Raw genomic sequence first — 57,671 nt, forward strand, 5'->3', positions numbered from 1 at the left:
GTGGGGCTGGGGAGCAGGGGAGCAGGGGAGCAACACTTCGGCTACCCTCAGTGACCGGGGAGCGGGGGAGCAGCAGTAGGTTATTTCCCCTCTGCCCCTCTGCCCCTCTGCCCCTCTGCCTCTCTGCCCCTCCCAATGCCCGATTCCCAATTTAGAGAAAGCTACCCTGCATAAGGATTACCGATTCTGTCTACAGAGACGTTGGAGGAAAATGGCAAACGACCGGGATTTAAGCGTGGTTCGGCTGCATAGCCCACAGGAACTAAAACAGCGATCGCTAAATCTGGATTATCTCCTGCACCAATCACTTCTTTTACTTTGTCTTCAAGCCAACCATTCATAAAACAAGTAGATAAACCCAAACTTTCTGCTGCTAATACCAAATGTGTAGCGGCAATAATTGCATCTTTGATCGCATATTCGCGTCGCTTGTCTCCCAGTGTCTCTTGAAATTGCGGAATAGCAGTTTTAAAATAATTAGCTGTGCTTTCATTCCATGCCCCAGTTGCAAGAGCCTGTTCAATTATTGGGTTCAAGTTTTTTTCAGATGCACTCGCATCGGCAGCAAAAACAAAGGTAACTGGTGCTTGGACAATTTGCTGTTGATTCCAAGCTGCTGCTGATAAGGCTGCCTTTTGCGCCTCATCTTGCACAAGAATAATTTGCCAGTCCTGAATATTGTAACTGCTGGGTGCTGCTACGGTTAACTCTACCAATTGCTTGAGCAGTTCTGGGGCGATGGGGTCTGTTTTAAAAGTTTTGATAGAACGACGTTGAGCGATCGCACTGGGTACATCTAAAGGTTGGGTTTGGATGATGGAACTCATGATATTCTCCTGATAGTTGGATTATGACCAAATAATTCGTAATTAGCATACAAGCGAATTTATTTATTCATGAAACAAAAACAAAAATTATTCGCAAGGGACAATTACGAATTACGAATTACGAATTACGAATTACGAATTACGAATTACGCATTAGCTACTGCTTCACTAGCAGGCGACCAAAATGGATAGTCTATATATCCTTCTTCACCGCCGCCGTAAAAGCTTGCTTGATTTGGTTCATTTAGTGGTGCATTCAAAGCCAAGCGTCGGGGTAAATCGGGATTTGATATAAATAATGTACCAAAGGCAACTAAATCTGCTGCTTTATTTGCCAGTACTGCATCACCTTTTTCACGAGTATAACCGCCATTGACGATGAGTGTACCTGTAAAGCGATCGCGTATATGACTAGTGGGTACTATTATCCCGCCATGTCTAATGTCTGCCTCTGTTGCCTCATAAATATGCAGATATGCCAAATTAAACTGATTTAACGCTTGAGTTGCATAACCGAATGTCTCCAGGGGATTGGAGTCACGCATATCGTTAAAAGTCCCACTGGGAGAGAAACGTACCCCAACTCGATTAGAATCCCACACACTAGTTACCGCCTCTGTCACCTCCAACAGGAATCGGGTACGATTTTCAATGTCACCCCCATATTTATCTGTGCGTTGATTCGCGCCATCGCGGAGAAACTGATCTATTAAATAACCATTAGCTGCGTGAATTTCCACGCCATCAAACCCAGCCGCTAGGGCATTTGCCGCTCCCTGACGGTACTGTTCGACTATCTGTGGTATTTCTGAAGTTTCTAAAGCACGGGGAGTAACAAAGGGTTTTGGCCCTTCATAAGTTGCAGCCTCACCTTTAGGAGCGATCGCAGAAGGTGCTACAGGTAAAACTCCATTCGGTTGTAGATCGGGGTGGGAAATCCTGCCTACGTGCCATAGTTGTAGAAAAATTCTGCCGCCGTGCTGATGTACGGCATCGGTTACTAACTTCCATCCCTCCACCTGTTCTGGTGAATGAATTCCTGGTGTCGCGGGATAGCCCTGTCCTTCAGGAGTTACCTGTGTTGCTTCAGAAATAATTAGTCCGGCAGAAGCACGTTGGACGTAGTAAGTAGCATTCAGTTGGTGTGGTACGTTTCCCTCACCTGCCCGGTTTCGGGTTAAGGGTGCCATCACTATTCGGTTAGGCAGTTCCAGATTTCCTAATTGGTAAGGAGAGAATAAGTTGATATCAGTAGTCATGTTGCTTCGCTCCAATTCAAAGTTCAAAATTCAAAATTTGGAACCCCACATCTGCGAGATCGGGAGAATAAGGAAAGAGTTTTCCCCATACCCAATTTTGCGTGCGGCGCATTACAGCTATTTCAGGAAAATAGACTATGCAGTTGTGGTTCAAATACTAAACAATCGACCGAATAACGCCACCATCTACCCGCAAAGCTGCACCATTAGTTGCCGATGCTACGGTACTAGAAAGGTAAACTACGATCGCTGCTACTTCTTCATTTGTTGCAAAGCGTTTGATTAAGGAACTTGGACGCACATTTTGAAAAAACTCCGCTTCAACGTCAGCGCGAGTAATACCGCGTTCCTGTGCGAGGTTGGTGATAAAATCTTCAACTCCTTCTGAGCGAGTTGGCCCTGGTAGGACGGAGTTTACCGTGACTCCAGTCCCGATAGTCATTTCTGCTAGACCTCTGGCAATAGCTAGCTGCGCTGTCTTAGTTGTGCCGTAGTGAATCATTTCCACTGGGATCTGAATAGCAGATTCGCTGGAGATGAAAATTATCCGCCCCCAGTTTTGCTCTAGCTGCTTTTGCAGATATTGCCGACTCAAACGAACTCCACTGAGGACGTTAACCTCAAATATCTTTAACCAGTCTTCATCAGTAATATCAAAGAAGGTTTTTGGCTCATAAATACCCACATTGTTTATGAGTATATCAACGTGAGGAACCTCTTGAATGAGTTTCGCTACCCCTGATGCAGTGGCTGCGTCAGCAACAACACCAGAAACTTTTGCGTCGGGTGTAGAATGCTTAATTTTAGCGATCGCATCTGCTACTCGTTCTTCAGACCGACCGTTGACAATCACTGATGCACCCTCTTGAGCTAGCCCAAGAGCGATCGCCAAACCAATACCCGCGGTTGAACCACTGACCAGGGCGGATTTACCATGCAATTTCAAGTCCATTTCGCTCTTTCCCCGTTAGTTGAAACAGAATTCAGGAGTCAGAAGGCAGGAGTCTGGAGTCAAAATATATTAGACTCCTGACTCACTCTAAAGAAGATGCAAACTAAATGCATCTCACAATAGTACCTAGATTAAAGATGCTGTGCTAAGGTCTTATTCAAGGTAGTTTTTGGAACCGCCCCTACGACAGTATCAACCTGGCGACCTCCTTTAAAAACCATCAATGTCGGAATGCTGCGAATTCCATAGTGGCTAGCGACAGTAGGATTTTGATCTGTGTTCAACTTCACAAATTTCACCTGTCCTTCGTATTCAACAGCAACTTCATCGACGACTGGGCCCACCATCCGGCAAGGGCCGCACCACGGTGCCCAAAAGTCTACTAATACCGGAATTTCACTTTCCAAGACTTCTTGCTTGAATGTGGCTTCTGTGACGTTTGTAATGGATGACATAAATTGCCTTCCTACTTAATTCTATAATTCGATAATATCGAATAATAAAAATATATGCCACCTGATGAGATAATGCAACTATGAGATTCCTTTATCATCCAGATCGAAAAAATATTTCTTTACCGGGCGTGTTGTATGCATTGGGCGACCCCGTGCGGCTAGAGATAGTGCGCCTGCTGGCGACTGAGGGGGAACAATGCTGTGCCCAGTTTGATTTTGCGATCGCTAAGTCTACCATGTCCAACCACTTCAAGATTTTGCGGGAGTCTGGGATAGTCTTGACACGCAAAGAAGGGACACACCATATTAACATCCTGCGGCGTGAAGATTTAGAGGTACTGTTTCCAGGGTTATTGGATGCGATATTGAAAGCCGCTCAACCATTGCCTGTTGAACCCGCCAGTGCTAAACAAACAGCTTCAAGGATTTAGGGGCATTGGGCATGGGACGATCGCTACCAGTTTAATAATATGCTCGTTTTTCAATTTGTGTTTCTAAATCAGCAAAGACATCATGTTGTTCTCGAAAAGTCCTTGGAGTGTGAGATAAACCTAAATCTGTAGATAGCAAATCAATACCGTCGATAATTTTGGGAATCTGAGATCGATCGACTTGCAGACTGAGAAAGCATTTTTCCCTGTAACCCGGTCTTTCCTGAAAGAGTGCGATCGCTCTTTTCAAAGGGCGCATAACCTGATAAGCTTTTTTAGCCTTCTCAATTGATACTTGAGGTATTGGCGATCGCAGCCTGAGAACTGCTAGATCGATTAAATCTCTTGCCTCAACGCTGTCATCGGCGTAACGGTCAGAATTTGACAGTAGCTTAGAGGTAAAACAGTCATTGAAGCTTAAGCAGGGAACGAGTGACCATTTTGGATATCTTGGTGGGTCTAGTTGAAAACGAGTTTCGGCAATAATTTCTGTTTTAATCGGCAGATCGTCTACAAAAACGATCATCCGAATTCCATATTGGTCAGTTGTGCTACGTCCAACTTGGATTTTACTTAAATCCCGAAATAATGCTTCATGCCCACCTTCAAATACTACTGTCCGCAGGTATTTGTAGCCTTCTGTACCAACAGAAGCGATAAAATCAACGTCCTGACTCCAGCGATATTCTTCAAACTCAAACGCCAGAAGGGTTCCGTCACCAAAGTAAGCAGAACCCTTCCTAAGTATGTCCGAATCTAAGGAGTCAAGAACAGTGAGAATTTTATTATAATGTTCAAATCTGGAGGTCATAAATAAACTTGCAACCAGGATTTATAGCGTCTGGCGAGTTCCTGAAGAAAATTGAGTTCTTCAGCCTCAAGATTATTAAATAGGTTGCGATATTGCCAACCACGCTCGTAGCGACTCAGCATTTGTTCTGGAGTAAAGCGATAGACATCGGCAGTCTGCCAACAAATTGACTCCAGAAAAGGCAACTTTTTGGGGATAATAACAGGATTATTTGTTGGTGTTGCGGTTGTCATAATTCTTTTAATCAACCACTTCCGGCTTACTTTAATTTTAGCTTTCACGCCTTATATCACACCACTGCATTTGAGAAGGACAAATCAATGACGAAATATAAAGCAGGCGATCTAAAAAAATCTACCTGCCGCTAAGTATTGGGGTGTGATGCCCTAATTGAAGCAATAGCATCTCATGCAGAGGTAGGTTTGAAAGCTATAATTAGGATACAACACATATTCTTAAAAGTGCAAAATCGCAACAAAAGCACCAATGGCAGAATTCACCATTCAAATTCCCGATGAACTAGCTCAACGTTTAGAACCTCTGCAAAATCGCTTACCCGAATTGCTTTGGCGATTACTAGACGTTGTTAATCTACCAACAAATATTCAGCCAACAGTTAATCCTGAGATTACAAATATTCCAGCAGTTTATCAAGAAGTTATTGATTTTTTAATTAAGGGGCCAAAACCAGAAGAAATTATTAATTTTAAAGTTTCATTTCAATCTCAAACACGCCTACAAGAATTACTAGAAAAAAATCGCTCTGCAACACTCAGTCAAATGGAATTAGCAGAATTAGATGTTTACGAGCAGCTAGAGCAGATGATGATTTTATTAAAAGCACGAGCTTATTCTGCAATCAGCTAACATGACTTCTAATTCGATTTCTGTGGAACTCCGTAGGTTAGTGTTCCAGAGAGCTTCAGCACGCTGTGAATATTGCCAAATCCATCAAAATTTTTCTATTTATACCCATGAAGTAGACCATATTATTGCCGTCAAACATGGGGGTGAAACTACTGCTGAGAATTTGGCACTTTCATGTTTATCCTGTAACCGTCATAAAGGCTCTGATTTCGCTACTATAGACCAATTTACTCAAGAAATTGTCCCATTGTTTAATCCCCGCCGCCTGGTCTGGGATGAACATTTTTATCTTGAAAATGCCAGAATAGAAGGAAAAACTCAAATTGGTCAAGGGACTGCAAGGTTACTTCAATTTAATGTTCCCAATCGGGTGCTTTCTCGAAAATTGTTGATAAGTCAAGGACAATACCCATAGATATAATTCTTCAGGACTCCAGATCATATCCAGTTTCAGATCCATCAATGCTGAAACTCCCTTTAACAGCAGTGAAGTTTGTTCCTATCAAAATCGAGTCATCCAAGATAGCGCTACCAAGATCGGCGAAGGTCAGATCAGATCCACTCAAGTCACTTCGGCTAAAGTCAACAAATTTGAGATTAGCCCAACTCAAATTGGCGTTGACCAAAATAGCATCTCTCAAGTTACTGTGGATTGGACCAATCTTCTGGCCAAATCCATACCCACTAAAATCAACACCGATCAAATCAGCACCACTCAGGTTAGCTCGACTCAGATTAATACCTCTCAATTCAGCATCTCTCAATTCAGCATCTCTCAAATCAACCCCAATAAAATCTCTTTACCCAGCAGCATAACGCTGCAACAACTCCTCAACAGTTATCCTCATCTATACACCTCCGCATTAACCAACACATATAAGATAAAGTCCAATTTTGCTCCCAGAACAATACGCAATTTAGTAAACTATAAATTATCTGAGTTGGGGTAAACTCTTCCTTTCCAAGCGCCGCCGCGCCCTTGCCAGTGACGTATTGCTGAGTCTAGAGTCATCAGGGTATAGAGAAAAGCGATCGCAGGTAAACTCAACGCGAACCAGGGAGAACATTTATAAAAGCGGATCGTCGGGTAGTAAGCGAAAGTCATTAACAGCCATCCGAATAAACCTGTAAGTGCGATCGCCCAATTGCTCCAAACTGCACCCAGAATCACACATATAGGTGGAGCTAAATAAATCAGAGGCATTCCCACCAAAGTTCCCAATAGTAGTAATGGAGAATAATTCAGTTGGGTATAGGCAGTACGAGCAACCATATCCCAAATCGTCGCCAGCGAGTCATAAGGGCGTAAACTGCGAGTCAAGCTACTCAATCCTAGCCAGATACGCCCTTGACTAGACATTGGGTATGAGGCATGGTTATTTTCCTTGTATCCCTTACTCCCCTGCTCCCCTGCTCCCTTGCTCTTCTTAACAGCCATCGCCAGGGCACAATCGTCAATTAAAGCTTGGCGAATGACTTGAATACCCCCGATTCGCTCTAAAGCTTCACGGGCGATCAGAATAGATCCCCCAGCGGCGGCGGCTGTGGAATTGTTGGGATTATTCACCCAGCGAAAAGGATAGAGTTTTTGGAAGAAAAAGACGAAAGCTGGAATTAAAAGTTTTTCCCAAAAGCTCTCACATCTAAGTCGCACCATTACCGAAACCAAGTCTAAATCTTCCTGCACAGCCTTAGCAACCAGTCGGCGGAGATTACCAGGATCGTGTTCGATATCTGCGTCAGTCAGCAAAAAGTAGTCGGGTGCAAATAAACTCGCGCTCTTTATGCCTTGCTCAACTGCCCAAAGTTTACCCGACCAACCAGGAGGTAGTGAAACGCCTGAGATAATATGCAATTGCTGGGCTTTACCGACAGCGTGTGCAACCCCTTCGGCAAAATTTGCTGTCCGGTCTGTGCTGCGATCGTCTACTAAAAACACGTTGAAAGAACCAGGATAATCTTGAAGTAGGAGCGATCGCAAACTAGTTGGTATTAACTCAGCTTCGTTACGCGCTGGAACGACCGCACAAACCACAGGTAAAGATTCTAGCTGAGTTTCTATAACCTCTAATTGCTGGTCTGTCCGCCAAAACTGTCCCCAAAAACTCAGTAATCCCAACCAAATTGTCAAGGATAACAGCATCAATCCTAATACAATTACATCCATGACCTATTGCAAATTTTCAGTGACTCAGACACAATACTATGTCTATTGTCTATTGATACAGGAAAAAAATTTTTCGCTGTAATACCGTATTCATAACTAGTGTTGGGTGTTGAGGTTAAACAGTTTTTGATGCAAACACAAGATAGGGTAAAAGTCAATCAAGTCGCAGATGCGATCGCAGCCAGTCAAGAATATTTGCTTTCGATTCAAAATCCGGCAGGTTATTGGTGGGCACAGTTAGAATCTAATGTCACCATCACTGCTGAAGTTGTCCTCCAGCATAAAATTTGGAGAACAGACCAAACTAGACCTTTACACAAAGTTGAAGCATATTTGCGTCAACAGCAACGGCAGCATGGCGGTTGGGAACTTTACTACGGTGATGGCGGAGAACTTAGCACCTCGGTTGAAGCTTATATGGCGCTGAGGCTGTTAGGTGTACCAGCAACCGATCCGGCAATGATTAGAGCGAAAGCTTTTATTCTTCAACGGGGTGGTATTAGTAAAACTCGGATTTTTACCAAGTTGCACCTAGCCTTGATTGGCTGCTACAACTGGCGCGGTATTCCCTCGCTACCGCCTTGGATAATGCTGTTGCCAAAAGCTTTCCCTGTCAATATCTACGAGATGTCTAGCTGGGCGCGTTCTAGTACTGTGCCACTGCTGATTGTATGCGATCGCAAACCTGTTTTTCTCACCGACTCAGCTATCAACCTAGATGAGCTATACACTGAAGGTATCGATCGAGTCCAGTGGGAATTACCCGAAAGTGGCGATTGGACAGATTTATTCCTCACCCTCGATCGAGGTTTCAAGTTGGCAGAAAGCCTTAATTTAGTACCTTTTCGTGAAGAAGGCATCAAAGCCGCCGAAAAGTGGATTTTAGAACGCCAAGAAGCTACAGGTGACTGGGGCGGGATTATTCCGGCGATGTTGAATTCAATGCTAGCTTTGCGCTGTCTGGATTATGACCCAAATGACCCGATTGTGGAACGAGGTTTGCAAGCAATTGATAACTTTGCCATTGAAACAGAAAATAGTTACCGAGTACAACCTTGTATTTCACCCGTTTGGGATACAGCTTGGGCGATGCGTGCGTTAGTAGAATCTGGTTTTGCACCAGATCATCCAGCTGTGGTAAAGGCTGGGGAATGGTTATTGCAAAAACAAATTTTAGATTACGGAGATTGGGCTGTCAAAAATCGCCAAGGAAAACCAGGCGCTTGGGCGTTTGAGTTTGAAAATCGCTTTTATCCCGATGTAGACGATTCGGCTGTGGTGGTAATGGCACTACATTTGGCGAAACTTCCTAATGAAAAAATCAAGCAGGCTGCGATCGCTCGTGCTCTAAACTGGATTGCATCTATGCAATGTAAACCAGGCGGTTGGGCTGCTTTTGATTTGGATAACGATCGAGATTGGCTGAATTCCATCCCTTATGGCGACTTGAAAGCGATGATCGATCCAAACACCGCAGATGTTACCGCTAGGGTACTAGAAATGCTTGGTGCTTGTGATTTGTCAATTGATAGTGATAATTTGGAGCGATCGCTTACTTATCTTTTGCGCGAACAAGAAACTGAAGGCTGTTGGTTTGGTCGTTGGGGTGTCAATTATATCTACGGCACAAGTGGCGTTTTGTCAGCTTTGGCGTTAATCGATCCTCAAAGGCATAAACTCAGTATAGAACGGGGAGCAGCTTGGTTAGTTGGATGTCAAAATTCAGATGGTGGTTGGGGTGAGACTTGCCGTAGCTACAACGATCCCAGTCTCAAAGGAAAAGGAAATAGTACTGCATCTCAAACTGCTTGGGCAATAATAGGGTTGATAGCAGCAGGTGAAGCAACTGGTAAATTAGCTCTTGATGCGATTGAACGGGGAATTGGCTATCTGCTGGCAACTCAACAGCCCGATGGTACTTGGTTTGAGGCGGACTTTACAGGTACTGGCTTCCCTTGCCATTTTTATCTCAAGTATCATCTGTATCAACAATACTTTCCTTTAATTGCGCTAGGTCGCTATCAAGCAGTGATTAAAGAAGGTTAATTGTTGTTACTGTAACTTGTTTATATCGTTCCTATACAGAGCATAGGAATGGCTGATTAGGCGCAACGGCGGTTTTTTTTGCAACTCTGACTGGTGCGCCAACCTTACAGCATTAGATTTTGTGGTGCAAGCGTCAGATCGCACATCTATTTCTGTATCAACTTCAGTAAGGAAGCACATTTATGCTACCTTATGGTGTTTTCAATTGATACGAAAATAGCGATCGCATATAGTCAAGTGAAGAAAGTTTATTCTCTTAATATCTAACTATAATGCCCAAAATCAACATATTTCTATTCCCTAGCAATGACAATATCGTTAGATTTAATAACTGCATAAGCTTCTTTTCCTTCAGATAATTCTAATTCTTCTGCGGAAGCTCTGGTGATAATCGAAGTTAATTCTACTTTGTGAATAATCTCCAAAGTAACCTCACTATTAACTGCTCCATAAATAACTCGTTTAACTACACCTTTAAGAATATTGCGAGAGCTAACTTTTAGTGGTTTTTTTTGAATACTACTTTCTATGTTAGGCTTTTGAGTGTAGTAGATATCTTCCTGTTGTTCCTGTTGAGTTGGTGGTGATATTGGTGCTAAGGTTTGCTGAGTGAGACTACGCACGAGTTCCCGCAGAATCTCAGTCTTAGTGCGTTGAGACTGTTCGCAGAACTCCTCTAGAATCTTCCGCTCGTCCTCTGAGGTTTGAAATGTAACCCATCCTTGTTCTTTTCTTGGCATAATAATATTATTATCAATTTTGGTTATCTTGGTAAGATTCTACCAAGTATCAATTCGATACGTCGTTTTAGTAATAACATTTTTTTGTCGGTATTTTCGGCATTTCTACCGCAATTAATCAACTATTCTCATATAGTTAACTACATATATATTTATTTTTTTCTAGATGCGAAATATTTTGTTACTTGAGATTGTCTAATCATCACTAAAATGATACCAACTAAGATGGTATAACATTGGTATACGGTATTTGTTGTGATAGCTACGCTTACGCAAGGATAATCTAACAGAAAATTCCACTGGCGTAGGCGTAGCCCGTCGCAGACATCGCGTGAGTGCCGTAGGATTATTTAACGTGAGTTCACAGCCGGGGGATGAAACACCTAAAATCACGTTCTCAAGACCTGCGGAGTTTATTTGAGAACAATATTACCATCGAATACGTAGCAGAACCCCTAAAAGCTATGCCAGCTGATGCGGAGGCGAAAGAAGTGCTGCATTGGATGCAAGCACAAAATTTTGATGTTATCGGCGTTGAGACGGGAGATATTATTAGCGGTTATGTAGAACGCTCTAGTTTGATCCCAGGCAAAAAAGGTAAATGTAGCGACTATCAACGGGTGTTCCATCCCAAAGAATTAATTGCTATTTCCACCCCACTGATAAAGTTGCTACCCATTTTGCAACAAACTCCGCGATTGTTTGTTTTGGATTGCAATCAAGTAAGTGGTATTGTTACCTGTGGTGATTTGCAAAAAGCACCCGTGCGAATGCTACTGTTTGGCTTAGTAACGCTGCTAGAAATGAATTTGCTGCGGCTGGTGCGGATTTACTATCCCCAAGATTCTTGGCAAAAAGTCCTTAAACCTGAGCGCTTAGAAGTTGCTCAACGACTATGGCGAGAAAGTCAGGAAAGAAACGAAGCCACTGATTTGTTAGATTATCTGCAATTCTGTGATAAGCGAGAGTTGATTTTAAATCAACCAGAACTTCTCCAGCAACTAGGACTAAAATCAAAACGGTTTGGAGAACGTTTCCTCAAGTCTGCTGAACAGTTGCGAAACCGATTAGCTCACGCTCAAAATTTAGTTAGTGGTTCCTCTTGGACAGAATTGATTTCTTTAGCGGAAGCGATGGAAAAGCTGTTAATTCATTGTGAGGAAGTTGAGTAAATTAGTCAGCTTTCTTTAACATTATTGAACCAGTCGATCAAATCCGCTACTGTCGAGCAATCTAATAACACCTTACTTAGCTTGACTTTATCCATTTTTTTCGCAACGCGATACTCCTGCGGAGTCGTTGCACGAACGCTAATCCTAAAACCTATATGGGGTCTTAGTTGTACTTTTTCAATTTTACCGTGAATCAGTGACATAGAAAAAGTTTTTGCTCTATAAGATAATAGGGTTCGATTAAGGTTTTTTAATGAAAATTCTAAATCGCTAAAGATGCGATAAATCATCACAAAGACGCGATAAATCGCCGTCTCTACAAAAGAATGATTATTGTAGAGACGGCGATTCATCGCGTCTCTTGCCTTAACGTAATTTTGAATAAACTCGATATTAGAGGATGTTTGAAAAGTTCTGTTATCGACATCAAAAGTTTTAGCTCCCTCTAAATCCCCATTTTAAAGGGGATCTTTGATTCCAGTTAGCCCATTTTTAAGGTGGATGAGAGGGGATTTAAAAGTACCTAACGTCACAGCAAAACACTTTTCAAACAACCTCTGAAATCATCTAATTGAGTCAGAGACAATACTTCATTTGCGATGTCTACGACGGGCAACTCTTGGAGACACACTTGCGTTTGCCTACATAATTTTAGAGCAACTATTGCAAGCTTATTTTTTAGTAAACTTATAACTGTTTTTCTGTAAACTGTAGGTTAGCAAGCACCACTCTTATTTGACACAACTTTTAAAGTTTTCAAGATCAGACTCATATCATAAACTATAGACCACTTACGTTGGTAGTCTAAGTCCATGTGAACAATATCTTCAAAGTCTTTAATACTGGAGCGACCATGAGCTTGCCATTCACCAGTCATACCGGGCTTGACATTCAAACGTTCCCAGTGGTGCTTTGAGTAGTGTATTACTTCATTAGGAGTAGGAGGACGGGTGCCTACTAGACTCATTTCCCCCAGCAGCACGTTCAAAAACTGAGGGAGTTCATCTAAGCTAGTGCGGCGGAGAAACTTTCCTACACAGGTAATGCGGGGGTCATTCTCATTTTTGAATATCCGATCGCTTTTAGCTTCATTCTTAACTAGATGCTTAAGTTGGTCAGCTCCAACTGACATCGAACGGAATTTCCAAATTCGGAAGTGACGCCCATTCAAACCACAGCGAATTTGACTGTAAAATATAGAACCTGGGCTATCTAACTTAATCGCGATCGCAATAGGAATTGCTAAGAATACTGTAATCGATAGCCCAATAACAGCACCCAAGATGTCAATCATTCGCTTGGCTTTACTGATTACAGAAGGATGAACTGGAACTTTAACTTTAGGAAGAGTATGGGTATCATCTAGAACTTCCATATCAATAGGAAGAGTATGGGTATCATCTAGAACTTGTATATCAATAGGAAGAGTATGGGTATTAGACATGGTAATTGCAGTTTCATTAGTAAATTGATGAACTCGATCGTCTGTACATTTACTTATTTCAGTAATTTGTAAAAGCGGGAATGAGATTTTCTAATAAGTTAAGCAAGTAAATATGTCACCAGTCAATCTGTTCTTTAAATATTTGCAATGACGGTAGCAATCAATACTTGATGTTTAAGCATTCAACATCATTACGAGAGCATCGTAATTCTCATAAATTTCAAACACTGAATCCATCTGAGTCAGTTCAAAGATCGTCCGAACAGGTGCTTGCAAATTACCGAACGACAGGCACTTGAACGCTTAGACAAAACCTCCTGAAGTAAAGCGGTTAAGCCTGAACTATTTATAAAATCTACTTTGACTAGATGAATCACCCAAACAAAAAGTAGTGTTACAAGCAACTTTTAATCAGTCTTGGTAATGAATTAAAAGTTCAAATCGTTTTCAAATCCAGACTTATTTGGTGCAGCTAATGTGATTTGGCTACTTTGTTCTTCACCTTGGCGTCGAGCAAATGCGTAGGTTAATACTAAACGTAAAAAGATAAAGTTACCTAGAAGATAGCGCTGCCAAAGTCGAGTCGGTTCCATTGCCAGTCGCCACAACCACTCCATACCAACAGAACGAATTGGATAGGGGGCACGGGCCACACGTTCAGCCATAAAATCGAACAGACCCCCCACACCCATACAAGTGATACTAGGCAATTGGCTAGCGTATTGGTTAATCCAAATTTCCTGTAAGGGTACGCCCATCGCCACTAACAGTAGGTGGGGGCGGGCTACCCGAATAGCCTCTAATACTTGCTGCGTTTGTGATTCAGGAAAATAGCCGTGCTGAGTTCCGGCAATTATCAATCCAGAATATGCTTTCTTGAGTTTAGCTGCCGCTTCTTCAGCTACACCCGGCTTACCACCTAGAAAATAGATTGATAAACCTTTTGCTGCCCCTTCTTTGCACAAAGCCGGAACTAAATCAGTGCCATTGAGATTATGCACCAATGGTGTACCCAATAAAGCGCTACCCCAACGAACTCCGCTCCCATCTGCCAACAAAAAATCACTCTGCTCTAACGCCTTTGCCAATGCTGGGTTTTTGGCAGCAGTTACCATCGTGTGGGCGTTAGCATAATACACGCGACCACCCTGCCGCTTCAGCAACTGCACCAGTAAGAGTTCAATTGCTTCGTATAAAGGCATACGATCAAAATCAGTATCTAAAAAACTAACTCGGTCTGCCATATAATTTAATGCTCGCCATCTGGAGTTGCAAAATAGTAGAATTCAGAGCATTGCCCATATTTTCTGCTCACCGGAAATTTACTGAAAGGTTATACATTAATTGACACAAAAAATTATGGCTGCTGGTAAGTGAACATTACCTGCAACAAAACTGAAATTTTTTCTCTGTCAGGGCTTTTGAGGTACTTAACTGTTTAATGTGTAAGTACCATAAAAAATTTGATCCGAATTGAGAGTTTATTCACAAGGTTGAGTAAAAACTTAGTGAACCCTACGTATACTTTCGTACGCAAATACCGATGCAAAATACTATCTGATGGCTACTTAAATTATTTTTTATACAGTATCCTAACGAGGAATAAAATTATCCAGCTAACTATCCGTTTGGCTGTAGCGTACAGATAGTCTAAATTTCATAATAAGATAAGTAGGCACAATAAAACAAATGTATGTTTAATTTTTTCAAAACTGTACAATAACCAATTTTTAAGCTATTTGGTAAAGTTACATTTCTTAACATAGCTTGCTTTTTTAACACCCATTGGCTGAATACAGCACATAAAAAACCAAAAAAATCAGAGCTTTGACAACTACAGAAATAAGATAACAAACAATTATTGCCACGCAGAATTGGTGTTGAACAGATGATATGTTGAGTGAAAATATTTCCAGTAGCGAGTGAGAAGTTTTGTTTCTCTGGTCATTTCTATATTCAGGTAATAATGGCAGTCTGTAGAGTTGTCAGATTGCAATTGAATTGCTTATGCTTTTTATCTGTTAATGACGTGAGCCTTTCTGGGAAAAAATAAATCTTTTTTCCCTCCTATCTTTTTGCTCTTAACTGATGACTTAGCTCAACTTATTTGCCCAAAGCCTTATTGTTAAGTCCATTCAACGCTGACGATCGGCTACGCTGGGCGATTACGCCATCGCACTTCCTTTACGATCGCTAAAACCATTGTCTAGTAGGAATTTCCCATTTGCAGATAAGTCTAAATATATGAAAAGACACCGAATTATGGTTGTTGGTAGCAATATCATGACCGTGCAGCGCGTCAGCAGTCATTGCCTAAAACAAAATGCAGAAGTTTTCCCATATTATTGTATTCCCACGCCGGAAGAGATCGCTTTGTTTGAACCTCATGTATTGGTGCTATGTCTACCCATACCTGAGCAATTCCAGCATCAACTACTTCAGCCTTACATTTTGTGGTCAGAACAACTCGTGAATAACATCTCACCACTGGCTACCACTTTTACAGAATTATCTGACTATTTACATAAATTCCTATAAGCTTAAATCAACCCTTGGCGTACGGCTAAAGCTGCTGCTTGAACGCGATCGTCAACGCTAAGTTTGTTGAGAACCATACGTACATAAGACTTGACGGTTCCGAGTGAAAGGTAGAGTTGGTTTGCAATCTGCTGGTTTGAGCGCCCTTGTGCAATAAGTTTCAGAATCTCGCGTTCGCGATTACTGAGAATAGGTTGCGCTATTACCTGAGATACAGGAACATCGGGAGCGACAGCGGTTGACCTAAGCATCCGAGCAACTTTTTGAGCGATTAAAGGATCTAAATAAGCACCACCTTGAAGTATCAATTGAATAACGGCGATGAGTTGTTCCCATTGAATGGTTTTAAGACAGTAACCATCAGCACCAGCTGCAAGCATCCCCATGACCTGGATATCGTCGTCGAAGGCACTTAAGGCTAGGACACAAGTAGTCAAGCAGTTACTTTTTATGTGCTGGGTGGCTGTAATCCCATCCATAACTGGTAGATCGATATCCATTAAAACTACATCTGGTTGGAGTTGACTAGCTAATTCAACAGCCTCTCCACCGTCCAAAGCCTCTCCAACTATACTAAAACCGGGTTCTAGGCTAAATTGCCCTTTCATCCCTCGGCGGATTAAAGCGTGATCGTCAACTAATAGAACCCGCACAGTTTTATTTTCGTCAATATTAAGTATCATTATTGCTACATCTGGTTATATTCTATTCATCGTTGGTATCAACTTTATTTATGGCACTTGGGAGAGTAAACCAGAAGGTACTTCCTTCCCCAAGAGAACTTTCAACACCAATGTTTCCTCCGTGAGCCTCAATAATTTGACGACATAAGTACAGACCAAGCCCACTTCTTCCACGATGCCTTCGTCCTTGAATAAAGCGGTGGAATAGCTTTTCCTGAGCTTGCGGTGCAATTCCTGAACCGCGATCGCGCACTGAAACGCGCACTTGCTCTTCTCCATCAGGCGTTATCTCAATCAGAATTTCCCCGTTAGGCTTACTTACCCGCACAGCGTTATCAAGTAAGTTTTGTAAAACCCTTTGAATTTCTAATTCATCACCATAGACAGTTGGCAGCAATTGAGAAGTTTTGCAAATGAAGGCTAACTCACGTGTAGATGTTGCTTTTATCTGACCAATTACTTTAATTAAAATCTTTTCCCAATTCAGGCGATCGCACATTAAACAAGCGCTGCGGGCTTCATAACGGGAGATATCTAAGAGAAGTTCCACAAGCTTAAGCAGATCCTCATTAGCTTCATGGTACTCTTGAAAAACTTCCTTCCAAGTATCATTTACTGAACCAAAAGCTCCTTTGAGCATACAGTCTAAAGTGTTACGAGTCGCAAGTAAAGGAATACGTAGATCGTGGGAAAGTGCAGAGATCATATCTTCAAGTTGTTGATTACGCACCTCAATACTTTGTTGACGGTGACGAGTCTTATCAGCGATCGCGTTAAGAACTCCAGCTAGTTGCCCGATCTCATCTTTAGAAGAATGGGAGAGTTGCACTTCCATTTGTCCCGCTTGCCAAAGTTTGCAAACTTGTGTCAATTTGCTTAATGGAAGTTTGACTCGCCAATGCAACAACTGGAGATTTAAAATTGCTCCTAACAAAATGATTAATGTGGTGAAAATATTGATCCCAGTGTTAATATTATTTAAATACTGTACGCGATCTTTGCGAACCTTCAAAAGCATCTCTTCATGCTGAATGAGTTTCCCAATCTCGTTGTGCAAGGAATCAAATAAAGTGCTTTTTGTGAGAGCAGAGTTGCTCGCAGAACTAGAAAGCGCTTTTTGCTTCAACTCCCTTTGCCACTGTTTATAGATATATCTAATTTTATCGAGTTGTTTTATTTGATCGGGGTTATCTTGTACGAGATTGTACAGATGGTTGAAGCTGTTGTGGAAGTTGGGCCTCTTCAGACGATAATCTATAGGATTAGTTTGTCCTTGAGTGGAATTTTCTAGAAAACCTTTTTCTTGATTATCTATCACAGCATTGAGTAGACGTTCTCCTTCTCGCCCTACGATTAAAGCATGAGTTACGCGCTCATATACTTCATGATTTAGGTGTGCTATCAAGAGGTTGAAGACTTGCTGTCCGAATAAACACAACACTAGCAGTAAAATACTAGTATGCAGAGGGTTTAAAAGATTACCTTTCCTAGATGAATGAATTAAGAAAGGTATCAAGCTAATAGCTATCACTACCTAATATCTCTACCACCTTAATTAAAGTTACCTAGAATACTACTTAAAAACAGTATATTACAGCACTGCAAAAGCTTTGCTGGTGTTAAGCTGTCATTCCATAAGTGTTAACTATACATATACTACATATCCGTATACCTCATATTAACAACCTAATTGTATTACATAACGTTGCAAAGATCATACTACTATGTTTTTTACAAAAATTAACATAGGGCACAAAAATTAATAATCTTTTAGTTTTGTGGTTTTCTTCCAACTGATGTCAGTTGTACAAACAACAGTAATTTTTTTTACGGACTACCTCGATATATTCCTCTACCGTTAGTGCCAATAAAGACTAATCCGAATTTCTGCCAGCTAGCCTCCATTACATTAGGCTCATTGCCCATAGGTTGGTGTAAAAAGGTGATATTTATCCATGTTTTTCCTTTGTCGAGAGAGCGAAAAACTCCTTCGCCCATACCAGCAATTTCCCCATACAAATACAGTGCAGAAATTTTGCTTCCCTCCCGTGCCTTACCAAGGGCGAATAAATAAGCTTTTTTCACTTTAGGAATCTTGGCAAATTTCACACCGCCATTTGTTGAACGATAAAGTCCGTGAGAGTTAAGACTGAGCCAGACTTCGCCATTAACCCCCGGAACTGTTTTGAGCATAGACCAACTTTCGGAAGGCAATAATGAGTTTACAATCCTAAAGGATGCGCCTCCGTTCCTACTGCGGTATAACTTGCCACTACTGTAGTAGTAAAAAGTGTTGCCATTTAATTTGTCAGCTACTAATGGTTGACCCCAGTACCACGGCCCTTTGGGGCCTTTGGGTAATCCTGATACTTTGCTCCAAGAACATCCGCCATTGGTTGTGCGAATAGGCTGTCCTTGATTAATAATTGCGACAAATAGATTTGGATTTGTAGCTGACATGGCTACACGCAAAGGTATTGTGTTCTTCGGAAACGAGGAAAATTTTTTCCATGTCAGCCCCCCATCTCTCGAAGTTGCTCCCGTATAAGTATTGTTCCATCGATTACCACCAACACGTACCATTCGTGAAGGATTGCTTTCGCTATAAGCAAGGCCATAGGTATCCTGAAAGCGAGGACTATTTTTGCCGCCAAACTGCGTAGATGGGTAGACATCTAGCCCATTGCTGTGGTTAAACCCATCCGTATCAGCAACACCGCTCAACAATTTAGAGCCACTTCGAGGTGAGGCTAGGGCGAAGCTAACTATCTGCTCGTGTCCTTTTTCATAGTTCGACCAAACAGATGACTCTGCGTTGATGTTGTCTGTCCGCCATGTTCCATACCAGTCTGTTAACCATAATCGTCCAGGAGTTTTTGGGTCAAACTCAATAGCTGAGGTTGCGGAGGCAAAATACCACTCAGGCCACCAGGGCACTTGAGGTTTTAAGGTACGCTGTTTCCGTTGCCATGTAGCTCCACCATCAGTAGATTGAAATATTACACGATGGTTTGTTGTGGAAACATACTGGTCATAAACAATTAAAAGGTGATTGGGATTGTTTGGATCTACAGAAATGGCATTAAATGTAGTTTTCGCGTTACTTGGTGTGATATCGTTCCAAATACTGTTTGCATATTTGCTGACACCTGATGTATGCGTTACATACAGAACTTTGTCCTTTGCGAGAGCCATTCGATTCACGTGTGATGGGCTTCCTGATATTTTGCTCCAGGTAACACCCGCATCAGTGGATTTATATATGCCATCTCCATAGGCATTGGCATAGACTAGTCCAGATACATTTTTGCTAAATACAATACCTGCAATTCCAATCTTTGCTTCCGACTTTTCGGGAAAGGAGCTAACCTTGCCCCATGTTGTACCACTATCTGAAGACTTCCATAGCCCATTCAATCGCGAGCCAAATAAAATAACATTGGAATTAAAGGGATTAACGGCTAGTCTCTCTCCGAGCCAACGTTTAGTTTCATTACCGCCCATTGGTAAGTCTATTTTTAGCTTATTCCAGGTTTGACCGCGATCGCTCGATTTAAAAATTGTTCCTAATCCACCCCAACCAGTAGTATATTTACCTGCTGCGATGTATACAATATCTGGATTATTTGGGTCAAGTGCTAAGGCTTCTCCCCCGTAGTAATTGCTGTGTTGCAAGCTAAATATATCTGTTAGCGGAATCCATTTGTAGTCTTTTGAATTCCAACGATAAAAGCCACCCATATCAGTTCTGATGTAGGCTAAATTTCGCTCTTGTGGATGCAAATAAATCCCTGTAACATAACCACCTCCTCCAATAGAGACATTAGTCCAGTGATAGCTTGAGGTCTTACTCCAACTAGGCTTGAGGGGTGTAAAATTGACGACAATAGCCAGCGCAAGTATAGCAATACAAGTTGTTTGCGCTAGCAGCCTCCAGAAACGGCGATCGCTCATTGCTATTTTCATAAGATTTGCAAGTATTTACTTTAAGTTACTTTACAAGAAGTAAATTAAAGTAAAGTAAATCAGGTACAGGTAGGTGGATATCTGGGTGGATAATTTTATTGAACCCTAGAGGATGCTGTCTGCATTGAGACAATATTGACCATCAGGCAGTTTTGTCATTGCTGTTTAAGAAGGAAACTTTAATAAGAATTATTAATAAATTTTTAAGCAACCATGTAGTACGATCCTGTAAGTTTACTTAGGCGAATCGCAAAACCCCACCTAGATTTTGTAATTCCGCAGCCAGTTCCCGACTTTAGAGGATTTTTAATGGCCAATCATACAGAAATCTCTGCGGGTTACCCTAGCAGTTTGAGAAAATTAGTAACCAAACAAGGATGTTGGCAGCGTTACTTACTTCTAGGTCTAGCTACCAACATAGCATTTTGGACTGCAACTTTTCTTTATTTAAAGCTTACACCACCGACCTATACTAGTTCTTCAGCGATTAATCTGCCAGGAGCATGGTCAAATGCCAATATTAATTTACCAGACATTGGCTATGCTAATTATGAAAATGTGTCTCCATACGCTGCTCTTTCTTCTCAAGATCCCAGAGAAATTTATAAATTTATTGCTGAAAGCGACCCTATATTAAAAGCGGCAGCGGATCAACTTAACATGTCTTTAGAAGAGTTTGGCAAACCTCGGCTCAAGCTAATAATTAATACTTCCATGATGAGCGTTGACTTCGAAGGCGCGAGTCCCGATGAAGCTCGAAATAAATCTTTAGCTTTTTACAAAGCCTTGCAAGCAAGACTCAATATGCTACGAAATCAAGAAGCTGTTCAAAGAGATATCGGTTATCAAACTTCCCTGATTTCTTCGCAAAAAAAATTAGCAGATGCTCATCAGCGCCTTGCTGATTACAAAGCACGTTCGGGTTTGAACTCTGAAGATCAAATTAAAGATCTGACAACCAACATTGAACAGCTCCGCAGACAACGAGCTGAAATAATCGGTCAACAGCAACAGGCTACTACTCGTCTAGCAGAATTATCGAATAATTTAAAACTATCTGCTGGACAAGCTACAGATGCTTTTACCCTTCAAACAGACCAGATATTTCAACAAAACTTAAAAAATTATAGTGATGCTAGCGCTTCTGTGACTGTTTTAGAATCAAAATTTTTGCCTAACCATCCGACATTAATTGCAGAGCAAGCGAAAAGAGACGCTGCTCAACAGGCCCTGATAGTTCGAGGTCAGTCTCTTTTAGGGCGAAAATTTACTTTGGCAGTTCTAAAGCAGTTAAGCCTTAGTAGCAATAACTCTGGTAACAACGCTCCTCGAGACGCTCTTTCCCAAGAACTAGTTATAGTTCAGGCAGACCAAAAGGGATTCACCGCTCAAGCTCAAGCAATAGAACAACAGCTTAACCAGCTTGAAAGTAGGCTCAAGAATTTAACACGGTTGGAAAGCACCTTAGATTCGCTGAAGCGAAATACGCAAATTGCTGGAGCGGTCTTTTCCTCCAATTTGACCAGACTGGATATTGGCAAGTCGAATACTTTTGGATCTTATCCACTGATTCAACTTGTTATACAGCCTACATTACCTGAGAAACCGACTTCACCAAAAGATAAATTGGTTTTACTAGGTTCAACTTTAGGCTCCCTTTTCGTATCCCTTGGACTGGTGTTACTTTGGTGGCGCGAACGTAAAAATTTAATATCTGATAAGACTGGAAGTACAGAGAGGAAGAGAATGGAACAATGAAACCTCAAAACTTTGAAGAAAGTCTTGTTTGGTATTGGATAATTAGTACCTATGTATTTTATTTTATTGGTATTTTATATCCTGTAAATTTCGTATTAGCCTGGATACTGTTTTTTTATCTATGTAAGCGGCTTTGGAACCAAACAGCGCACACTAGTATTGAAAAAAGAATCAAAGTTTATTGGATACATTGGGTTTGGATTGTCTCTATTCTGGTTATAGCGATCGCTACAATTGTAGGCTGTATAAATTATGATGTAGGTACAAATCAAACTCTTAGGTCATTAATTAATTGGTTTACAGATTGGGCTTTGTTAGCACTATTTCCATTAAGTGGCTGTCTCAATATTCGGACACAATTAATCTATAGAGCCGTCTGTATCTTATGCCTTCAAAGTTTGATTTTAATTCCATTCTTTTATCTAGCTTGGATAGTACACTTGCCTGCACACCTATATTCTTCTCCAATTGAAAGATTAATCCAGAATGGTGAGCTTTTTTACAATGTAAATTTCTATGGTAGTGATTACGGTACGAATAATGTCCGTCTATTTCTATTTGCACCTTGGGCACCTGCGCTCGGTCTTATTGGAAACATCTACTTCTTCCTTGCTCTTGAAGAACGTAATAATAAGTGGCGCTGCATTGGTATGGTAGGCTCTTTAGCTATGAGTGTAGTATCTGTTTCTCGCTTATCTTTTATAGCTTTACCAATAGTTTTCATATTAGTCTTGTTGCTTACAAAAATTACTAAACCTACTACGCAAATTGCGATCGGGTTTATTAGCTTTGTAGCAGGTATTTTTAGCACGACACTTTTTAGTACTATTAAGGATGCTAAAGAAGCATTTGATAATGCTAGACCGGACTCTTCACGAGTGCATGAAGCTTTAGGTATGATTGCCTTGGATAAATGGAAAGAAGCTCCTATCTGGGGTCATGGTTTTCGAGAAGCACCAGGGCCTAAAGCATTAGCAGAAATGCCTATCGGCTCTCACCATACTTGGTTTGGTCTCTTGTTTGTTAAAGGGATAGTTGGCTTCATTGCTTTTTTAGTACCAATTTTATTGAGTTTTATATTTTTGCTGATTAAAGCACAGAAAAGCACAACTGCCAGAGTAGCATTGTATTTTCTTGTCACTCTATTACTTTTTACATTTAATGATAGCCAAGAGGTTTTAGGTTACTTATATTATCCCGGTTTAATCATCATGGGAATTGCATTTAAAGAAGAAGTGCAGCTTCCTAAATCTTCTCTTTATAAAAAGCCTGAAGCTGCTTATACTTAAATTTTAACTTGATAAAAAATATCTAATTGTCTCTTAAGGATGCCCTGATGTTAATCAAAAAGCTAAGGCAAAAAGTGTCTAGCCAATATCTGCGTAATGTTGGTTGGATGGGGGGAGCAGAGTTAGTGAATCGTGTGTTTCGATTGGGAACAACAGTTACTTTATCTCAACTGTTAAATCCCTACGATTATGGATTGATAGCAATCGTTTTGACTACCAATGAATTTGCAACTGTTTTTACCTTAAGAGCTGGAATTGGATCTAAGATTGTTCAGGCATCAGAGAAGGATCTGAAAATTATTTGTCAGACATCTTACTGCCTTAATTGGATACTATGTGGAGTAATGTTTATTCTTCAGTGTCTTGCTGCTTTACCAGTTGCTTTGTTTTATAGTAATAACCAAGTTATCTTACCTATCTGCATGATGGCATTAGTCTACTTAATGCTACCAATCTTTGCAGTTCAGTCTGCCTTAATCCAGCGAGAGAACCGCCTGAAAATTACAGCATTATGCAATGCCACGCAGTCGTTTTTAACCAATATTCTCACTATAGGTTTAGCTCTATTAGGGATGGGAATGTGGGCTGTTGTTATACCTATTGTTATTACGACTCCAGTATGGATTGTTATCAATTTGATGAATCATCCTTGGCGTCCTACCATGTCGTTTAGTTTTAATAAGTGGCAGGAAGTTGTTAGTTATGCTAGAAATATTCTTGGCGTTGAGTTACTAAATAAACTAAGAGCTAATCTTGATTACTTGATCATTGGACGTTTTTTAGGAGTCCAGGCGCTAGGAATTTACTATTTCGCTTTCAATGCTGGGTTAGGAATCAGCATGAATGTCATCAATACAATGACTTGGTCTTTATACCCCCATCTTTGTGCTGCTCGGGGAAACGTTAAGCAGTTCCAAGAACGTTATTTTAGTAGCCTCAAAACATTTGCCTTAATTGTATTTCCATTAGTTTTGCTACAGTCAAGTCTAGCTCCATTTTATGTACCAATTGTTTTTGGGCAAAAGTGGGTAACAGCAATTCCAATATTGATAGTTATCTGTTTGTCAGCGCTACCACGCCCATTTGCTGATGGCGCTTCGATGTTACTCAATTCTGTAGATAAAAGTCACATCAATCTTTATTGGAACCTAATTTTTACTGTAATTTTTACAATTTCATTACTAGTAGCTGTGAAATGGGGGATTTTTTGGGTAGCTGTTGCGGTGCTCATGACTCATCTATTAGCGTTACCTCTTTACAGCATTTGGGCTAGCAAATATGTTTTATCTAGAACTCAATCTTTATCAATCGCAAAATAAAATTAAATAGCTCTCAGGATTTAATTAAAGCTAAGTAAAAATTTGGTTTTTTATAGAAATAGCTTCTTCTAGCTAAACTCATTCATTGAGAAATAACGAATAACAACGAGGAACTAAAATTAATGGCTACCCCCCAACCGGAACATCTGAAAGAACTTCTGCATAAATCACTAGGGAAATTAGAGACATTTCAAGAGTGTGCATTACTAGACTATCCTGACTATCCTAATATTGGCGATCACCTGATCGGGTTAGGTACTGTACTCTATTTAATAAATGTGCAAAAAACAAAAATTAAATATACTGCCAGTCCTAATAACTTTTCTAGCAAAGTAATGGAAGAAAGGATTGGAAAATCTCCTATTTTCCTACAAGGAGGAGGGAATTTAGGCGATCTTTGGACTGCTCATCAAAAATTTCGCGAACAGATTATTTCCAAATACCAAGATCGACCAATAATTATCCTACCACAAAGTATTTATTTTGTTGAACCAAGCAATTTAACGGAAGCAGCAAATGTATTCAACTCACATCCTAATTTGACTTTGTTTGTCCGTGACGAATACAGTTATGAACTTGCTCTAAAATATTTCTACAACTGTCAGGTAATTAAAGCACCTGATATGGCTTTTGAAATGGTCAACTTACCTGGTCTATTATCGAGAGATAACCGCAGCAACTCTATTTTGTATCACTATAGAAATGACAAAGAGTTGAATCAAAATAGTTCTCAGACTTCTATCGATCTCCCTAATTTAGTTGTAGAAGATTGGACTTCTTTCAAATATGACACAACTGAACGCATGGAACGAATTCGGGAAGGCTTGCAAAAAGGTACAGTGATTCCTGGTGAGTGGATATACCGATATCTCTGGAAATACTTCCATCATTATTCCTTTGGATTCAATAGCTTGTATAACTCCTCAATGCATCTTAAATCCCTAAGTTATATGCATCATGGTATGTATCAATTCAAGCAGCATCGTCTCATTATTACAAACCGCTTGCACGGACATATTCTCTGCATTCTTATGGGTATTCCTCATGTCTTTCTACCTAATGCTTACCATAAAAATGAGGCATTTTATCAAGCTTGGACTTACTCAATTCCTTTTTGCAGATTTGTAAAAGAACCTTCACAAATTCAGGTGGCTGCACAAGAACTCTTGGAACTATTCCCAAACTAACTGGTTTATGCTCTGCCTACACGAAGAATTACAAAAATCTTTTTACTTTTCATCTGGTTAAGCTCTATGACAACTATATCCGTTATTATTCCCGCTTACAATGCTGAACGCACTATTTTAGAAACAATAAAATCCGTTCTTCAACAAACCTTTTCTGATTTTGAGCTAATTGTTATTAATGATGGCTCAACCGATCGGACTTTAGAACTATTGAAGACTATTGAAGATTCTCGTATTAAGATTTTTTCATACAGCAATGCTGGTCTATCAGTAGCTCGTAATCGTGGTATTTCTCATGCCACTGGAGAGTTTATGGCATTTCTCGATGCCGATGACTTATGGACACCTGATAAATTAGAGCTACAACTAGCAGCATTGCAAAAACATCCAGAGGCAGGACTTGCTTATAGCTGGACTCTGAACATGAGTGAAACAGCAGAGATTTTTCACCCCGGTCATAATGTAGTCTATGAAGGTAATGTGTATGACAAATTATTACTCAGTAACTTTATTTCCAATGGTTCTAATCCTTTAATTCGTAAACAAGCAATTGAATCTGCTGGAGAATTCGACCCAACACTTTCTTCTGTAGAAGATTGGGATTATTGGTTTCGTGTAGCACAGCACTGGGATTTTGCAGTAGTTCCCAAACCTCAAATTCTTTATCGTCACTCTTCAAAATCTATGTCAACTAAAGTTGAAAAGATGGAGAAATATTTGCTTATTGTCTTGGAGAGAGGCTTTCAAGCAGCACCGCCAGAGTTACAAAATCTGAAAAATCAAAGCCTAGCAAATATTTATCAATATTTAACGGGTATGGAACTGGCTCATGGGACTAATAGAGAACAGGTCAACCAAGCTGGTCGTAAATTGTGGAAGACGGTTTCTTTATATCCTCAAATTTTGCGAGAAAGAGTAACTCAGCGTTATTTAATGAAATGGCTGGTAATGCAAATCCTTTCTCCTCGAATTGCTAAGTACTTGACTCGACCTTTTTCTTTGGCTAGGTCTGTTGCGGTTCCAAAGCTGCAATAGAAACTGTTATTAGAAAGCAACCTTTTGATACTAATTCGCTAGTAGAATTTAACAACTTATTGAAATTATATGCCAACTATATCTGTCATTATTCCCGCTTATAATTCTGAGCGCACAATTGTCGATACAATTGTCTCAGTACAACAGCAAACTTTTTCTGATTTTGAGATAATTGTTATCAATGATGGTTCAACAGACGGAACTCTTACGTTACTGGATGAGTTGAAAGATAGTCGTCTAAAAGTTTTTTCCTATGAGAATGGGGGTTTATCAGTAGCTCGTAACCGTGGTATCTCTCATGCCAAGGGAGATTTTATAGCCTTTCTTGATGCTGACGATTTATGGACAGCCGATAAGCTAGAACTTCAGTTAGAAGCTTTGCAGAAAAATCCAGAGGCAGGTGTTGCTTATAGCTGGACTTATTTTATGGATGAACAAACTGGAAATTGCCATACGGATCGGCCTATCTTTTTCCAAGGTAATGTTTTGGCGAATTTATTAACCTGGAACTTTATTGCTAGTGGTTCAAATCCCTTAATCCGTAAGCAAGCGATTGAATCTGTAGGAGAGTTTGAACCTTTAGTATCAGGAGCAGCAGATTGGGATTATTGGCTGCGTTTAGCTGCCAAATGGCCGTTTGTTGTAGTTACTAAACCGCAGATTTTTTATCGTCAATCTTCACATTCAATGTCATCTAAAATTGAATTTATGGAAGACTGTCAGTTGCAAGTATTGGAGCGAACTTTTCAATCAGGATCGCTAGAAATTCAAATCTTGAAAAATCATAGTTTAGCTTATGTTTACCGATATTCTTGTAGGCTCTGCTTAACAAGAATTACAGGTGATGAAGGAGTTGAAAGAGCAAGTAAAAAATTGGGGAAGGCAATTCAATTATATCCAAAAATTCTCTTGGAAAAGGAAACTCAAAAGCTAATTATTAAATTGTTGTTGAAAAAAATCCTTGTAGAAAATATTTCTGCATACTTGCTCCAGATTATTAGTAAAGTTCGCGTTACTCATGTTCAAAAATTAAATATTCATGAAAAAAGAATTGGTTGAGGTAAGTTGTAGTACTTGCCACTTGGTAACTCAATGGGATAGTTACTCAGTCTTATTCTGGATAATGGTGGAGCGATCGCTTGCTAAGAATTTCAATCAGACTATCCACACGTAGTCTAAATTGTATTATTAAATACAGTATTTGTTTTCAGTAACGAATACTAGAAGGAATATCTTACATTATCCTGTGAAAAGTTAGGAGGTGGGATTCGTCCTCTAACTAGACGGATAGCCAGGTGGATAAATATCTCACTTTTTTAGATGCTATCACTAGAAGGTGCGATCGTATCCATCAGATAGTATTCCCATTGCCATATCAAAGATTATTGTACTACCAGTAAAACCTGAGAGCAAACTAAAACTAAAGTCGGTCTGGAAAATGAAAAAAGTTTCTGTAATTATTCCGGTTTATGGTGTCGAGAAATATATAGCTGCTACTGTACAATCCGTTCTTGAGCAAACCTATACAAATTTCGAGCTTCTAATTATCGATGATGCTTCTTTGGACAGGAGTATAAATATCTGTCAACAATTTACCGACCCCAGAATTAAAATTATTCGCCAGGCAAATCGAGGAGTATCTGGAGCTAGGAATACTGGTATTCGCCATGCTCAAGGAGAATATTTAGCTTTTTTGGATGGAGATGACCTTTGGTTGCCAGAAAAGTTAGACAAACAAATTGCTCACTTAGAAAATTCACCAGCAGTCGGTGTTAGCTTTAGTCGTTCTGCTTTTATTGATGAAGCTGGACAAGCTTTAGGTACGTATCAGATGCCCAAGCTTAAAGAAATCACGCCATCCTATTTACTCAGTTGCAATCCGGTTGGTAATGGCTCGGCTGCGGTAATGCGTAGAGAAGTTTTGGAAGCGATTAAATTCCAAGATAATCTTTACGGTACTAATGAAGATTGTTATTTTGATGAACGCTTACTCCAATCAGAAGACAACGAATTTTGGATTCGTATTTCCATTAAAAGCAATTGGCAAATAGAGGGCATTCCAGAACCCTTGACCTTGTATCGGGTTAATTCAAAAGGGCTTTCAGCAAATATGCTTAAGCAGTTAGATTTTTGGGAAAAGCAACTTGAAAAGACACGCTCCTACGCTCCAGAAATATTTACTCAAGGGGAAACACTAGCTAGAGCTTACCAGTTGCAGTATTTAGCTCGTAATGCTGTAAGACTACGAGAAGGTTCAATGGCTGTAAAATTAATTAATCGAGCCTTAATAACTAACTGGCATATTCTTCTTGAAAATCCAAGAAGTACACTTTTGACACTGGTAGCAGCCTATTTACTTTTACTCTTACCTCAAAATGTTTACAATAAATTTGAAGCTCTGGTTTCAAATAATATAATAGGGGCTAACCAAAAACGTCGTATTCTTCAAGAAGATATCTAGAAATAATTAAGAAATTTTCTATAAATGATTAAGAACTTTCTATGCATAAAGCATAATTAGATTTCTTGCATAATGCATAGTAAATTTAATTAGATATTAATTAAATTAAATGAATGGGAATAGTCAACAATGAAGAAAATTTCTATCATTATTCCGGTTTACAAAGCCGAGAAATATATAGCTGCTACAGTCCAATCAGTTCTTGAGCAAACCTATAAAAATTTTGAGATTCTTATTATTGATGATGCTTCTCCTGATAATAGTATAGATATTTGTAACCAATTTACAGACCCAAGGATTAAAATCATTCACCAAGCAAATCGTGGACTAGCTGGAGCTAGAAATACTGGTATTCGCAATGCCCAAGGTGAATATTTAGCTTTTTTAGATGCAGATGACCTGTGGTTACCAGAAAAGTTGGAAAAACATCTTGTTCATCTAGACAGTTCACCAAAGGTAGGGATAAGCTTCAGCTGCTCTACTCTTATAAATGATGTGGGAGAACCTTTAGGACTCTATCAAATCCCTAAGCTTAAAGAAATTACCGTTCCTCACATACTTTGCCGTAATCCAATTGGAAATGGCTCGGCTCCAGTGATTCGTAAGGAAGTTTTTAATGCTATTAAATTCCAAGATAATCTACACGGTAGTATAGAAGATTTTTATTTTGATGAACACTTTCGCCAATCAGAGGATATCGAATGTTGGATTCGCATTTCCATTCAGACTGATTGGCAAATAGAGGGCATTTCTGAAGCCCTGACTTTGTATCGCGTGAATTCAGGCGGGCTTTCAGCAAATATGCTCAAGCAGTTAGATTCTTGGGAAAAGGTGATTGAAAAGACACGTTGCTATGCTCCAGAAATAGTCAATCAATGGGAAACACTAGCTAGAGCTTACCAGTTGCGGTACTTAGCGCGTAGAGCAGTCAGACTGCAAGATGGTACAATGGCTGTGAAGTTAGTGAATCGAGCCTTAGCAACCAACTGGCATATTCTCTCTAAAGAACCACGCCGTACACTTTTGACCCTGGGAGCTGCCTATTTCCTTCGGCTTTTGCCCCAGTTCCTTTACAGTCGAATTGAGACTGTTGCTTTAAAGACTACAGGATATACTCAAAAACAGCGTATTTCACAAGGCTTAGGGGAGAGCAACGCCATTTTGTGAGGTCGCCCAAAGGACGTGTATAAATAAGCTTTAACGCGGCTTTTGGAGCGAATCACTCACTTGAGTCCCTGTATAATTGGGAACCCAGCCTTCTGCGTTGGCGCAGCCCGCCGCAGGCATCGCAAAATAGCGTATCCCTTTGAAATTCAACAATGCAGTTGGACCGCACCAATGCTCAACGCCAGGGGGGATGTAGAGATAGTCTTGTGCCTGAACTAAAAGCTGTACCTGGCTGCCATCAGGTCGCACAAAGCCATAGATCATTTCTCCTGCCAATACATAGACGGGTTCAGGCGCAGGATGAGTATGGTAACGGCCGTAGGTTGCAATTAGGTGGTGAAGATTGAACGAACCTGGATGCACATTTAGTAAGTCACACCATAAAGCGCCATTTTCTTGCTGAAGAAATTCAAAAACGCTGTTATGGAGTTCTACGCAATAACGTTTCTCGGTCTCAGTTAAAACGTCCTGGTCTAACAGATTAGGGAAGAGTAGCGATGTTCCTGGGTCGTAGTGTTTGAGTTGAATGCCAAGAGGCGCAAGTTCGCGAGCTATTTCGTCTAAATCGCTCTCAATCGTACCGTCATCAAGTAGTAGGTTAGCCATGACAAAAAGACTAATTAACTGTTAAGAAGAGTATACTCAATTTTGAGATGACAAGCCACTATTCCCGATTGAGAAACCGGGGAATGGGGGAGCAGGGGAGCAGAGGAGCAGGGGAGCAGAGGAGCAGGGGAGCAGAGGAGAAGTAGAAGTAGCAGTAAGTCTTTCCCCTCTGCCTTTTCCTATGGCCAATACCCATTAAGAGAATAAATTTATCGCCAGAATGATGCTTATTGGTACCACTAGCATCTAAGCTAGTACGGGTGAACTATATCCAGCATGGAATGTCTGACTTAATTCTGTTTTGGCATCGGCGCGATTTACGCATTTCTGATAATACGGGACTGGCTGCGGCAAAACGGCGGAGTCCGAAGGTGGTGGGCGTGTTTTGCCTCGATCCGAATCTTCTGGAACGGGATGATGTTGCTCCTGTGAGAGTAACTTATATGATTGGCTGTTTGCAGAAACTCCAAGAGCGATATGCTCAAGTTGGTAGCCAGTTGTTAATCCTCCACGCCGATCCCGTACAAACGATACCAGCCTTAGCCGAAGCAATAAATGCCAAAGCTGTTTTTTGGAATTGGGATGTAGAACCTTATTCACAAGAACGCGATCGCACCATTATAAATACCCTCAAAGAAAAAGGTATTGAGTTTCTTAACCAAAACTGGGATCAAATCCTCAACTCCCCAGAGGAGTTACGCACGGGTAGTAACAGTCCTTACACGGTTTACACACCCTTCTGGAAAAATTGGATTGCCAAACCGAAGGCTCAACCAGTAGAAACACTGCAAAATGTTGAGGGATTAACGGAAGCCGAACAGGAAATTGCCAAACTTGCAGGAGCGATAGCTTCGCCAACGTCTTCGACGAACGCACTACCTTCAGCAAAAGATTTAGGATTTATTTGGGATGAACAATTAATTATTTCGCCAGGAGAAGCGGCGGCACAAGAACGATTAGAAGAATTTACTAATAAAGCGATTACTGAATATCAAGAACAGCGAAATTTCCCCGCAGTGGACGGTACATCACAACTGAGTGCAGCTTTAAAATTTGGCGTAATTGGCATTCGCACCGTTTGGCAAGCCACGATAGAAGCACTGGAAAATAGCCGCAGTGAGGAAACAGCAGTTAATATCCGCACATGGCAACAGGAATTAGCTTGGCGGGAGTTTTATCAACACGCAATGTATAACTTCCCGGAATTAGCTGATGGTGCTTTCCGCGACACCTTCAAGAATTTTCCTTGGCAAACTAACGAAGAACACTTCCAAGCTTGGTGTGAGGGGAGAACTGGCTACCCTATTGTGGATGCAGCAATGCGCCAGATGAATGAAAGTGGCTGGATGCACAACCGTTGTCGAATGATTGTCGCCAGTTTCCTCACTAAAGACTTGCTAATTAATCCCCAATTGGGAGAAAAATACTTTATGCAGCACCTGATTGATGGTGATTTATCTGCCAATAATGGCGGTTGGCAATGGAGTGCTTCTAGCGGCATGGACCCCAAACCTGTACGAATTTTCAACCCAGCCAGTCAAACACAAAAATTCGATCCAGAAGGGGAATATATTCGGCAATGGGTATCAGAATTGCGGTCTGTAGATACAGAATATTTAGTTACTGGGAAAATTCCACCTTTAGAACGTCATGCTGTTGGCTATCCTGACCCAATTGTGGATCATAAAATTCAGCAACAGCAGTTTAAACTGCGTTATCAACAGCAAAAAATTCTTAGTATTGGTGAGTAAAATTGTGAATTTTTTAATGTTAATTTAGAGTTGATATTGTATCATAGGCGTTGCTGCATTCAGGTATAAAAATGATTTTGCGTGATTTCAAAACCCTTGTAGAGACATGGCATTGCAACGTCTCTACACCAAGATTCATACATCTAATCAGCAACGCCGTATCATAATAAGAATCTTGTTATAGGGCGATCGCATCTAAATAAGTAGTCAGACAGAATTAATTACACAATGTCATTGCGATCGCTCACAATGACAGTAAATATTTTAGGCTTTGATTCTTGCTCCCTAAGGCTAGTAGGCAAGGGGTTGGGGGTTAGGTTTGAGAGAAAGTTGCACACGGCGTTAATGTAATTAAAAAGATTGACTCAAAACTTATGTCATTCTCATAACTGATGCAGTAAAAAGACATCTAACAATTTATAATAAGTATAAAAAGATTTTGCAGAACATAGCGATTAAAAGAAAATACTTAGCAGTACCCAACTGGAATCAAACAGATAAGGAACACAAGACCAATTTATGACCTCAACCACAACTTACACTTACGATATCGATGGCAAAGTGATATCTGAGAGGACAGACAACAACGGTGATGGGATAATAGACTCAGTTATTACCTACCGCTACGATCGGACATTCACAAACTATGGCAACAACGTCAACGGCACTGATTATGTCTCCACCTATACTTATGATGCCAAAGGCAACCAGACATCAGTGAGCTATGACTACAACGGCGACGGCATACCGGATAATGTCTACAGCTATACTTATGATGCCAAGGGCAACCTGACATTGGAGAGCCGTGACGTCAAAGACGCCGATGCCGGCATACTGGGTTATGTCTACAGCTATACTTATGATGCCAAGGGCAACCGAACATCCGAGAGCCGTGACGACAACGGCGACGGCAAAGTTGATTCTGTCTCCACCTCTACTTATGATGCCAAGGGCAACCAGACATCAGTGAGCTCTGACAGCAACGGCGACGGCATACCGAATTATGTCGAAACCTATACTTATGATGCCAAGGGCAACCGGACATCAGTGAGCTATGACAGAAACGGCGACGGCAAAGTTGATTCTGTTGAAACCTTTACTTATGATGCCAAGGGCAACCAGACATCAGTGAGCTATGACGAAAAGGCCGACGGCATACCGGATTATGTCAAAACCTCTACTTATGATGCCAAGGGCAAGTTGACATCTACTAGCGATGACAACAACGGCGACGGCATACCGGATTATGTCTACAGCTATACTTATGATGCCAAGGGCAACAGGACATCTGAAACCCGTAACAACAACAGCGACGGCAGACTGGATTATGTCGAAACCTTTACTTATGATATCAAGGGCAACCAGACATCCCAGAGCCGTGACGACAACGGAGACGGCATACTGGATTATGTCCAAACCTCTACTTATGATGCCAAGGGCAACCGGACATCCATAAGCTATTACAACAACAGGGACGGCAAACTTGATAGAGTCGAAACCTCTACTTATGATGCCAAGGGCAACCAGACATCCCAGAGCCGTGACGACAACGGAGACGGCAAAGTTGATTATGTCGAAACCTATACTTATGATGCCAATGGCAAGTTTACATCCTTGAAGGCAGACTACCAAGGAGACGGCAAAGTTGATTATGTCCAAACCTCTACTTATGATGCCAAGGGCAACCAGACATACTTTAGCCGTGACTACCAAGCAGACGGCATACCGGAGTATGTGGAAATCTCTACTTATGATGCCAAGGGCAACAAGACATACTTTGGCTACGGCGACGGCAAAGTTGATTATGACGAAACCTCTACTTATGAACGCGCATCCGCCAGCTATGACTTCAACAATGATGGTGTAATTGATGCGGTTGGCATCTACAGCTACGATTTTAACGGCAACCTGACATCACAAAAAATTGACAATAATGATGATGGCATATTTGATGAAGTTACCGCTTATAGTTACGACGCTAACGGTAAACAGACTGCACAGGTAGGTGACAAAAATAATGATGGCATCCCTGATGAGATTACCACTTTCAACTACGATCGCAATAGCAAACTAATTTCCGCAGATATTGACAACAACAGTGATGGCATTACTGATGCAGTTGCCACTTATCTGTATGATACCAATGGTCAATTAATCAGCAAAACCACCGCAGACGGAAATGTGCCAAAGATTACTTTAAACGGTAGTAAGGGTGCAGATCAACTCAGTGGTGGGGCTGGTAACGATCAAATTTCTGGCAAAAACGGCAACGATCAACTCTTTGGATTAGCCGGAAATGACAAACTAGTTGGTGGTAATGGTAATGACATCCTCAATGGTGGCGCTGGGCGTGATATCCTCACAGGCGGTTGTGGCGCTGATAAATTTGTGTTTAACAGTCTGAGTGATTCGCTGCTATCTAGCTTTGATAAAATAACTGACTTAAATATTTCTCAAGATAAAATTGATGGGCTATATGCAGTTAGCGCTGCTAATTTAGTTCAACTTGGCACTGTTGCGAGTCTAAATCTTTTCGATGTACAACAGATATTGACTGCAACTGCTTTTGTAGCTAAAGGTGCGGCAACTTTTACCCTTGGTACAGGCAATAAGGGACAGACTTTTCTGGCACTCAACGATAACACCAATGGATTCTCTGCCCTCACGGATGCTGTGATTGAGATTAGTGGCTATAAAGGCAGCTTGAATAATTTAGCAGTTGTCTAACTTCATGCTGCTTACCAAAACTAGAGCGTCGGTTCGTACCCTTTGTCCAAATTTGAATTTATTATCCCCCTTGCTAGAAAGCTCCCTGCCTTCTGCCTCCTTCAATGAACCACAGAGGCGCAGAGAACACAGAGAAAAGAGGAATTATGAGCTAAAGCGCAGCTTTGGCGGGGTGGGTTTGGGGGTATTATGCTTAATTGCCCGGACATCATTAGGACTTACGCAAAAATTGCCAAAAAGCTTAATTTATCGAACCGCCTTCTCTACGAGACGCCAAGAGCGAACGCGTAGCGTCTTGTAGAGAAGACGCCAAGAAGCCAAGAATCGTAGAGTGTGCGTAAGTCCTAATCATATTACTTACGTCTTGACTGGTAAACGAGAAATTGTCCATAAGATGAGTAGGAAGATTAAGTAAATTGCACCAACTAATCCAAACTCAATCAGAGGAATATAGGTTACTTCGTAAATTCTGCCCAAGCCGCGTTCAGTCAGTGCATAAACGGCCAGGACACTCACTAAAAAGGCTCCGTAGATAGTACGTTTAGTCCAGATACCCACAGGTAAACCGTGAAGCTGAGTAAGTACCAGAATGCCAAAAAAACCAAAGAGAAATGTGGGCCACTTGCTTTGTCCTAGTATTAATGACACGATTACACTATGTAAAAGCACAGAAGCCTCCAAAGTAAATGTCCACCAACGGTTTACATGGGTGCGGTTAAAAATCAAGGAAGATTGGAGTAAAAGCAAGAACATATAGAGAAAACCAATCAAGTGCCCCAAAGTCGCTTCCATTGGGTGATACCAGAAGGTGTAGATAGCGGCAAAGGAGAAAAAATAGCCGTGGTACAGTTTGATAAGTTGCAAAAACTGTTGATGGAAGGGAACAGAATTGCCAAAAAACAAACCGCGTCGAGGCGTTTCTAAAATCAGTACGAAGACTAGTAAGAGGACAACTGCACCTTGAGAAGCCCAAATTGAAGTATCTTGAGCTAGAGCATCGTACCAAATATATGTTTGGAGAAAGTGTAAAGCAATGAATGCAGCATTAATGGCAAGCATGAGGTAATTTATCGGATGCAACGCCGATTTGTATTTCAACTGCGATCGCTGCGCCCACAAGATACACGCCCAGATGCTAAACTGATGCCCAAAGTACATACCCCAAGCCGTTACTCGACTCCAAAAGGTTGGTTGGGGAAGCTTCCAGTAGTACCAGTTTAATCCTTGGTCGGGAAGTTTGATAATGCTTGCAGGAATGCTCCCACCGATCCAAATTGCGTAGGTGAGGAGGATGCTTACAAAGATGCCTAAAAATAATGCTCGGCGACCTGTCATATTAATTCGTAATTCGTAATTCTTAAATTAAGACCTAGATTTTTAGGCGACACGTTCTGTTTTTGGTTCAGATGCGCTTTTAGTTACTCGCAAACTAAGAGTCAAAGCTACTAGCATTACTAAAGTTCCACTCAAAAAAGGAGCAGAACTTCCAAATTTCATAAAACTTACCCCTGCCCATGTTGGCCCAGCGATGCGTGCCAATGCAGAGCAAGAACTGGCAATTCCTAATATTTGTCCTTGTTCTTCTGGGGCTGTCATCTGGGAAATCAAGCTGTTCAATATTGGTTGGCTGACACTAATTCCCCATGCCACAAGTGTGGCGGCGACTAATAATAAAATTAAGCTTTGCGAGAATCCAATTAATAGTAATCCTAAACCTAATCCTAATATTCCCAAGATAAGTAACTTGATTTCACCTAATTGTTTCCTGAGAAATCCGATTAGTCCTCCTTGAATGATTGTGCTGACAACCCCCATGAAGGCAAAAAGATAACTAGCTTGTTGAGGGCCCCAATTTAATTGCTGCTTAGACCATAAAGCCAATGTAGAGTCCATAGCTGCAACAGCAAAGGTGACTAAAAAGTAAATGCCAACAAGTACACAAAACTGCGATCGCTGTGACAACTGTAGCAAGTTTAGGGATTGCTGACGGTGGCGATGAAGTTGGATTTTGGCTTTAGTCTCAGAATTTAGAGATTCTGGAAGTAATATCAAAGCACAAAGAAATGCTAATAAAGATAATCCGGCTGCAAACAACGACGGTAGATGAAAGTTAGCGTTATTCGGATCTGATCCGATTAGAAGACCTCCAATCGCTGGGCCGAGAATAAACCCAAGACCAAAAGCTGCGCCGATTACACCCATGCCACGAGCTCGATTACTTGGCGTGGTAATATCTGCTATGTACGCTTGAGCAGTGGCAATATTCCCTGACATAATCCCGGCTAGACTACGAGCAATAAACAAAATCCATAAGGAGTTGGCAAAACCTAAGCCTGCGTAGGCAATTACCGAACCGAATAAAGTCAGTAATAAAATCGGACGGCGACCGTAGCGATCGCTAAATTTGCCCCATAATGGTGCAAATAAGAACTGCATTAAAGAATAAATAGCTACAAGTAGAGTCGCTTCATTAGGTTTTGCACCAAATTGTTCGGCATATAAAGGCAGTATCGGCAGAATAATTCCGAAGCCGAGCAAGTCTATAAATACAGTCAAAAATAAGACGAATATAGCCCTGCGATTATTTTTATTCTCCATCTAGGCAATTCCATTTTATAAAAAAGATGTGTGAATTGGATTAGTTGTAAGGACATCAGAGAATGTTTGATTGTAAATAGCTATTGATTACAAATAGTAATCAGTACAAGCAAAATGTTTGAATTTCATTGTGGTTGAGCGAAATAGCATGGAACAAACCCATGATAAAAATCAAGCCAATAATACTACTAATTAAAGCAACTATAATTTCGTGCTTTCTTATGGCTTTTTGTATCTTAGCGTCTATGATGCTTTCTAATTCTTTGTATAACATTGAGTTGAATTTGGTTAAAGACAAGAATTATCTGGAACTTACGTTATGTACTTACATAAGTTGGAGCATGTCCAAAATCTCTGACTTATTATATTAAATGAAAACTCTTTCGATGCCGTGGGAGTGTTAAGTATGTTTGCGTCGTTTCAAAATAGCACCTGAAACACCAAAAGCTAATATCGCTAAAGTATAAGTTGGTTCGGGAACTGCAAGAATGCTTACCTGATTAATAGCCAAGCCGTATTGTGGAGCAGAACTGCTAAAAACAAGCCGTGAGATGTTTGGAGTATCACTACGAATCCCCAAAAATACTGCCGAATTATCTAATGCTAAGGACGAAATATTTGGAACTGAGAAAGTACCTAATAGGTTATTAGCGTTATCAAAAGCGGCGATCGAATTTTCAATTTTCAATTTACTAGTGTCTACAGCTATCTGAGTTCCAGCGCCAAAAACCGGCTGGGCAAAACTAATCGAAAAAGGCCCGCCGTTCCCCTGAGTTCCAGGATCTGGAGTACCGGGAGGAAGAGGGATAAAACCTGTTGGATCTATACCTCCGAAGAGAATAAAATCGCCTAGACCGAAGTTACTCCGAATGCCAGGTGGAGGTAAAGTTTGAAAAACAAATGGTGGAGTAATTTGAGGCTTATTAGTTGGAGTTATATTAATATCCAAGCCTAAACCACGTTGCGATGTCGCTGAAAAAGAGTTAGGTAAAAAAGCCGAAAAATTAGGGGCAGAGGGATTAAAGACTTTACCTAAACTTTCCCAATTAACTTCATCATTGGCTCCTAAACCAGCGCGCTCAGTTACTAAAAATGTAGCGGCTTTAACTGGTAATGGGAGAACCGTTATTATGACTGCGATCGCTGAAAAATATTTTACAGATAACTTAAATAATCGATCGATTGGAACTCCCATAAGCTTTTCTCCTTAATTTTTTAAGATAATATCATCAAAATGCAAAAATTAAATATTCATGATGAGACAATGCATTGCTCAGATCGAGAGAGTTAAAGCAACTGCTGCGATCGCGCCGACTGAGCTTGTGTCATTGGCAGTTATTAGCAGTCAACTTGTTATTGTTCTCTCTCCACCATCAATTAGATTATTTCCAAGATTAGCAGAGATATTGTCATTGCCTCCACGAGCAAAAATCCGGTCGTCGTTACTAGTATTCTGTCAATAAATCATCATTAGGAATATCAATAATAATAGATATAAAATATCCCTTGATAGTTTTCTATATCAAACGTAGTTGATATTTGTAATACTGACATAATACAAATGTAAAAATTATAAACTTCTGATGAAATGTACCTCAAAACAGTTAATCATATTTTATATCTCTGGTGAAATAAAAATCCGATTATTTATTTTTTTAAATTATTTTATTTCTTCAAGGTTATCAGAATGCAGGCGCTATCGTGTTGAAAATATGGGCAAGCAACAAAATATAGACTCATACAGCAGATTTCAACTTCTCTACGAACGCGAACAGTGTGTCGGAGACAGAGGTTACGTCAACGTCAAGGTAAAGAAATACCCCACCCCCGAACTCAACTCTTAGCGCACTGCGTTAGGCAGGCAATGCCCGACTTGTTCGCTCTTAGCGTTCCCACGATGAAAGCAAGTGGGGTGAGGGTTGATTTCGGGTGTACTTCCAACAAATAGATTATGCAATATTGTGGGGTATTTTTTTTATTTGTCAGTCCCCTATGGCAATTTATAGCTACCAACACGTAGATTTAACTGACCTTGGCGCGGGTTATCGCTGAATATAAATGCGCCTTCTTCGCTTTCCCCACTAGATAAAAAGTCGATCTGTTGCTCTCCTGTTTCTGTAACTTTGCCGTCAATCATTAACTCAGCTATAATCTGAACTGACTCAGCTGTATCTCCTCCACTGTTCACAACTTCAAAAGGGACATAAAACTGGCCATTAATTTCTCGAATTGTTTGTTTTTTAGTGACAGAAAGGATGGGAGGTTGATTTTTTTCGTTCAGCCAAGTGTAGCCTACTAGACTCACAATGATTGCTAGGATGAATGAGGCGATGCTGAATGTTATCCACTCAGCTATTGAGCGCTTTGGTTGTTGTTGTGTTTCAGTCATATTGCTAACCTTCCGGCTGCACCACCAATAGTTGCGGGTAAACCCAGTATCAATGTGTGATCTAACCACATTGTCCAAGGGTCGCTAAAAGTTAATTTTTGAAAGAACCACAGCATAAAAGCGCCTGCTAGCAATGATACTAGATAGGACATAATAGTTTCGCTCGATGGTCGTTGAAAAATTCCCTTTTGCTCTTTACGTTTTTGCTGGTTAGAAAAACCTGCCTGAAATACAATGCCATAAGAAATCACCAAAGATGCGGCGATCATTGCCAACTCCCAAGGTGGAGAGGTTGCGGCTGCAAGCATAGGAATTTCATCTGTGGGAGCGATGTTAAATGCAATTATGGTTGCACCAATCAGGGTTCCACCCACATCAGTAAAGGTGGCGTGTAACTCATCCCCTTTGTTATTGGTTGTGCTATTTTCGCGATCGCTTCCTTGTCCTTTTCCATTGCTGTTTTCAGTATCTCCCAACAACTGATTTGCTAATGCTACACCAAGAGCAAAGGGCACACTTTCAAAGATGATTTTACCTAAAGATTCCTTTAGAGAGGTTTCTGGTGTCAATTCTCGCAATAGTAATAGCACAAAGGTAGAACAAGCTATGCCGATCGCGATCGCTTCGACGGTATCCATTGCGGCTTGATGAGAAAGCCAGCGATATCTGCGTTTCCGAAAACCTTCTATCTGATTGAGCAAGTAAACCACAATAAACATTAATGCGATCGCCGTCATGATAAATTGTGCTTTTGCCAGCGATCCAATCCACCAAACCTCCATTGTGTACAGCAAGGGTATGCCAAACAAAAAACCTCCACAAGCACCTCGAATGATGTCATTAATCTCATTCTTCCAGACATTTTTTTGACTTTTCGTTGGCACTCCTTTATTTTCCTTTTATTGAAATTTTGTTTTAATTTATAGTTCATTTATTTGCAAAAAAGTTATTTTTTTAATATATATAAATTTTATTTATCAGATTTTCACATTTTGTATTATCTGCTACAATACCGATTGGCATCTCTCTTAAGATAATATAATTTACCAAAATATTCTCTCGGTTGATGGAAGTAAAAAAGAATACACAACTGTTAGATTAATTAATAGCTTAGGGACTTCCAAGTAATAAAATAACTCAAATATTTTATTACTTGTAGGGTGAGCGTTTTGCCCGTCCCGTGAAATGGGCGGGCTTTTCAACCCACTTTGCAAGTAGTAGTAATTTATCTTTGGAGTTCTCTGAATCAACTACAAGCTGGAGATAAAAACCATGAGTGCCGAAAAGAGAATAGAAGCGACTGCAAAAAATATTGAAGGAAAAATTCAAGAGATTGTGGGTGAAGTCACAGGTAATCCACAAGATAAAACTGAAGGACAAGCAAAGCAAGCTGAAGCTCAAGTTGGTCACACCGTAGAAAATATTAAAGACGAACTGAAGAAAGCTTTAGAATAATTTCGCTAGTCTAGTAGAAATAGCGATTTAAACGATGAGTAACTCCTAAATTTGTAACTTTAATTACTCCACTTTCTATAAGTTAGTGGGTTTTTTTATCGCGTCAAATCTGAAAGTGAGCTTAACTGAACTGTATTGCACCCTAACCCTCCCCTTAATAAAGGCTACGGTGTACACACAAGTCTTCTAGAGTTGCTCTACAGCTTTTTGATCCCCCCAACTCCCCGATAAATTAGGGGGCAAAGACCTCTCAAAGTCCTCCTTAAAAAGGAGGACTTAGGAGAATCTATTTTATACACAGATGTGTGTACACCATAGCTTATAAGAGGAGGGGATTAGATAGTGTTTGACTGAGTTATTGCATCAAAATCTGGCGGCTTAAAATACTCATGACTTCATGTGGATTACCTGTTGGTAGTAGCGCACTCCAATCACCAACGCTGGCATAGCCGAGAACTTGCAACAAGTGAATTGTGCTGGTAACAGCTTTTGGTGAACCAATCAATAAATGTTTAATTGGTTCTCTTTTTGGCAATGGCTTTTGGTCAGATAGATTCAAAAGGGGTGCGTTGTTGCCTTGGGTAGGTAAATACTGCTTTTGTTGTGATTTGGCGAACTTTTTTTCTTGTGTCATGATCGTAGTTGACTCCAATTGTAGGGGTTAAATGAAAGGCGATCGCCCTCGGCCAAGAGTCTGCGATCGCCTTTCTTATTTTAATTTATAGTAGTATTTTATACTTGTCAATAGTTATTTAAGTATTTTTACATAGAGTTATGCGTATAGCGCTTCTCTGCTGAGTGTAATAGAGACCTAACCCCCAGCCCCTTCCCTACAAGGGAAGGGGAGTAAGATTTAAAGCTTCTCTCCTTTTAGGAGAGAGGTTTGGAGAGAGGTCAAAATGTATTGGTTCCATTCAATAACCGCTATATATTGAATTTGGGTAGTCGTTTATTGAATTCGGGTAGTCGTTTATTGAATTTGGGTAGTCGTTTATTGAATTCGGGTAGTCGTTTATTGAATTCGGGTAGTCGTTTATTGAATTCGGGTAGTTGTTTATTGAATTCGGGTAGTCGTTTATTGAATTCGGGTAGCCATTTATTGAATTCGGGCAACCTACAAGAATGTACGTAAAAAAATCAACGTTTATTGTAGTAGATAAGTCAATTTATACTGAATAATGCGGGTGCCAAGTAACCCTAATTCTGTTTATCTTAGTGCTGTACAGTCCAGGGTAGAAGTCAGTTTTTACCCTGGCGCATTATTAATAACAGAAAGGTGATTTATGTCACGTCTAAAACGCGGGTCTAAAGTAATTGATAGAGCGCAGCGTCGGATTGCGGCTTTGAAATCGATCAGTCCCACCTTAGACTTAGGGAATGGGGTAACAATTGACGCCTTTGCAACCCTTATCAAAACAACACAAGACAAGTTGGAAGCTTATAACTCAAGCCTCTCCACCGTGGATATGACTCAGGAAGCCTTAGAAGTTACCGAAAAGTCGCTGATGGAACTAACAGAACACATGTTACTGAGTGTAGCTGCAAAGTATGGCAAGAATAGCGATGAGTACAAAATGGCGGGGGGCGTTCGTCGAAGCGATCGCAAGCGTCCGGCGCGAAAGCCTAAGCAAAACGCTGTTGCTTGATAAATCTGGGTTTTACCCCACCCTAAACCTCCCCGTATGTATTGGCTACGGTGTACACACATCTTTCTAGAAAACCAAAATCGTCGTAGATGCCCCTAAATCCCCCTTAAAAAGGGGGACTTTAAGAGCTTTTTGCCCCCCTTTTTAAGGGGGGTTGGGGGGATCAAAAGCCTGTGGCGCAACTCTAAAAGACTTGTGTGTACACTATAGGATGCATTGAGGAGGGAAAAAGTTTAAAGTTCCTGCATTGTGGGTTAATGGTTGGTGTCAAAAGTGTCTTTTGCCGTTTGGGGAGATAGTGAAGTACCAAAAAGGAGTAAATTAGAATTTACCTCAAATCCCACCTAGAATTTATTTAAATCTTATAAAGATTTAAAAAATAACGTAAATGAATACAAATAAAATTACACTTTCCCAGTTAGAAAACTTTTTAATGGGAGCGGCGGATATTCTGCGGGGCAAAATGGATGCATCCGAATATAAAGAATATATTTTTGGGATGCTGTTCTTGAAACGGATGTCTGATGTTTTTGATGAAAAACGGGCTAAAATTCGTAAAGATTATCGGCATCTGCCCGAAGATACTATTAATGAGTTATTAACAGACAAAATTAGCTACGGTGAGACTTTTTTTGTTCCTAATCGCGCCCGATGGCATGAGAGTTTTATAGATGAAAATGGCGTAAAACAACCCGCCATTAAGAATCTACAGAGCAATATTGGCGAAATGCTCAACAAATCCTTAAATGCTTTAGAAGATGAAAACTCCGTACTTTCTGGAGTTTTGAAGCATATTAATTTTAATCGGGAAATCAATAATCAACGAGTCGTAAAAGACCCAGATTTACGCTTATTGATTGACCATTTTAATAATCCTAAATTTATTTTAATTAATGATAACTTTGAATTTCCCGATCTATTAGGTGCAGCTTATGAGTATTTGATTAAATTCTTTGCTGATAGTTCGGGTAAAAAAGGCGGACAATTTTATACTCCTGCTTCTGTGGTGCGGTTGATAGTGCAGTTATTAAAACCCCAGGAAAAAATGAGTATTTATGACCCCACTGCTGGTTCTGGGGGGATGTTAATTCAATCGGTGCAGTATGTTAATGAACAAGGTGGAAATGAGCAAAATCTGGAATTACATGGACAGGATAATGATGGTACGGTGGTTTCTATTTGTAAAATGAATTTGATTCTGCACAATATTTTTAAAGGTCATATTGAATTTGGAGATACTTTAGTTTCTCCGGCTAATGTCAAAGATGGCAAGATACACCAGTTTGATATTGTTATTGCTAATCCGCCCTTTGCTCAAAATTATAATAGTGCGGCACTTCAACATCAAAACCGTTTTAGTTATGGATTTGCGCCGGAAACGAAAAAAGCTGATTTAATGTTTGTGCAGCATATTCTGGCTAGTTTAAAACAGGATGGACGCGCGGCGGTAGTTATGCCTCATGGGGTGTTATTTCGCGGCAGTGATGAGAAGAAAATCCGCGAGAAAATGCTACAAGATAATGGTGGAGTGATTGAAGGCATTATTAGCTTACCTCAGAAATTGTTTTATGGGACTGGTATCCCGGCGGTAATTTTAGTATTGAATAAAAATAAGCCAGATGCACTACAAAATAAGGTATTTTTTATTAATGCTGATGCCGCATATGGAGAAGGGAAGAATCGGAATTTTTTAAGGTCTGAAGATATTGAAAAAATTGATTATATCTTTACCCGTAAGGAAGAAATAGACAAATATTCTCGGTTGGTGGATATTGCGGAAATTGCGGGTAATGATTGGAATCTTAACGTGCGTCGTTATGTTGATAATACCCCAGAACCCGAACCGGAAGATGTCAGGGCGCATTTATTGGGGGGTATTCCTAAACGGGAAGTGGCTGCTAAGTCTCATATACTGGCAAAGTTGGGTTTAAAATTTGATTTAGTGTTTCAAGATCAAGATGCTGATTATTATGCTTTTCACGATCGTATTCAGGGAAAAGATGATTTAAAAACTCTGATTGAAAGCAATCAAGATTTATGTCAAATTATTGATAATATGGATAGTTTGTTAGTTGATTGGTGGCAAGAAGCTCAGGATGATTTTGCTAGTTTAGCACCTACTTCACCCCGTCCTAACGAATATCCGTCTCCTGATAAGAGAGGGGAAAAGCAAGAGGTTAAAAATGGCAATCAATTACCTCATGTCCGACAAGAATTGATTGATTCTTTGAAAAAGAAATTAGTACCTGTGAATGTGTTGGATTTGTTTCAAGTGGCGGGTGTGTTTGTTAATTGGTGGGATAATATTAGATATGATTTAAAAACGATTATCCAAAATGGTTGGAGTCCTACTTTAATCCCTGATTCTTATATTATTAAGGCATTTTTTCAAGCTGAAGCTGATGAAATTGAGCAGTTAGAAAGTGATATCGCTCAAAAGGATGCTGAGATTGATTCGTTGCTGGAAACGGCACAAGAATTATTAGAGTATGAAGCAGAAGAGGATGAAAAGATTACAGCTAAGTTAATGAAGGATGAATTAACGGCAAGGGTTAAAAGGAGTAAGGACAAAATCGCCCTACCTTTATTTGCTGGGGAAAATGCCAAGGAGTTAAAAGCGGAGTTAAAGGGATATGAGCAAGTTTTGAAACAGTTTAAAAAAGCAGAGGATGAGTTAAAGAATTTTAAGGCAACTCTCAAGCAGAAACAACTGGAGTTTGAGTTAAAGATTTTATTAAAGAAGTTTGGGGCTGAGGATCAGATTTATGAACATGAACAGTTATTAATTCAAGCTAGGAAAGAGTTGGCTGAGTTGGGGACGGAAGAGGAGGTTAAAAAGGATAAGGAGAAGAAGAAAAAGTTTACAGCTTTGACGGGGGATATTAAAAAGCTAGAAGCGAGAATTGTGAATATTCAGGATTTAATGGCAAGTTTTGGGGGTGTAATTACGGAGGAGGAAGCAAAGGAGTTGATTTTGCAAAAGCATCATGATTTAGTGTCTGAACAGTTAGATAGATTTTTAAATGGAATTAGAAGAACGGTGATTTTTGTGTTTGAGAATTTTTGGGATAAATATGCGGTAGCGGCTGGGAGTGTGGAACGGGAACGGGAGGAGACTTTACAAGAGTTAAATGATTTTTTGAGTAAGCTAAATTATATTTAGAGGTTGTTTGAAAAGTCGCAAAGTATACTAGAAACCCCTCTCCAAACCTCTCCCCGAAGCGGAGAGAGGCTTTGAATTGTTCCCCATTCCCGCTTCGGGAAGGGGGTTAGGGGGTTAGGTCTATTTGGATACTTGTACCTCACCGGATTAAAAATAACTATAATTGTAGGTCAGCTATAACGCAGTAAAACTAAACCTACAGCTTAATAGATAATTATGAGGAAAAATCATCATAGTACAGTCAGCACCAAAACTAATCAATGTTAATGAGTTTATTACTCAATATGGCGACAACAATAATTATGAACTAATTGATGGGGAATTAATCGAGATAAAACCAACAGGCCCCCATGAACAAGTATCATCTTTTACGAGTCGAAAACTGAATGTAGAAATCGATCGCTATAATTTACCATACTTTACACCCCATCGCTGTTTGATTAAACTATTGGGAACAAGTACGGCTTTTCGCCCCGATGTGATTGTACTCGATCAAACACAACTAATTAATGAACCGTTATGGCAACAAGAACCTGTAATTACATCAGGTAAATCAATTAAACTAATTGCGGAAGTTGTTAGTACCAACTGGCAGAATGACTACGCTCGTAAAGTTGAAGATTATGCTTTACTAGGTGTACCTGAATATTGGATTATAGATTATTTGGGGCTAGGTGGTAGAGAATATATTGGCAAAACTAAGCAGCCAACGATTACTATTTGTAAGTTAATAGAAGATGAGTATCAAAAGCAATTGTTTCAAGATGATGCTCAACTTGTTTCCTCTCTGTTTCCAAATTTACAATTAACAGCAAAACAAGTTTTGTCTGCTGGTGGTACTGTCACTATCTAGTAGTCACTATCTAGTAGGTTGGGTAGAACGCAGTGAAACCCAACGTTTTATTGTTTTTGTTGGGTTTCGTTCCTCAACCCAACCTACAAAGTATATTTAATTTTTTATAGGGTTAGTAGTGGTTAATCAATTGGATGATAATCGAGAGTTTAAGGATTCAGCTTTAGGTATGATTCCGAAAGATTGGATAAGTTGTAATTTAAAAGATGTTATCAATAATATAGTTGGTGGGGGAACTCCTTCACGTTCTAGAAGTGATTATTGGTTTGGTGATATACCTTGGGCTTCTGTAAAAGATTTTAAGGATGATGTGCAAGTTTTGTATCAAACAGAAGAATACATAACTAAAAATGGCTTGATAAATAGTGCATCAAATATTATAGAAGCTGGAATACCTTTAATTTGTACTAGGATGGCAGTGGGTAGGGCTGTTATTGCTGTTGTACCTGTAGCAATAAATCAAGATTTAAAAGCCCTCTATCCTTCAGATAAAATAAATTCTACATATTTATTAGTTTTACTTAATTTTTATCGTCAAAAACTAGCATCTCTAGCAATTGGCTCAACAGTTAAAGGTATTCGTATTGATGAACTGCTGTCTTTACATATAAACGTACCACCTATTCCACAACAGCAGCAAATAACAAGAATATTAGACACAGTAGATAAAGCGATCGCACAAACAGAAACCCTAATCGCCAAGTACAAAAGAGTCAAAACCGGGTTAATGCAAGACCTCCTGACTCGTGGGATAGATGAACATGGTCAACTGCGCGATCCAAAAACTCATAAATTTAAGCGATCGCCTTTAGGGATGATTCCCGATGAAAAAGACTGGATTTGTGATTGTGCAGATTCTTTATGCCTAAATATTTCTGTAGGCATTGTTATTCAACCTAGTAAATATTATTGTGAGTTTGGTATTCCTGCTCTACGATCTGCAAACATTGGCGAAAATGAAATTAATACTAATGAATTAGTGTTTATTAATGAACGGTCAAACCAGCTACTTTCAAAAAGTATTATTAGAGAAGGGTATGTCTTAACAGTTAGAACAGGCTATCCTGGAACTTCAGCCGTTGTAACAAAAGAGTTCGATGGTGCAAATTGTATCGATGTAATTATCTCTAAACCTAATTCGAGAATTTTACCACAATACTTAGTTTTATGGATAAATTCCCATTGGGGTAAAGAACAAGTATTAAAAAATCAAGGTGGATTAGCTCAACAGCATTTTAATATTAAAGAAATGAAAAAACTTTTAGTTATTAGACCAGGTATAGATGAACAAAAAAGGATTCTTAAAATGATTTCATTACATGAAACATTGCTTAAATCTGAATTGAAAAAATTAAACAAACTCCAAAAAATCAAAACCGGCTTAATGCAAGACCTCCTAACCGGAAAAACCTCCGTCAAACCCTTACTAACAAACCAACCATGAGTGCATCCAAAAGCCAAAGAGAAAACCTCCGACTGGATGAAAAAAACCACGTTGAAGAACCCTTATTAAATCAACTACAAAGCTTAGACTGGACAGTCATCCGCCTAGAGATGCACCAACAAAAACCCAGCGATAGCTACCGTAATAACTTTGGCGAAGTTATCCTTTTACCCCAACTCCAACAAGCCTTACAAAAAATTAACCCCTTCCTGCGAGACGAACAAATAAACGAAGTCGTCCAAAAAATTATCACCTTTCCCAGAAGCACCTTAATTGAAAATAATCGATATATTCTCAACCTCCTCCTAGAAAATACCAGCGTCTCCATTAACCACAATACCCAAGAACAAAGCCCCACCGTTCGCTATATTGACTTTAACCCTGAAACTTTTTTACAAAATAACTCCTTTATTGCCATCTCTCAATTTAAAGTCCGCATTCCAGGCACAGAAAATCATATTATTCCTGATATCACCTTATTTATTAACGGTCTTCCCGTTGTAGTGATTGAATGTAAATCACCAAAAGTTAAAGATGCCATACCCGAAGCCATTGACCAATTAATGCGCTATAGTCAACAACGCGGCGAAACATCCGAAGGCAACCAAGAACTATTTTATTATAATCAGTTTATTATCACCACTTGCCGACAAGAAGCGAAATTTGGCACAATTACCACCCGCAGCGAAAAACGTTTTTTTCGTTGGATAGATCCCCATCCTTTTAAATTAAGCGATATTCAAACTAATATCGGTACATCCCCTAACGACCAACAAAGATTGGTTGCAGGGATGTGTTACCCAGAAAACATTTTAAGCATTATTCAAATTTTTACTATATTCAACACCAACGACAAAGGCGAAACCATCAAAATTGTTGCCAGATACCAACAATTCCGCGCCGTGAAACTAGCCGTTGAACGCTTAATTACCGGAAACAATCGCAAACAACGCAGTGGAATTATTTGGCATACCCAAGGTTCAGGCAAATCTTTAACCATGCTGTTTATGGTGCGAGAAATGCGAAAACATACCCAACTAAGTAGTTGGAAAATAGTTTTTATTACCGATAGAACTCAACTACAAGACCAATTACAAGGGACAAGTCAAGGAATTGGGCAAAATATCAAATTAGCCGAATGGATAAAACCCAAACCAGACGAACCTAATAAAAGTTTACACGAACTACTTGCCAATGATACGCCCGATATTGTCATGGCAATGATCCAAAAATTCCAAGAAAAAGACTTAGAAATAATTTTCCCCAAATTAAACGAAAGTCCAAATGTTTTGCTGATGATTGATGAAGCGCACCGTTCCCAATATACCCAACTGGGGACAAATTTAGACCGTGCTTTACCCAATGCTACCAGAATCGCCTATACAGGAACTCCCATTGATAAAACCGAAGAAACCTTTGGCGACTATATCGACAAATACACCATGAAGGAGTCTATTGCAGACGGAACAACCTTAGAAATTGTTTACGAAGGACGTACCCACAACGCCGAAATTAGCGATAAAGCCGGAATGGATGCTAAATTTAGCGATGTTTTCAGTGAATATAATTTAAACGAACGCTTGCAAATTTTGGGCTATGGAACTCGTGACGCTTATTTAGAAGCGATGCCGATCATCGAAGCAAAAGCCCGTGATATGGTAGATCATTATATTGAATATGTCTTTTCTGGAGGATTTAAAGCCCAAGTCGTCGCCACATCCAGAGAAGCAGCTTGCAGATATAAACAATGTTTAGATGCAGCCATTCAAGCCAAAATTACAGAATTATCAGTCAACAATCCCCTGAATATCAATATAGCCAGACTCCGAGAATTAGAGACGGCTGTAGTTATTTCTGGGAATAATAACGATCCGCCTCATATTAAAACTTACACGAATCCTAATTATCACACTACCAGCATTCAACGCTTTAAATTATCCTTTGATGCCACAGAAACAGCCGGAAATACATCCATCAATGGCAAAGTCGGGATAATTATCGTCAATAATATGCTATTGGTTGGTTTTGACGCTCCCATCGAGCAAGTTTTGTATTTAGATAGAGTGATTCGCGATCATAATTTATTACAAGCGATCGCCCGTGTCAATAGAGTAGGAGAAGAACACAAAGATAAAGGTTTTGTTGTAGATTATGTTGGCATTGGACATCATCTCAAAAAAGCTTTAGATACTTATCAACAGAAAGAACAACAAGAAATCATTAGCCAAATCCGCGACGAACAACAAGAAATTAACGATTTAATCTTAGCGCACCGAGAAATCTGGAACTTCTTAGAACAATACAACTTAACAGATTTTTCTGATGCCGATGCCTTCTATGATTTATTCTATGATGAAGATATCCGCTTTGCTTATATTCTCGCCTTTAAAAAACTAACCAAAGCCTTTAATGTAGTTATGCCACGGAAAGAAGCCCTGGATTATTGGCAAGATTACAAAAATTTTATTGCGATTAATAGCCTAGCTTATAAAAACTTTGGCTATGCGCGTCTTAGTCTTAAAGGCATACCTGAAAAATTGCGTAATATAGCAGATGAATTTCTCAAATCTCGCGGCATTGAGCAGAAAATTGCCCCAATTTATCTTTTAGATGATAAGTTTGAAACCTTTGTCAACAGCCACACCCGCATAAAAACTAAAGCCGCCACGGTCGAACACGCCATTAGGAATTACATCAACTTAAATCTTAACGAAGATCCAGAATTATTCCTTTCCTTCTCGGAAAAACTAGAACAAATATTAACAGAATTTAAAGATAATTGGGAACGCATATATGAAGAAGTAGAAAAACTGAGAAAGGAGATTAAATTAAAGGAACAGGAAAATACTTACGGGCTAGATCGAAAAACTCAAATGCCAATCTTTCGTATTTTTAAAGCCAATCTATTTGAGAACCGCGAACTTAATGAAAATGAAATTACCCAAAATGTCAACTTAACTTTACATACCTTCAATTTGATTAAGCAAGAAGTTCAAACTGCTGGATTTTGGGCTTCAATTCCAGCACAAAACCGACTGAAAGGAGAATTACAACAACTGTTCCTTTCTCCTGATTTTGTTGACTATCCTAATATTTTTCAACAAAGGAAAGAACTGATATCTCGTCTGCTAGAATGGTCAAGAGAAAACCATGCTAAGTTGAGCAGAGAATAACCAATGAAGCTAGATTATCATATTATTTATTCGCCTCAACGTAAAAGCCTAACCCTTTCAGTAGAACGAGATAAATCAATATTAGTTCGCGCCCCTATTGGGCTATCTGAAGAGAAAATTCATCAAGCGGTTGAATCTAAGAAACTCTGGCTTTATGAAAAACTCAACCATACCCAAAAATACCCAGATCAAACCACCTACAAAGAATTTGTATCTGGGGAAACTTTGTTATATTTAGGTAAAAATTACCGCTTAGAAATTACCGATGATTTAGTTCCTGATGTGCGCTTTCACTCTCGCTTTTTGATATCACGCTGTCATAAGGATAATGCTTTTCAATTATTCCGCGATTGGTACACAAAACGCGCATATATTAAACTTCCGCCAAAAGTAAAAGACTTTGCTGAATCTTTGGGCGTGCAATTTAATAAAATACTCATTTCTGATTTAAAATACCGATGGGGCAGTTGTACGCCTAATAATAATTTAAACTTTAACTGGAGGATTATGAAAGCTCCAGTTTTTGTAATTGATTACTTAATTGTGCATGAATTAGCCCATCTTTTAGAAAGTAATCACACCCCTAGATTTTGGAATATAGTCGCCGTTCAAGTTCCTAACTATCAAGTTGCAAAAAACTGGTTACGCGATAACGGGAATACTTTAGAAGAAGATTTTTTAGATAAAAAGTTGGGATTGACTACAGCAACAACTAATTAACCTATTATATATAAGATTTACGCATTGACATGAAATAGTAAAAGGTATATTTACTTCGCGTTTTGTGGCATGGCTTTTCCCCTCTCTCCAAACCTCTCCCCCACGGGGGGAGAGGCTTTGAAACCCAGTTTTAGTTTTTCTCTGCTTCTATGAAACTACCCTGCCTTCCCGATGTGGTAGGGGGGAAAATTCAAAGTCTCTCTCCTCTTAGGAGAGAGATTTAGAGAGAGGTTTTACACATACCGTCAAAAGTCAGATATTTACCACCAAACAATAATTAATAAAAGCCTGAAACAACCTATTTTTGAAATGCATACCAATAAAATAAGAAAATTCAACAGCGCCGCAGTTCATGCTTGTGACAAATAATTAGTTAATGTACAACTTTTGCAAGAGGTCTAATATTGGCATTACTGAAAACATCAAATCCCATGACTTTTACCGATTACCCAATTACGCCGGAAAAACCGAGCTAAAGCTGATTCTTCTAAAGATAAATAAATTGGGCGTCCGTGGGGACAGGTACGGGGGTTGCGAGTGCGTTGCCAATTATCTAAAAGTGTCTGCATTTCTTGTTGATTCATCGGTGTACCGTTACGAATGGCAGTGCGACAGGCGACGGCTACTTGGGCTGTTTGTAAATCGCCTCCCCAACTAAGTTCTAAAATTGCTTCTGCACAGTCGTCTCGCTGCTGCAAAGGTGCGGGGATATTACGGACAGCCCAAAGTTGTTCGCCAAAGGGTTCTATTTCTAAACCGATGCGTTGTATTTGCAATACTTGCGCTGGCGATAATTGATAAAGAATTATTGGTGGTTCGACGGGTAGAAGTTGCCAATCATCGCATAATTGCTCATATAAAACTCGCTCATGGGCAATGTGCTGTTCTACTAACCACATCCCACCTGAATGTTCCGCCACAATATAAGTGTTGCTAACTTGAGCAACAGCTTTTAAGGAGTTAGGAGAGACGCGATTAATCGCGTCTGTACAAGGTTTGGGATTTTGAGGATTGAAATTGTAGCCACCTTTGGCTTCTGCGGCTTTGAGTAATTTACTAACTCGTGTTGTGTGGACAGCTTCTTTGAGATTACTAGAAGAAATGCTGAGTGCTTGGTTAATTACTTGGGTAATTTGCTCTTGCCAATAAATGATTTCGTTGAGGTAAATTTCTGTTTTTGCTGGATTGCGATTCCAGTTAATTTGATCGGGGGAAATGGCAAGATGTAAGAAACAAATTGGATAGCGATCGCGTGGTAATGTTCTGTGAAATGCTGATAATATCGTTTGCTCTAGTTCCGGTGTCTTCACCATCCGTCCGTTAATGGCTACACGTACCCAATCTGGACGATGACGATGACAGCGATCGGGTAATCCTACTACTAAGTTTAGTGCGGAGTGGGGAGAGACGCGATGAATCGCGTCTGTACAAGTGTCCGTAGAGACGCGATTAATTGCGTCTGTACAAGAGTTGGGAGGGTTGGGTATTTCGAGTTTTACTTCTTGCAAGTCACCTTGTCGCACTTGCGGTAAAATCTGCGGTAGTAGTTGTCCAGTTGTGGCAGCAGGACAAATGGTGAACCATTGACGGTCATTTTGCCAAATCTGCCAGGTGACGTGGGGATGACAGAGGGCGATTTGGTGAATTGCGGCTTGCACAGCTTTCATTTGCTGTGCTGTTGTGGGTAATCCCTGACGGCGAGATGAGCAATTACCAAAAAGATGAGAAACTGTAACTACTGTACCAGGTGCGATCGCAGTTGCTTCAACTTGTACAACTTTCCCGCCATCGCCATAAATTATCCGCCATCCTAAATTTCCCCCCAGAGGACGACTCAAAATTTCTAAATCTGCCAGAGTCGTTAAACTGTGCAACGCCTCACCACGAAACCCTAAGCTATTAATTTTCCACAAATCGGCACTAGAGCGAATTTTACTGGTGCTGTGGGCTGTGGCTGCTTGTTGTAAATCATCTAGGTTCATTCCACAACCATTATCTGCCACCCGAATTCGCCATTGCTGCGGCCACAGAGAAACCACAATTCGCGTTGCACCTGCGTCTAGGGAATTTTCTACCAATTCCCGCACCACAGAGGCTAAAGAGTCGATTACCTCTCCAGCTGTAATGAGATATACAACTTCTGTTGGTAGAGCTTGAATAGTAGATGCCATAAATTATAGTTTATAGCTTCTGGGGGCACGCTATATACGACTTATAGCAAGAATCCTTTTTCAGCAACAAAAGAACCACAAATAAACACTGATAAATTATCTGTGTACATCTGTGGTTTAATTTATAAAACATTAATTTTGCAAGATATCTATTATGTATTACAACTTTTTCTATCGCATCAGAAAAAATTAGTAATTGCAACATTAATTAACATTAAATCACCTGACTTTATAGATATTTTTAGGCGATTCGTTAATTACTATCTCTCATGGACAAAATTTTCGGTGGTTCAGGTTTGAGCAAACCGTTCAACAGTGATAAAGGACGTTGACTGTAAGGCCAAGCAAAAGCATGACGGAAAGCTGCATCTTGACAAGCTTGTAGTTGTGCAAAACTAATAATGTTGTAAGTTAAGAGATTCTCATACTCAAACGGTAGACGCACATTGTGCAATCCAGCATTATCAGTACAGATAGCAATATCTACGCCAGCTTCAAAACAACGGTCAAAAACTAATTTGAGTTGACGGATATCCTGCAAAGTACCGGTTTTCAGGTAAGTTGTCGGACAAACCTCCAAACATTGTCCGCGTCTAGCCACATCATTAAGTAGCTCTGGATATAGTAGAGGAATTTGAATGCCGTGACCAATCCGCATCAGATATGGTAACAGTTCTGGGTAACAACCAGCGGTGGTTTCATATAGATGTCCCGTGGTGTTAACGCCCAGCGATCGCGCATAATCATATAAGCTAATCCATTCTTCTAAGCGATCGGCGTAATAACTATCACCTCCTGCTACATCTACTGCACAGACATATTGTTTATTTTGCGCCGCTAAATCAACAATCGCCTTGTTCACCTCATAAGGTAGGCGTGTGTGCATACAGAGAATTTGGCTAGTAACAATCGGATATTCTGGCTGTTGGCTGGCAAGTCCTACTACTCGGACAATTTCTGCCATCTTGTCAATTCTTGCGGATTGACTCAGATGCTCAGGTGTCCGCAAATAAGGAGTGTAGCGCAGTTCCAGATAAGCCAAATTTTCAAATATGTAAGCACCACGCACCAAACGATAGATAAAGTAAGGCAAAGTCTCTACAGTTTGCACGCTTTCTACCAGAGTGTGTAATTCTAGATACTCATCTAGAGTGTTACGCGGGCGGGTATAAAAATCTTCAAAATCTGAATAGTCAGTAAAACGGGAAATTAACTCCGAAGAATGCCGCTCGAAATATCGCCATAAAACTCGTGGTACGACCGAGCCGCCTAGATGTCTATGTAATTCAGCATATAAAGCCATAGTGTTATTTTTAGGTAAAAATTTCAATGATTGTAACAAAAACATCGAAAGAAAAATCTGTCTTCAAAAAAATTTTGCTCCAACTTCTTTGGAGTAGAGGTTTCCCTACATCTGAATTTCAACAAATACTCCAACCGAGAAACGGCGCGAACGATTTGGTGGCTTGGAATTAGATAGGTTTGAGAGCAACAGATAGATTTCTGCCTTTTACCTCCTGCACTAGTATTTGCAGCATGAATAAACTTGACATTACCAAGATTAAATTGATAGCATTGATATCCTTAATTTTTGTGCTATACTAAAAGAACATTGCTATTGTTAAGCGACTGAGATATAGCAATATATTTTTCTTTTAACAAAGCAAATTCCTGGCAAGGTTGGTATTAATTGAAAATTCAAGCGTTGGAAGTCAAGGCTGGCGATCGGATTATTGCTTACTGCAACAATAAAATGCAAACCTGCAAGGTAAAACGCATTTTAGATCCAGGTCAAGCTAATATCACACTATCAGTATTCACTTCTGAGAATTATCGCGGTTGCTCAGTTTCATCTATAGTCCGCTTTCAAAGCAACGCCTTAGTTGATTTGGTAAGTTAAAAACCAAGTATATATTCAAACTCAAAAATATTTCTAGCTATTGTCCAGCCTCAAACTGGACAAAATTTTTGTCAAAGGTGCGATGCCTGCGATTTTTGATAGCCTACGCACATACAAATTTTTTCTGAAAATGTAAAGCGCCATTTAGTTATTGCTAAACTGTTCCAGATATAATTTGTATATCTAAATTTAATTAAAATATTGTGGGGTGGACAGCGTTCGGCTGACCTGTACTGAGCGTTATTAAAGTAGCGCTGATGCTAAAGTCTTGCCCACCCTAATTATGCAAGTTAAAGGCGGAACTGTTGATTACTAAACTTAACCCTCCACTTGATGGCTTTTTTCATTTCTTTTTCACATCACGAGCCATGTTGAGGTAGTAGTCGTCAAGTTTGGCATTAGAACGACGACGGTTAGTGGTAGGAATTTTAGTAGTGTTATCCCGATTCGTTTCAATTGGCTGTTTAGTTGAAGTTTGTTTTACGTCTTGCACCCGATCGG

The 57,671-nt window shown here is 40.0% G+C and carries 51 protein-coding genes (1 of these 51 running past the window's edge); 26 read left to right on the top strand and 25 right to left on the bottom strand.

The window, feature by feature from the left end; translation table 11 throughout:
• Positions 1–161: 161 nt before the first annotated feature.
• The 4 genes from AC1F2U_RS22745 to trxA all read right to left on the bottom strand — a co-directional run bounded on the left by AC1F2U_RS22745 (position 162) and on the right by trxA (position 3,493).
• A complete protein-coding gene (locus tag AC1F2U_RS22745; RefSeq protein WP_480263145.1) occupies positions 162–827 on the bottom strand; it encodes a nitroreductase family protein in 666 nt (221 codons plus the stop codon).
• Positions 828–973: 146 nt separating this feature from the next.
• Positions 974–2,086, bottom strand: coding sequence for an alkene reductase (locus AC1F2U_RS22750; protein ID WP_480263147.1), 1,113 nt, complete (start codon positions 2,084–2,086; stop codon positions 974–976).
• Between the two features lie 157 nt (positions 2,087–2,243).
• Positions 2,244–3,038 (bottom strand): SDR family NAD(P)-dependent oxidoreductase, encoded by a 795-nt coding sequence (locus AC1F2U_RS22755; protein WP_480263148.1) that lies wholly within the window; start codon positions 3,036–3,038, stop codon positions 2,244–2,246.
• A gap of 131 nt (positions 3,039–3,169) precedes the next feature.
• Positions 3,170–3,493 carry a thioredoxin gene (trxA, locus tag AC1F2U_RS22760; RefSeq protein ID WP_292829099.1) on the bottom strand — a complete coding sequence of 108 codons (324 nt, stop codon included), beginning with the start codon at positions 3,491–3,493 and terminating at the stop codon, positions 3,170–3,172.
• Between the two features lie 80 nt (positions 3,494–3,573).
• On the opposite strand from trxA, the gene AC1F2U_RS22765 reads away from it, so the two are divergent.
• Positions 3,574–3,924 (top strand): ArsR/SmtB family transcription factor, encoded by a 351-nt coding sequence (locus AC1F2U_RS22765; RefSeq protein WP_480263150.1) that lies wholly within the window; start codon positions 3,574–3,576, stop codon positions 3,922–3,924.
• Positions 3,925–3,955: 31 nt separating this feature from the next.
• On the opposite strand, the gene AC1F2U_RS22770 is transcribed toward AC1F2U_RS22765, so the two are convergent.
• Both AC1F2U_RS22770 and AC1F2U_RS22775 read right to left on the bottom strand, forming a co-directional pair.
• Positions 3,956–4,735: a nucleotidyl transferase AbiEii/AbiGii toxin family protein gene (locus AC1F2U_RS22770; RefSeq protein WP_480263152.1), complete on the bottom strand. Its 780-nt coding sequence runs from the start codon at positions 4,733–4,735 to the stop codon at positions 3,956–3,958.
• Complete coding sequence (locus tag AC1F2U_RS22775; protein ID WP_480263153.1) at positions 4,732–4,968, bottom strand: hypothetical protein; 237 nt, start codon at positions 4,966–4,968, stop codon at positions 4,732–4,734. Before AC1F2U_RS22775 ends, AC1F2U_RS22770 begins: the two co-directional genes overlap by 4 nt.
• Before the next feature lie 253 nt (positions 4,969–5,221).
• On the opposite strand from AC1F2U_RS22775, the gene AC1F2U_RS22780 reads away from it, so the two are divergent.
• On the top strand, positions 5,222–5,602 hold the full coding sequence (locus tag AC1F2U_RS22780) for a hypothetical protein (RefSeq protein WP_480263154.1): 381 nt from the start codon (positions 5,222–5,224) through the stop codon (positions 5,600–5,602).
• 1 nt (position 5,603) lies between these two features.
• On the top strand, positions 5,604–6,017 hold the full coding sequence (locus AC1F2U_RS22785) for an HNH endonuclease (protein ID WP_480263156.1): 414 nt from the start codon (positions 5,604–5,606) through the stop codon (positions 6,015–6,017).
• Between the two features lie 10 nt (positions 6,018–6,027).
• Here AC1F2U_RS22785 and AC1F2U_RS22790 read toward each other — a convergent pair whose 3' ends face one another.
• Together AC1F2U_RS22790 and AC1F2U_RS22795 are read right to left on the bottom strand one after the other, a co-directional pair.
• The gene (locus tag AC1F2U_RS22790; RefSeq protein ID WP_480263228.1) at positions 6,028–6,393 is read right to left on the bottom strand and encodes a pentapeptide repeat-containing protein; all 366 of its coding nucleotides are present in this window, start codon (positions 6,391–6,393) and stop codon (positions 6,028–6,030) included.
• Between the two features lie 134 nt (positions 6,394–6,527).
• Positions 6,528–7,769 carry a glycosyltransferase gene (locus tag AC1F2U_RS22795; RefSeq protein ID WP_480263157.1) on the bottom strand — a complete coding sequence of 414 codons (1,242 nt, stop codon included), beginning with the start codon at positions 7,767–7,769 and terminating at the stop codon, positions 6,528–6,530.
• Positions 7,770–7,898: 129 nt separating this feature from the next.
• On the opposite strand from AC1F2U_RS22795, the gene shc reads away from it, so the two are divergent.
• The gene (gene shc / locus AC1F2U_RS22800; protein WP_480263158.1) at positions 7,899–9,815 is read left to right on the top strand and encodes a squalene--hopene cyclase; all 1,917 of its coding nucleotides are present in this window, start codon (positions 7,899–7,901) and stop codon (positions 9,813–9,815) included.
• A gap of 293 nt (positions 9,816–10,108) precedes the next feature.
• Here shc and AC1F2U_RS22805 read toward each other — a convergent pair whose 3' ends face one another.
• Positions 10,109–10,555, bottom strand: coding sequence for a TOBE domain-containing protein (locus AC1F2U_RS22805; RefSeq protein WP_480263159.1), 447 nt, complete (start codon positions 10,553–10,555; stop codon positions 10,109–10,111).
• A 374-nt stretch (positions 10,556–10,929) separates the two neighbouring features.
• On the opposite strand from AC1F2U_RS22805, the gene AC1F2U_RS22810 reads away from it, so the two are divergent.
• Complete coding sequence (locus AC1F2U_RS22810) at positions 10,930–11,727, top strand: hypothetical protein (protein ID WP_292731256.1); 798 nt, start codon at positions 10,930–10,932, stop codon at positions 11,725–11,727.
• A gap of 5 nt (positions 11,728–11,732) precedes the next feature.
• Here the strand turns inward: AC1F2U_RS22810 and AC1F2U_RS22815 are convergent, their stop codons facing one another.
• The 3 genes from AC1F2U_RS22815 to AC1F2U_RS22825 form a co-directional block, all read right to left on the bottom strand.
• On the bottom strand, positions 11,733–12,080 hold the full coding sequence (locus AC1F2U_RS22815; RefSeq protein WP_480263161.1) for a hypothetical protein: 348 nt from the start codon (positions 12,078–12,080) through the stop codon (positions 11,733–11,735).
• 362 nt (positions 12,081–12,442) lie between these two features.
• Positions 12,443–13,102 carry a sugar transferase gene (locus tag AC1F2U_RS22820; RefSeq protein WP_480263229.1) on the bottom strand — a complete coding sequence of 220 codons (660 nt, stop codon included), beginning with the start codon at positions 13,100–13,102 and terminating at the stop codon, positions 12,443–12,445.
• A gap of 497 nt (positions 13,103–13,599) precedes the next feature.
• Positions 13,600–14,415: a WecB/TagA/CpsF family glycosyltransferase gene (locus AC1F2U_RS22825; protein ID WP_480263163.1), complete on the bottom strand. Its 816-nt coding sequence runs from the start codon at positions 14,413–14,415 to the stop codon at positions 13,600–13,602.
• A 1,000-nt stretch (positions 14,416–15,415) separates the two neighbouring features.
• Between AC1F2U_RS22825 and AC1F2U_RS22830 the strand changes: the two genes are divergently transcribed.
• Positions 15,416–15,709 (top strand): hypothetical protein, encoded by a 294-nt coding sequence (locus AC1F2U_RS22830; protein ID WP_480263164.1) that lies wholly within the window; start codon positions 15,416–15,418, stop codon positions 15,707–15,709.
• 2 nt (positions 15,710–15,711) lie between these two features.
• Here AC1F2U_RS22830 and AC1F2U_RS22835 read toward each other — a convergent pair whose 3' ends face one another.
• The 3 genes from AC1F2U_RS22835 to AC1F2U_RS22845 form a co-directional block, all read right to left on the bottom strand.
• On the bottom strand, positions 15,712–16,392 hold the full coding sequence (locus AC1F2U_RS22835) for a response regulator (RefSeq protein WP_480263165.1): 681 nt from the start codon (positions 16,390–16,392) through the stop codon (positions 15,712–15,714).
• A gap of 22 nt (positions 16,393–16,414) precedes the next feature.
• On the bottom strand, positions 16,415–17,833 hold the full coding sequence (locus tag AC1F2U_RS22840; RefSeq protein WP_480263167.1) for a HAMP domain-containing sensor histidine kinase: 1,419 nt from the start codon (positions 17,831–17,833) through the stop codon (positions 16,415–16,417).
• 386 nt (positions 17,834–18,219) lie between these two features.
• On the bottom strand, positions 18,220–20,358 hold the full coding sequence (locus tag AC1F2U_RS22845; protein ID WP_480263169.1) for a WD40/YVTN/BNR-like repeat-containing protein: 2,139 nt from the start codon (positions 20,356–20,358) through the stop codon (positions 18,220–18,222).
• A 309-nt stretch (positions 20,359–20,667) separates the two neighbouring features.
• On the opposite strand from AC1F2U_RS22845, the gene AC1F2U_RS22850 reads away from it, so the two are divergent.
• From AC1F2U_RS22850 to AC1F2U_RS22890, 9 genes are all read left to right on the top strand, one after another.
• On the top strand, positions 20,668–22,116 hold the full coding sequence (locus AC1F2U_RS22850) for a GumC family protein (protein WP_480263170.1): 1,449 nt from the start codon (positions 20,668–20,670) through the stop codon (positions 22,114–22,116).
• Positions 22,113–23,405 (top strand): O-antigen ligase family protein, encoded by a 1,293-nt coding sequence (locus tag AC1F2U_RS22855; RefSeq protein ID WP_480263172.1) that lies wholly within the window; start codon positions 22,113–22,115, stop codon positions 23,403–23,405. The genes AC1F2U_RS22850 and AC1F2U_RS22855 overlap by 4 nt, the downstream gene beginning before the upstream one ends.
• A gap of 47 nt (positions 23,406–23,452) precedes the next feature.
• Positions 23,453–24,724 (top strand): lipopolysaccharide biosynthesis protein, encoded by a 1,272-nt coding sequence (locus AC1F2U_RS22860; RefSeq protein WP_480263173.1) that lies wholly within the window; start codon positions 23,453–23,455, stop codon positions 24,722–24,724.
• 122 nt (positions 24,725–24,846) lie between these two features.
• Complete coding sequence (locus AC1F2U_RS22865; protein ID WP_480263174.1) at positions 24,847–25,911, top strand: polysaccharide pyruvyl transferase family protein; 1,065 nt, start codon at positions 24,847–24,849, stop codon at positions 25,909–25,911.
• Between the two features lie 66 nt (positions 25,912–25,977).
• Positions 25,978–26,946 carry a glycosyltransferase family 2 protein gene (locus tag AC1F2U_RS22870; protein ID WP_480263177.1) on the top strand — a complete coding sequence of 323 codons (969 nt, stop codon included), beginning with the start codon at positions 25,978–25,980 and terminating at the stop codon, positions 26,944–26,946.
• A gap of 69 nt (positions 26,947–27,015) precedes the next feature.
• Positions 27,016–28,005, top strand: a complete 990-nt coding sequence (locus tag AC1F2U_RS22875) for a glycosyltransferase family 2 protein (protein WP_480263179.1) — start codon at positions 27,016–27,018, stop codon at positions 28,003–28,005.
• Positions 27,986–28,120: a hypothetical protein gene (locus AC1F2U_RS22880; protein ID WP_480263180.1), complete on the top strand. Its 135-nt coding sequence runs from the start codon at positions 27,986–27,988 to the stop codon at positions 28,118–28,120. Before AC1F2U_RS22875 ends, AC1F2U_RS22880 begins: the two co-directional genes overlap by 20 nt.
• 264 nt (positions 28,121–28,384) lie before the next feature.
• Positions 28,385–29,407 carry a glycosyltransferase family 2 protein gene (locus AC1F2U_RS22885; protein ID WP_480263181.1) on the top strand — a complete coding sequence of 341 codons (1,023 nt, stop codon included), beginning with the start codon at positions 28,385–28,387 and terminating at the stop codon, positions 29,405–29,407.
• A gap of 129 nt (positions 29,408–29,536) precedes the next feature.
• The gene (locus AC1F2U_RS22890) at positions 29,537–30,574 is read left to right on the top strand and encodes a glycosyltransferase family 2 protein (RefSeq protein ID WP_480263182.1); all 1,038 of its coding nucleotides are present in this window, start codon (positions 29,537–29,539) and stop codon (positions 30,572–30,574) included.
• Positions 30,575–30,604: 30 nt separating this feature from the next.
• Here AC1F2U_RS22890 and AC1F2U_RS22895 read toward each other — a convergent pair whose 3' ends face one another.
• Positions 30,605–31,180, bottom strand: coding sequence for a cupin domain-containing protein (locus AC1F2U_RS22895; protein ID WP_480263183.1), 576 nt, complete (start codon positions 31,178–31,180; stop codon positions 30,605–30,607).
• Between the two features lie 281 nt (positions 31,181–31,461).
• Between AC1F2U_RS22895 and AC1F2U_RS22900 the strand changes: the two genes are divergently transcribed.
• On the top strand, positions 31,462–32,931 hold the full coding sequence (locus tag AC1F2U_RS22900) for an FAD-binding domain-containing protein (protein ID WP_480263184.1): 1,470 nt from the start codon (positions 31,462–31,464) through the stop codon (positions 32,929–32,931).
• A 519-nt stretch (positions 32,932–33,450) separates the two neighbouring features.
• Positions 33,451–35,658 carry a bluetail domain-containing putative surface protein gene (locus tag AC1F2U_RS22905; protein WP_480263185.1) on the top strand — a complete coding sequence of 736 codons (2,208 nt, stop codon included), beginning with the start codon at positions 33,451–33,453 and terminating at the stop codon, positions 35,656–35,658.
• Between the two features lie 357 nt (positions 35,659–36,015).
• On the opposite strand, the gene AC1F2U_RS22910 is transcribed toward AC1F2U_RS22905, so the two are convergent.
• From AC1F2U_RS22910 to AC1F2U_RS22920, 3 genes are all read right to left on the bottom strand, one after another.
• Positions 36,016–36,993, bottom strand: coding sequence for a hypothetical protein (locus AC1F2U_RS22910; RefSeq protein WP_480263186.1), 978 nt, complete (start codon positions 36,991–36,993; stop codon positions 36,016–36,018).
• 42 nt (positions 36,994–37,035) lie between these two features.
• Positions 37,036–38,256, bottom strand: coding sequence for an MFS transporter (locus AC1F2U_RS22915; protein WP_480263187.1), 1,221 nt, complete (start codon positions 38,254–38,256; stop codon positions 37,036–37,038).
• A gap of 400 nt (positions 38,257–38,656) precedes the next feature.
• Positions 38,657–39,451 carry a hypothetical protein gene (locus tag AC1F2U_RS22920; protein ID WP_480263188.1) on the bottom strand — a complete coding sequence of 265 codons (795 nt, stop codon included), beginning with the start codon at positions 39,449–39,451 and terminating at the stop codon, positions 38,657–38,659.
• A gap of 74 nt (positions 39,452–39,525) precedes the next feature.
• On the opposite strand from AC1F2U_RS22920, the gene AC1F2U_RS22925 reads away from it, so the two are divergent.
• Positions 39,526–39,654, top strand: coding sequence for a hypothetical protein (locus tag AC1F2U_RS22925; protein ID WP_335192617.1), 129 nt, complete (start codon positions 39,526–39,528; stop codon positions 39,652–39,654).
• 592 nt (positions 39,655–40,246) lie between these two features.
• Here AC1F2U_RS22925 and AC1F2U_RS22930 read toward each other — a convergent pair.
• Positions 40,247–40,645 (bottom strand): TIGR02588 family protein, encoded by a 399-nt coding sequence (locus tag AC1F2U_RS22930; RefSeq protein ID WP_480263189.1) that lies wholly within the window; start codon positions 40,643–40,645, stop codon positions 40,247–40,249.
• On the bottom strand, positions 40,642–41,529 hold the full coding sequence (locus AC1F2U_RS22935; protein WP_480263190.1) for a TIGR02587 family membrane protein: 888 nt from the start codon (positions 41,527–41,529) through the stop codon (positions 40,642–40,644). Before AC1F2U_RS22935 ends, AC1F2U_RS22930 begins: the two co-directional genes overlap by 4 nt.
• Positions 41,530–41,917: 388 nt before the next feature.
• Here AC1F2U_RS22935 and AC1F2U_RS22940 point away from each other — a divergent pair, with 388 nt between their 5' ends.
• Complete coding sequence (locus tag AC1F2U_RS22940) at positions 41,918–42,100, top strand: CsbD family protein (RefSeq protein ID WP_480263191.1); 183 nt, start codon at positions 41,918–41,920, stop codon at positions 42,098–42,100.
• Between the two features lie 355 nt (positions 42,101–42,455).
• On the opposite strand, the gene AC1F2U_RS22945 is transcribed toward AC1F2U_RS22940, so the two are convergent.
• Positions 42,456–42,734, bottom strand: coding sequence for a hypothetical protein (locus AC1F2U_RS22945; protein ID WP_480263192.1), 279 nt, complete (start codon positions 42,732–42,734; stop codon positions 42,456–42,458).
• Positions 42,735–43,383: 649 nt separating this feature from the next.
• Between AC1F2U_RS22945 and AC1F2U_RS22950 the strand changes: the two genes are divergently transcribed.
• The 6 genes from AC1F2U_RS22950 (at position 43,384) to AC1F2U_RS22975 (ending at position 53,099) form a co-directional block, all read left to right on the top strand.
• A complete protein-coding gene (locus AC1F2U_RS22950) occupies positions 43,384–43,746 on the top strand; it encodes a hypothetical protein (protein WP_335008388.1) in 363 nt (120 codons plus the stop codon).
• Positions 43,747–44,134: 388 nt separating this feature from the next.
• Entirely contained in the window at positions 44,135–46,909 is a 2,775-nt protein-coding gene (locus AC1F2U_RS22955) for a type I restriction-modification system subunit M (protein ID WP_480263193.1), read from the top strand.
• Positions 46,910–47,141: 232 nt separating this feature from the next.
• The gene (locus AC1F2U_RS22960; protein WP_480263230.1) at positions 47,142–47,762 is read left to right on the top strand and encodes a Uma2 family endonuclease; all 621 of its coding nucleotides are present in this window, start codon (positions 47,142–47,144) and stop codon (positions 47,760–47,762) included.
• A 118-nt stretch (positions 47,763–47,880) separates the two neighbouring features.
• The gene (locus AC1F2U_RS22965; protein ID WP_480263194.1) at positions 47,881–49,206 is read left to right on the top strand and encodes a restriction endonuclease subunit S; all 1,326 of its coding nucleotides are present in this window, start codon (positions 47,881–47,883) and stop codon (positions 49,204–49,206) included.
• Entirely contained in the window at positions 49,203–52,379 is a 3,177-nt protein-coding gene (locus AC1F2U_RS22970) for a type I restriction endonuclease subunit R (protein ID WP_480263195.1), read from the top strand. Before AC1F2U_RS22965 ends, AC1F2U_RS22970 begins: the two co-directional genes overlap by 4 nt.
• A 3-nt stretch (positions 52,380–52,382) precedes the next feature.
• Positions 52,383–53,099 (top strand): M48 family metallopeptidase, encoded by a 717-nt coding sequence (locus AC1F2U_RS22975; RefSeq protein ID WP_480263196.1) that lies wholly within the window; start codon positions 52,383–52,385, stop codon positions 53,097–53,099.
• A 422-nt stretch (positions 53,100–53,521) separates the two neighbouring features.
• Here the strand turns inward: AC1F2U_RS22975 and mutL are convergent, their stop codons facing one another.
• Together mutL and AC1F2U_RS22985 are read right to left on the bottom strand one after the other, a co-directional pair.
• A complete protein-coding gene (mutL, locus tag AC1F2U_RS22980) occupies positions 53,522–55,270 on the bottom strand; it encodes a DNA mismatch repair endonuclease MutL (RefSeq protein ID WP_480263197.1) in 1,749 nt (582 codons plus the stop codon).
• 253 nt (positions 55,271–55,523) lie between these two features.
• Positions 55,524–56,573 (bottom strand): adenosine deaminase, encoded by a 1,050-nt coding sequence (locus tag AC1F2U_RS22985; protein ID WP_480263198.1) that lies wholly within the window; start codon positions 56,571–56,573, stop codon positions 55,524–55,526.
• A 387-nt stretch (positions 56,574–56,960) separates the two neighbouring features.
• Here AC1F2U_RS22985 and AC1F2U_RS22990 point away from each other — a divergent pair, with 387 nt between their 5' ends.
• The gene (locus tag AC1F2U_RS22990; RefSeq protein WP_094352741.1) at positions 56,961–57,170 is read left to right on the top strand and encodes a hypothetical protein; all 210 of its coding nucleotides are present in this window, start codon (positions 56,961–56,963) and stop codon (positions 57,168–57,170) included.
• Between the two features lie 343 nt (positions 57,171–57,513).
• Here the strand turns inward: AC1F2U_RS22990 and AC1F2U_RS22995 are convergent, their stop codons facing one another.
• Positions 57,514–57,671 carry the 3' portion of a threonine dehydratase gene (locus AC1F2U_RS22995; RefSeq protein ID WP_480263199.1) on the bottom strand. It continues 154 nt past the right edge of the window, so the window shows 158 of its 312 coding nt (coding positions 155–312); the start codon falls outside the window, past its right edge; the stop codon is at positions 57,514–57,516.

The sequence above is a fragment of the Nostoc sp. LEGE 12454 genome, assembly GCF_056620565.1.

What these genes read in the sequence shown, in the direction of transcription:
- AC1F2U_RS22820 (WP_480263229.1), bottom strand. Translation starts at nt 13,102, where the DNA reads ATGGAAGTTCTAGATGATACCCATACTCTTCCTAAAGTTAAAGTTCCA.
- AC1F2U_RS22870 (WP_480263177.1), top strand. Translation starts at nt 25,978, where the DNA reads ATGACAACTATATCCGTTATTATTCCCGCTTACAATGCTGAACGCACT.
- trxA (WP_292829099.1), bottom strand. Translation starts at nt 3,493, where the DNA reads ATGTCATCCATTACAAACGTCACAGAAGCCACATTCAAGCAAGAAGTC.
- AC1F2U_RS22770 (WP_480263152.1), bottom strand. Translation starts at nt 4,735, where the DNA reads ATGACCTCCAGATTTGAACATTATAATAAAATTCTCACTGTTCTTGAC.
- AC1F2U_RS22940 (WP_480263191.1), top strand. Translation starts at nt 41,918, where the DNA reads ATGAGTGCCGAAAAGAGAATAGAAGCGACTGCAAAAAATATTGAAGGA.
- AC1F2U_RS22970 (WP_480263195.1), top strand. Translation starts at nt 49,203, where the DNA reads ATGAGTGCATCCAAAAGCCAAAGAGAAAACCTCCGACTGGATGAAAAA.
- AC1F2U_RS22865 (WP_480263174.1), top strand. Translation starts at nt 24,847, where the DNA reads ATGGCTACCCCCCAACCGGAACATCTGAAAGAACTTCTGCATAAATCA.
- AC1F2U_RS22755 (WP_480263148.1), bottom strand. Translation starts at nt 3,038, where the DNA reads ATGGACTTGAAATTGCATGGTAAATCCGCCCTGGTCAGTGGTTCAACC.
- AC1F2U_RS22860 (WP_480263173.1), top strand. Translation starts at nt 23,453, where the DNA reads ATGTTAATCAAAAAGCTAAGGCAAAAAGTGTCTAGCCAATATCTGCGT.
- AC1F2U_RS22795 (WP_480263157.1), bottom strand. Translation starts at nt 7,769, where the DNA reads ATGGATGTAATTGTATTAGGATTGATGCTGTTATCCTTGACAATTTGG.
- AC1F2U_RS22890 (WP_480263182.1), top strand. Translation starts at nt 29,537, where the DNA reads ATGAAGAAAATTTCTATCATTATTCCGGTTTACAAAGCCGAGAAATAT.
- AC1F2U_RS22830 (WP_480263164.1), top strand. Translation starts at nt 15,416, where the DNA reads ATGAAAAGACACCGAATTATGGTTGTTGGTAGCAATATCATGACCGTG.
- AC1F2U_RS22785 (WP_480263156.1), top strand. Translation starts at nt 5,604, where the DNA reads ATGACTTCTAATTCGATTTCTGTGGAACTCCGTAGGTTAGTGTTCCAG.
- AC1F2U_RS22975 (WP_480263196.1), top strand. Translation starts at nt 52,383, where the DNA reads ATGAAGCTAGATTATCATATTATTTATTCGCCTCAACGTAAAAGCCTA.
- AC1F2U_RS22900 (WP_480263184.1), top strand. Translation starts at nt 31,462, where the DNA reads ATGTCTGACTTAATTCTGTTTTGGCATCGGCGCGATTTACGCATTTCT.
- AC1F2U_RS22920 (WP_480263188.1), bottom strand. Translation starts at nt 39,451, where the DNA reads ATGGGAGTTCCAATCGATCGATTATTTAAGTTATCTGTAAAATATTTT.
- AC1F2U_RS22880 (WP_480263180.1), top strand. Translation starts at nt 27,986, where the DNA reads ATGAAAAAAGAATTGGTTGAGGTAAGTTGTAGTACTTGCCACTTGGTA.
- AC1F2U_RS22745 (WP_480263145.1), bottom strand. Translation starts at nt 827, where the DNA reads ATGAGTTCCATCATCCAAACCCAACCTTTAGATGTACCCAGTGCGATC.
- AC1F2U_RS22750 (WP_480263147.1), bottom strand. Translation starts at nt 2,086, where the DNA reads ATGACTACTGATATCAACTTATTCTCTCCTTACCAATTAGGAAATCTG.
- mutL (WP_480263197.1), bottom strand. Translation starts at nt 55,270, where the DNA reads ATGGCATCTACTATTCAAGCTCTACCAACAGAAGTTGTATATCTCATT.
- AC1F2U_RS22815 (WP_480263161.1), bottom strand. Translation starts at nt 12,080, where the DNA reads ATGAATCGCCGTCTCTACAATAATCATTCTTTTGTAGAGACGGCGATT.
- AC1F2U_RS22835 (WP_480263165.1), bottom strand. Translation starts at nt 16,392, where the DNA reads ATGATACTTAATATTGACGAAAATAAAACTGTGCGGGTTCTATTAGTT.
- shc (WP_480263158.1), top strand. Translation starts at nt 7,899, where the DNA reads ATGCAAACACAAGATAGGGTAAAAGTCAATCAAGTCGCAGATGCGATC.
- AC1F2U_RS22855 (WP_480263172.1), top strand. Translation starts at nt 22,113, where the DNA reads ATGAAACCTCAAAACTTTGAAGAAAGTCTTGTTTGGTATTGGATAATT.
- AC1F2U_RS22875 (WP_480263179.1), top strand. Translation starts at nt 27,016, where the DNA reads ATGCCAACTATATCTGTCATTATTCCCGCTTATAATTCTGAGCGCACA.
- AC1F2U_RS22945 (WP_480263192.1), bottom strand. Translation starts at nt 42,734, where the DNA reads ATGACACAAGAAAAAAAGTTCGCCAAATCACAACAAAAGCAGTATTTA.
- AC1F2U_RS22765 (WP_480263150.1), top strand. Translation starts at nt 3,574, where the DNA reads ATGAGATTCCTTTATCATCCAGATCGAAAAAATATTTCTTTACCGGGC.
- AC1F2U_RS22845 (WP_480263169.1), bottom strand. Translation starts at nt 20,358, where the DNA reads ATGAAAATAGCAATGAGCGATCGCCGTTTCTGGAGGCTGCTAGCGCAA.
- AC1F2U_RS22850 (WP_480263170.1), top strand. Translation starts at nt 20,668, where the DNA reads ATGGCCAATCATACAGAAATCTCTGCGGGTTACCCTAGCAGTTTGAGA.
- AC1F2U_RS22910 (WP_480263186.1), bottom strand. Translation starts at nt 36,993, where the DNA reads ATGACAGGTCGCCGAGCATTATTTTTAGGCATCTTTGTAAGCATCCTC.
- AC1F2U_RS22805 (WP_480263159.1), bottom strand. Translation starts at nt 10,555, where the DNA reads ATGCCAAGAAAAGAACAAGGATGGGTTACATTTCAAACCTCAGAGGAC.
- AC1F2U_RS22930 (WP_480263189.1), bottom strand. Translation starts at nt 40,645, where the DNA reads ATGACTGAAACACAACAACAACCAAAGCGCTCAATAGCTGAGTGGATA.
- AC1F2U_RS22955 (WP_480263193.1), top strand. Translation starts at nt 44,135, where the DNA reads ATGAATACAAATAAAATTACACTTTCCCAGTTAGAAAACTTTTTAATG.
- AC1F2U_RS22885 (WP_480263181.1), top strand. Translation starts at nt 28,385, where the DNA reads ATGAAAAAAGTTTCTGTAATTATTCCGGTTTATGGTGTCGAGAAATAT.
- AC1F2U_RS22915 (WP_480263187.1), bottom strand. Translation starts at nt 38,256, where the DNA reads ATGGAGAATAAAAATAATCGCAGGGCTATATTCGTCTTATTTTTGACT.
- AC1F2U_RS22950 (WP_335008388.1), top strand. Translation starts at nt 43,384, where the DNA reads ATGTCACGTCTAAAACGCGGGTCTAAAGTAATTGATAGAGCGCAGCGT.
- AC1F2U_RS22895 (WP_480263183.1), bottom strand. Translation starts at nt 31,180, where the DNA reads ATGGCTAACCTACTACTTGATGACGGTACGATTGAGAGCGATTTAGAC.
- AC1F2U_RS22775 (WP_480263153.1), bottom strand. Translation starts at nt 4,968, where the DNA reads ATGACAACCGCAACACCAACAAATAATCCTGTTATTATCCCCAAAAAG.
- AC1F2U_RS22825 (WP_480263163.1), bottom strand. Translation starts at nt 14,415, where the DNA reads ATGGCAGACCGAGTTAGTTTTTTAGATACTGATTTTGATCGTATGCCT.
- AC1F2U_RS22905 (WP_480263185.1), top strand. Translation starts at nt 33,451, where the DNA reads ATGACCTCAACCACAACTTACACTTACGATATCGATGGCAAAGTGATA.
- AC1F2U_RS22985 (WP_480263198.1), bottom strand. Translation starts at nt 56,573, where the DNA reads ATGGCTTTATATGCTGAATTACATAGACATCTAGGCGGCTCGGTCGTA.
- AC1F2U_RS22780 (WP_480263154.1), top strand. Translation starts at nt 5,222, where the DNA reads ATGGCAGAATTCACCATTCAAATTCCCGATGAACTAGCTCAACGTTTA.
- AC1F2U_RS22810 (WP_292731256.1), top strand. Translation starts at nt 10,930, where the DNA reads ATGAAACACCTAAAATCACGTTCTCAAGACCTGCGGAGTTTATTTGAG.